General features: G+C 41.3%; 38 protein-coding genes and 1 pseudogene. 20 read left to right on the top strand and 19 right to left on the bottom strand.

All coding sequences use genetic code 11. The annotated features are described in order from the left end of the window. The 6 genes from ACZM60_RS05760 to ACZM60_RS05735 form a co-directional block, all read left to right on the top strand. The coding region (locus tag ACZM60_RS05760) for a RagB/SusD family nutrient uptake outer membrane protein (RefSeq protein WP_489521017.1) at nucleotides 1-1,284 on the top strand (1,284 nt) is incomplete at its 5' end. Nucleotides 1,285-1,312: 28 nt separating this feature from the next. Continuing rightward, nucleotides 1,313-2,119, top strand: a complete 807-nt coding sequence (locus tag ACZM60_RS05755; protein WP_489521016.1) for a hypothetical protein — start codon at nucleotides 1,313-1,315, stop codon at nucleotides 2,117-2,119. 387 nt (nucleotides 2,120-2,506) lie between these two features. Beyond that, complete coding sequence (locus ACZM60_RS05750) at nucleotides 2,507-2,971, top strand: lipocalin family protein (RefSeq protein WP_489521015.1); 465 nt, start codon at nucleotides 2,507-2,509, stop codon at nucleotides 2,969-2,971. A 121-nt stretch (nucleotides 2,972-3,092) separates the two neighbouring features. Continuing rightward, nucleotides 3,093-4,052, top strand: coding sequence for an SPFH domain-containing protein (locus ACZM60_RS05745; protein WP_489521014.1), 960 nt, complete (start codon nucleotides 3,093-3,095; stop codon nucleotides 4,050-4,052). 15 nt (nucleotides 4,053-4,067) lie between these two features. Further along, nucleotides 4,068-4,250, top strand: coding sequence for a type II toxin-antitoxin system antitoxin (locus ACZM60_RS05740; RefSeq protein ID WP_489521013.1), 183 nt, complete (start codon nucleotides 4,068-4,070; stop codon nucleotides 4,248-4,250). Nucleotide 4,251: 1 nt separating this feature from the next. Further along, a complete protein-coding gene (locus ACZM60_RS05735) occupies nucleotides 4,252-4,713 on the top strand; it encodes a hypothetical protein (protein ID WP_317337836.1) in 462 nt (153 codons plus the stop codon). A gap of 217 nt (nucleotides 4,714-4,930) precedes the next feature. On the opposite strand, the gene ACZM60_RS05730 is transcribed toward ACZM60_RS05735, so the two are convergent. The 8 genes from ACZM60_RS05730 to ACZM60_RS05695 all read right to left on the bottom strand — a co-directional run bounded on the left by ACZM60_RS05730 (nucleotide 4,931) and on the right by ACZM60_RS05695 (nucleotide 16,117). After that, nucleotides 4,931-6,412 (bottom strand): MBOAT family O-acyltransferase, encoded by a 1,482-nt coding sequence (locus ACZM60_RS05730; protein ID WP_317337837.1) that lies wholly within the window; start codon nucleotides 6,410-6,412, stop codon nucleotides 4,931-4,933. Next, a complete protein-coding gene (locus ACZM60_RS05725) occupies nucleotides 6,390-7,346 on the bottom strand; it encodes a GDSL-type esterase/lipase family protein (protein ID WP_204459752.1) in 957 nt (318 codons plus the stop codon). Before ACZM60_RS05725 ends, ACZM60_RS05730 begins: the two co-directional genes overlap by 23 nt. A gap of 6 nt (nucleotides 7,347-7,352) precedes the next feature. Further along, nucleotides 7,353-8,729 (bottom strand): SGNH/GDSL hydrolase family protein, encoded by a 1,377-nt coding sequence (locus ACZM60_RS05720; RefSeq protein WP_022125264.1) that lies wholly within the window; start codon nucleotides 8,727-8,729, stop codon nucleotides 7,353-7,355. Between the two features lie 61 nt (nucleotides 8,730-8,790). After that, nucleotides 8,791-9,387, bottom strand: coding sequence for a TetR/AcrR family transcriptional regulator (locus ACZM60_RS05715; protein ID WP_489521012.1), 597 nt, complete (start codon nucleotides 9,385-9,387; stop codon nucleotides 8,791-8,793). 51 nt (nucleotides 9,388-9,438) lie between these two features. Then, entirely contained in the window at nucleotides 9,439-10,206 is a 768-nt protein-coding gene (lpxA, locus tag ACZM60_RS05710) for an acyl-ACP--UDP-N-acetylglucosamine O-acyltransferase (protein ID WP_489521011.1), read from the bottom strand. A 24-nt stretch (nucleotides 10,207-10,230) separates the two neighbouring features. Beyond that, nucleotides 10,231-11,613 carry a TolC family protein gene (locus tag ACZM60_RS05705; RefSeq protein WP_489521010.1) on the bottom strand — a complete coding sequence of 461 codons (1,383 nt, stop codon included), beginning with the start codon at nucleotides 11,611-11,613 and terminating at the stop codon, nucleotides 10,231-10,233. A gap of 11 nt (nucleotides 11,614-11,624) precedes the next feature. Then, on the bottom strand, nucleotides 11,625-14,858 hold the full coding sequence (locus tag ACZM60_RS05700; RefSeq protein WP_489521009.1) for an efflux RND transporter permease subunit: 3,234 nt from the start codon (nucleotides 14,856-14,858) through the stop codon (nucleotides 11,625-11,627). A 47-nt stretch (nucleotides 14,859-14,905) separates the two neighbouring features. Further along, a complete protein-coding gene (locus ACZM60_RS05695; protein WP_489521008.1) occupies nucleotides 14,906-16,117 on the bottom strand; it encodes an efflux RND transporter periplasmic adaptor subunit in 1,212 nt (403 codons plus the stop codon). A gap of 314 nt (nucleotides 16,118-16,431) precedes the next feature. Between ACZM60_RS05695 and ACZM60_RS05690 the strand changes: the two genes are divergently transcribed. The 3 genes from ACZM60_RS05690 (at nucleotide 16,432) to ACZM60_RS05680 (ending at nucleotide 20,505) form a co-directional block, all read left to right on the top strand. Further along, nucleotides 16,432-18,717 (top strand): NADP-dependent malic enzyme, encoded by a 2,286-nt coding sequence (locus tag ACZM60_RS05690; RefSeq protein WP_489521007.1) that lies wholly within the window; start codon nucleotides 16,432-16,434, stop codon nucleotides 18,715-18,717. Nucleotides 18,718-18,831: 114 nt separating this feature from the next. Next, complete coding sequence (locus tag ACZM60_RS05685; RefSeq protein ID WP_021971698.1) at nucleotides 18,832-19,008, top strand: hypothetical protein; 177 nt, start codon at nucleotides 18,832-18,834, stop codon at nucleotides 19,006-19,008. A 162-nt stretch (nucleotides 19,009-19,170) separates the two neighbouring features. Further along, nucleotides 19,171-20,505 (top strand): NADP-specific glutamate dehydrogenase, encoded by a 1,335-nt coding sequence (locus ACZM60_RS05680; protein WP_489521006.1) that lies wholly within the window; start codon nucleotides 19,171-19,173, stop codon nucleotides 20,503-20,505. 196 nt (nucleotides 20,506-20,701) lie between these two features. Here the strand turns inward: ACZM60_RS05680 and ACZM60_RS05675 are convergent, their stop codons facing one another. From ACZM60_RS05675 to ACZM60_RS05640, 8 genes are read right to left on the bottom strand one after another with little or no spacing between them, the layout of a single operon-like run. Beyond that, nucleotides 20,702-21,406 carry a hypothetical protein gene (locus ACZM60_RS05675; protein ID WP_489521005.1) on the bottom strand — a complete coding sequence of 235 codons (705 nt, stop codon included), beginning with the start codon at nucleotides 21,404-21,406 and terminating at the stop codon, nucleotides 20,702-20,704. 9 nt (nucleotides 21,407-21,415) lie between these two features. After that, complete coding sequence (locus ACZM60_RS05670; protein WP_489521004.1) at nucleotides 21,416-23,587, bottom strand: DUF4493 domain-containing protein; 2,172 nt, start codon at nucleotides 23,585-23,587, stop codon at nucleotides 21,416-21,418. Further along, complete coding sequence (locus tag ACZM60_RS05665; protein WP_489521003.1) at nucleotides 23,580-25,199, bottom strand: PCMD domain-containing protein; 1,620 nt, start codon at nucleotides 25,197-25,199, stop codon at nucleotides 23,580-23,582. The genes ACZM60_RS05670 and ACZM60_RS05665 overlap by 8 nt, the downstream gene beginning before the upstream one ends. A gap of 11 nt (nucleotides 25,200-25,210) precedes the next feature. Next, entirely contained in the window at nucleotides 25,211-25,939 is a 729-nt protein-coding gene (locus tag ACZM60_RS05660; protein ID WP_021971692.1) for a hypothetical protein, read from the bottom strand. 7 nt (nucleotides 25,940-25,946) lie between these two features. Then, nucleotides 25,947-26,603, bottom strand: coding sequence for a PCMD domain-containing protein (locus ACZM60_RS05655; protein WP_489521002.1), 657 nt, complete (start codon nucleotides 26,601-26,603; stop codon nucleotides 25,947-25,949). Nucleotides 26,604-26,645: 42 nt separating this feature from the next. Continuing rightward, nucleotides 26,646-27,632 (bottom strand): DUF4493 domain-containing protein, encoded by a 987-nt coding sequence (locus ACZM60_RS05650; protein WP_489521001.1) that lies wholly within the window; start codon nucleotides 27,630-27,632, stop codon nucleotides 26,646-26,648. Between the two features lie 6 nt (nucleotides 27,633-27,638). Continuing rightward, nucleotides 27,639-28,991 (bottom strand): DUF4493 domain-containing protein, encoded by a 1,353-nt coding sequence (locus tag ACZM60_RS05645; RefSeq protein ID WP_489521000.1) that lies wholly within the window; start codon nucleotides 28,989-28,991, stop codon nucleotides 27,639-27,641. 17 nt (nucleotides 28,992-29,008) lie between these two features. Continuing rightward, nucleotides 29,009-29,815: a DUF4493 domain-containing protein gene (locus ACZM60_RS05640; protein ID WP_489520999.1), complete on the bottom strand. Its 807-nt coding sequence runs from the start codon at nucleotides 29,813-29,815 to the stop codon at nucleotides 29,009-29,011. 265 nt (nucleotides 29,816-30,080) lie between these two features. Here ACZM60_RS05640 and ACZM60_RS05635 point away from each other — a divergent pair, with 265 nt between their 5' ends. Continuing rightward, entirely contained in the window at nucleotides 30,081-31,196 is a 1,116-nt protein-coding gene (locus ACZM60_RS05635) for a PCMD domain-containing protein (protein ID WP_278411495.1), read from the top strand. 35 nt (nucleotides 31,197-31,231) lie between these two features. Next, the gene (locus ACZM60_RS05630) at nucleotides 31,232-32,014 is read left to right on the top strand and encodes a porin family protein (RefSeq protein ID WP_489520998.1); all 783 of its coding nucleotides are present in this window, start codon (nucleotides 31,232-31,234) and stop codon (nucleotides 32,012-32,014) included. Nucleotides 32,015-32,387: 373 nt separating this feature from the next. On the opposite strand, the gene ACZM60_RS05625 is transcribed toward ACZM60_RS05630, so the two are convergent. Then, nucleotides 32,388-33,944 (bottom strand): PCMD domain-containing protein, encoded by a 1,557-nt coding sequence (locus tag ACZM60_RS05625; RefSeq protein ID WP_489520997.1) that lies wholly within the window; start codon nucleotides 33,942-33,944, stop codon nucleotides 32,388-32,390. Between the two features lie 212 nt (nucleotides 33,945-34,156). Between ACZM60_RS05625 and ACZM60_RS05620 the strand changes: the two genes are divergently transcribed. Continuing rightward, a complete protein-coding gene (locus ACZM60_RS05620; protein WP_489520996.1) occupies nucleotides 34,157-35,005 on the top strand; it encodes a helix-turn-helix domain-containing protein in 849 nt (282 codons plus the stop codon). A 93-nt stretch (nucleotides 35,006-35,098) separates the two neighbouring features. Here ACZM60_RS05620 and ACZM60_RS05615 read toward each other — a convergent pair whose 3' ends face one another. Further along, nucleotides 35,099-38,053, bottom strand: coding sequence for a PEP/pyruvate-binding domain-containing protein (locus ACZM60_RS05615; RefSeq protein ID WP_489520995.1), 2,955 nt, complete (start codon nucleotides 38,051-38,053; stop codon nucleotides 35,099-35,101). A 231-nt stretch (nucleotides 38,054-38,284) separates the two neighbouring features. Between ACZM60_RS05615 and gdhA the strand changes: the two genes are divergently transcribed. The 8 genes from gdhA to ACZM60_RS05575 all read left to right on the top strand — a co-directional run bounded on the left by gdhA (nucleotide 38,285) and on the right by ACZM60_RS05575 (nucleotide 48,994). Then, complete coding sequence (gdhA, locus tag ACZM60_RS05610; RefSeq protein ID WP_021970486.1) at nucleotides 38,285-39,622, top strand: NADP-specific glutamate dehydrogenase; 1,338 nt, start codon at nucleotides 38,285-38,287, stop codon at nucleotides 39,620-39,622. A 239-nt stretch (nucleotides 39,623-39,861) separates the two neighbouring features. Further along, nucleotides 39,862-41,592, top strand: a complete 1,731-nt coding sequence (locus tag ACZM60_RS05605) for a fimbrillin family protein (protein WP_489520994.1) — start codon at nucleotides 39,862-39,864, stop codon at nucleotides 41,590-41,592. Nucleotides 41,593-41,665: 73 nt separating this feature from the next. Continuing rightward, on the top strand, nucleotides 41,666-42,535 hold the full coding sequence (locus tag ACZM60_RS05600) for a hypothetical protein (protein ID WP_021970488.1): 870 nt from the start codon (nucleotides 41,666-41,668) through the stop codon (nucleotides 42,533-42,535). 7 nt (nucleotides 42,536-42,542) lie between these two features. Next, nucleotides 42,543-43,937, top strand: a complete 1,395-nt coding sequence (locus ACZM60_RS05595; protein WP_489520993.1) for a S41 family peptidase — start codon at nucleotides 42,543-42,545, stop codon at nucleotides 43,935-43,937. 141 nt (nucleotides 43,938-44,078) lie between these two features. Then, nucleotides 44,079-45,551: a TolC family protein gene (locus ACZM60_RS05590; RefSeq protein ID WP_021970490.1), complete on the top strand. Its 1,473-nt coding sequence runs from the start codon at nucleotides 44,079-44,081 to the stop codon at nucleotides 45,549-45,551. 9 nt (nucleotides 45,552-45,560) lie between these two features. Further along, nucleotides 45,561-46,547: an HlyD family secretion protein gene (locus ACZM60_RS05585; protein WP_489520992.1), complete on the top strand. Its 987-nt coding sequence runs from the start codon at nucleotides 45,561-45,563 to the stop codon at nucleotides 46,545-46,547. A gap of 9 nt (nucleotides 46,548-46,556) precedes the next feature. After that, entirely contained in the window at nucleotides 46,557-47,732 is a 1,176-nt protein-coding gene (locus ACZM60_RS05580; RefSeq protein ID WP_489520991.1) for an ABC transporter permease, read from the top strand. A gap of 11 nt (nucleotides 47,733-47,743) precedes the next feature. After that, nucleotides 47,744-48,994, top strand: a complete 1,251-nt coding sequence (locus ACZM60_RS05575; protein WP_489520990.1) for an ABC transporter permease — start codon at nucleotides 47,744-47,746, stop codon at nucleotides 48,992-48,994. 59 nt (nucleotides 48,995-49,053) lie between these two features. Here ACZM60_RS05575 and ACZM60_RS05570 read toward each other — a convergent pair. Next, a pseudogene (locus tag ACZM60_RS05570) lies at nucleotides 49,054-49,560 on the bottom strand (ATP-binding protein); the annotation flags it as partial. Between the last annotated feature and the right edge of the window lie 93 nt (nucleotides 49,561-49,653).

The raw sequence follows: 49,653 nt of genomic DNA, 5'->3' as shown, positions 1-49,653 counted from the left end.
CGTTATAGCTATTTTTATAATCAGTTAAAACTGGCAAACGATATACTGGCATCTGTTGATCAAAATACAGAGGACGAGAAGTTAAAACAATATATAGGTGAAGCAAAAGCTGTACGTGCTTTCGATTATCTATGTTTAGCTCCTTATTATCAGTTCAATTACGCAAGTAGCAAAGATTTGCCTTGTGTTCCCTTGGTTACTGAAGCAACTACAGAATTCAACAATAATCCGCGTGCTACCGTAGAACAAATCTATACACAAATTATGAATGACCTGAACGATGCTATAGACAAATTAGAAAATTATGATCGTAAAGGTGACAAGACTCGTATAGACAAGCAAGTGGCATATGGACTTCGTGCTCGTGCTAACCTATATATGGGAAATTGGGCAGAAGCAGCTAATGATGCATCTAAAGCAATGGAAGGTTATACCCCATATAGCCGCGAAGAGGTTTCTCAACCTGCTTTTTACAATCTGAATGACCATAATTGGATGTGGGGAATTAGTATTACAGCAAGCGATGTAACCAAAAATGGTGGCAATCCTTCATGGCCATCACACTTAGGATCATTCTCTGGTGCATCATATGCTGCTGCAGTAGGTGTATATAAACGTATCAATACATTATTGTACAATGTAATACCGGAAACAGACATCCGTAAGCAATGGTGGGTAGACGAAGATCTGCATTCTGACCTTCTGAACGGACAAGTTTTGGGGGAAGCTAGTGGACAGGACATTCCTACATATACAATTACTGACGTTAAAAAGGCTTATGTGCCTTATACAAATGTAAAGTTCGGTATGAAAAGTGGTATAGGAAGTGCTACAAATGACTGCGACTGGTGTATCATGCGTGTAGAAGAAATGATGCTGATCGAAGCAGAAGGTCTTGCCATGAGTAACCAAGAAGGAGAAGCCAAATCCAAGCTTGAAGCATTTGTTAAAAATTATCGTGATCCAAGCTATACTTGTACAGCCTCAACCAAAGAAGCTTTACAAGATGAAATATGGAAACAGCGCCGTATTGAGTTATGGGGAGAAGGTTTTGCTATGGCAGATATCATGCGTTTAAATAAACCTGTCGTACGTTTTCATGGAACAGATAAAGGAAATTGGCCTGATGCTTTTTGTTTTAATATAGAAGCTAATGATCCATATCTTTTGCTCCGTATTCCACAAAAAGAATCAAATAACAATGCAGGAATTGTAAATAATGCAGGAGGAACAAAACCCATATCTTTACAAAATCCAAACTTGAAAGACGGAGTTACCGACTAACTAATATAATTCTAAAAATAAGACTATTATGAAAATCTTAAATAAAATATTATTTTCTGGAGCAATCTTTACAGCTGCTTTCCTGAGTGGATGTAGTGATGATGATTATACTCCAGGAGAGGCAAGCAATGCAAGCGGTATAAACGTATACTTCGAATCACCAACCAACGCTGAAGTTGCTTTAGGACCAAATGATGCAGAATTTACAGTTACAGTAGGAAGAAACCAAACGGATAACGCATTATCAGTTCCCCTGAAAATGACAAGTGTCTATTCTGATATGTTTGAAGCTCCGACACAAGTAGATTTTGCACAAGGAGAAAGCAGCAAGACCATTACCATTAAAATAGGTAATGGCATGGAAGTGTTCGAGTTTTATCCGATGACTCTTGTCATTGATCCGGCATATACTCAGGCTTATACACAGTCAGAATATTATCCTCGTTTGGAACTGAATATTGTAAAAGAAGACTACATACCTTATGCTGACGGTAAATTTTCTGATTATATCATGAGTCCGGATGAGAATCCGATAGAAACAGACCAGGAAATGGAATATTCAGCCATTTTGAATATGTATCGCTTAAAATCATATTGGGGTACAGGAACAGGTAGTATTATTTTCTCATGGGAAGGTGATAAAGTAACTTTGCAGTCAACATCAATTGCTACAGGTATAAACGATGCAACTTATGGCGCTATTACAGCTTCGCTTGCAGAAGAGGCAACCTATGATGAAGCAAGCCAAACCTTTACTTTTCCTTTTGAGTTCTTAGTGAGTGCAGGTAGCTTTGGTATATACGAAGAAAGCTATACAATAACTTCATTGAAGTAATATTTCTAAAAGTACAAAGGAGAATGTTTCCACATTCTCCTTTTCTTTTATCAACCTTTTACATTTCTATACTCCAGTCATGATCAATAATTTATTTCAATGATGATGACCCAGACGGACTGACTTATAAAGTTTCAGGATTCCGCCGCACAGGTTTCCCTGCTGATGATTTTTAATTTATTTTGTAAATATAATTAATGAAATTACTCCTGCTGTTTTTCAAAATGGCAGGAGTTTTTTTATAAAAGGATACCCTGATAATCCTAAATTTACACCTCATATATACAATAAAAATCAATACAGTCATAGAACCATAAAAACTGTATTGTGTATTTTCCTAACTTTATATACTTTTAATAAAAATAAAAATTTAATAAAATTAATCCAATGAAAAAGATTTTGTTTTTAGCAACACTCCTGATCAGTGTTTTTTGTTTTTCATCATGTTCTAAAGACGATGAAGCTATCGAAGTAAATCAGTTAGAAGGAGTATGGGGTATGACTGCCGTTAACGGATATTACTATTATGAAGGTGAAAAAATTCCTTATAATGAAAACTTCAATCCTTTTGAACCTACAGATGACTGCGAAAAAATTACTATAGAAAAAACAGACGGTAATAAATACACTGTAACTCACTATGAATACTATAGTGGTACTTGGCGTCAATACGATAGTGAAAACTTCTACCTGGAAGGAAACAATATGATTCCGGAAAACATGGAGGGAGTCGATGTATCTACCGCAAAAATACTTGAAGCCTCTTCAGACAGACTTGTTATCGAAACAACAGGAGCAGACGAATACGGTAGTTTCTATGATAAATATACATATACACGCATGGCAGAATAATCTGCATTTCAATAAAACAACACGAGAGAGGATGCTAAACAACATCCTCTCTCGTGTTGTTTTATTTATTCTTTATCCATAAATTTGTGATATCAATATAATATCAATTAAATATGAGTTTATGGAAACAAAAGAATTAAATTTCAGAGGATTTAAAGCTAACGGATTTCTCATGCTGGCTATGCACCTGTTATTGATCTCAGGCATCATTATTTGCTGCTTTATGCAAATGACAACTCCATTCTTCATATTGGGTGGAGTACTCTTGCTTATCTGGTTTATTTTATTTGGTGGTTATATGCAACTGGAACCTAATGAAGCGCGTATCATGGTCTTTTTCGGGAAATATAAAGGAACTTTCAAAGAGACAGGATTCTTTTGGGTAAATCCTTTCATGAACAAGAAAAAATTATCCTTACGTGCCCGTAACCTTGATGTAGAACCGATCAAGGTAAACGATAAAATAGGAAATCCGATTCTTATCGGTCTGGTACTGGTATGGAAACTGAAAGATACATACAAAGCCATGTTCGAGATCGATTCACAAACTATGGCGAGCGATACGACCTCTTCTGGTAACGGCAAAGAAATCAGTGTTGGAAATGCTGTAGCCAATCGTATGAATGCTTTCGAGAACTTTGTGAAAATACAGAGTGATGCAGCTCTTAGACAAGTAGCCGGACAATATGCCTACGATGACAATGAAGCGGGAACCGATGAACTTACTCTACGTTCGGGAGGAGAAGAAATCAATGAACAACTGGAACAAAAGCTGAACGAACGTCTGGCTATGGCCGGCATTGAAGTCGTAGAGGCACGTATCAATTATCTGGCATACGCACCGGAAATCGCTGCCGTCATGCTACGTCGTCAGCAAGCTTCTGCTATTATCAGCGCACGCGAAAAAATCGTAGAAGGAGCCGTATCAATGGTGCACATGGCACTCGACAAGCTTTCTCAGGAAGATATCGTAGAGCTGGATGAAGATAAAAAAGCTGCTATGGTAAGTAACTTGCTTGTTGTGCTCTGTGCCGACGAAGCCGCCCAGCCGGTTGTGAACACAGGAACGCTGAATCATTAATCAAGAAAACGGCCAATGGCAAAAAAAGAGAATACGACTAAAAGTTTCGTTCTACGTGTAGATGCCGCAACGATGGAAGCTATCGAAAAATGGGCTGCGGATGAATTTCGCAGTACCAATGGGCAACTTCAGTGGATAATCAACGAAGCATTACGCAAAAGCGGAAGATTAAAGAAAACTGATACAAAAGAAGAATAATATGTTCACCATCAATTTAGGTCCGTTTTCCGGAAAAAACACTCCTGAAATACATTATCATCCATCTATCGCAGATAGGATATTGGAAGGCACAGCAGCTCTCTGCCTGCTTTCTGGCATCGGAATAGTATGCTGGAATTATTTCCACACAGACATCCTCTCTGATTATGGAGTATATGGAATATTCATCAGTATAGTAGTATTTGCTTTATTGTTTGGAGGGGCCTATGCCCCCGTACGTTGTATCAATTTTCCGGTACGCATTGGAAAACATAATGTTGTCAAACAATATATACTGGTCATTAAACTCATACGTATCTTCAATATCTTTTTGACAATGTTTATGGTTGCAGGCATTTTATCTGACTATTATAAATGGGCAGCAATCTTAAAAGTTATTTCATTGATAATATGTGTTTTATCGATTGGCGTATATTATATACTGGCATTCCGATACAAGTAAAATTTACAAAATAAGAAAGGACAGCAAATTCTACTGAAAATCTGTACAAATAATTGTAACTTTCGTACAGATTTCTATAAAAAATTGCTGATGTTTTTATAAAAACATCAGCAATTTTTTTCTTAAACAAGTTTTCTTCTGTTTTTCCCTTTTGCACCCTTCACATACATGAGTTATTATACGATAAAAGTAAAATTCAATCACCCCATTTTTCAGTCTAGAATTGGAAATAAATAAACGGCTGTATGTCGCTGCTCTTTACCTGTATGACCAGAAATATCAGGGCTATCAGAATCAATGCCTGTCCTACCAACGGCATGCGTGTCATGCCACGGCTACATGCATTCTGCCAGCTATCCGGACACCAATGAAGCACATATCCTATTCCCATCAGCACGAATACTTTCCAGTATCCTTCTACGAGTTGCACGAACAGTTCGGGATGGAAAGAAGTGAATATCTGACGAATCATCGATACCGAACCCTCGAATTCGGTGTTACGGAAGAATATCCAGCAGAAACATACGAAATGGAAGGTAATGATGACAGCAAAAACACGTCGCCAGCCGGTACTGCGGTAGTTCTTGGGGCGATGGAACAGACTGCGGATAAATTTATGCACGGCCAGAGCTACACCGTGAAGTGCTCCCCAGATAATGAAATTCCATGAGGCTCCATGCCACAGACCTCCCAAAAGCATGGTCAGAATAAGATTGATATAGGTACGTATCTTGCCTTTCCGGTTTCCTCCCAACGAAATATACAGGTAGTCACGCAGCCAGCTGGACAGAGATATATGCCAGCGATGCCAGAAATCGGTTACACTGTCCGACTTGTAGGGTGAATCGAAGTTTATCGGGAAACGGAAGCCCAACAGCAAAGCAATACCGATTGCCATATCACTGTATCCGGAAAAGTCGCAGTATATCTGTAAGGCATAGCCATAAACACCAAATAGGTTCTCCAAACCGGAATACAGACTGGGATTATCGAAAATACGCTCTACAAAGTTTATACTTATATAATCGGATATAACGGCTTTCTTAAATAATCCGCTCACAATAAAGAATACTCCTTGTCCGAACATTTCTTTCGAAACAAACAGGGGCTGACGGATTTGCGGAATAAAGTCGCGGGCACGTACGATGGGACCTGCTACAAGCTGTGGAAAGAATGAAACATAAAACACATAGTCCAACAGACTGTCGAGTGGCTTCAAATCACGGCGGTATACATCGATAGTGTAGCTGAGCGACTGGAACGTAAAGAAAGATATTCCTACGGGAAGGAAGATATCGAAAGCTTCATAATGACCGTTCCACAACGGACAGAGTATTTCATAGAAAAAGTTAGTATACTTAAAATAGCACAACAGCCCTAAATTGATACATAAGCTCACTACAACCAGCATTTTACGTTTCCAAAGAGTCTCGGTACGTGCCATTCTAGCGGCCAAGAGATAGTCGCTTACAGAAACGATTCCCAATAAAAAGAAATAGACACCGCTACTCTTATAATAAAAATAATAAGAGAAAGCTGATACAAAAAGCAGACGTGCCGTAGTACGTTTCTGCAAAAGTGCGTATATCAGGCTGAATCCGAGGAAAAGAAACAGAAACAGTCCGCTGCTGAATATCATCGGCTGCCGGGGATCGTAAGTCAGTATGTCTGCCAGTTTAGTCCAATCTAGTTGCCACATAATTATTGTATGCTTTTATAAATGCTTCATGTAATAATAATCCTTGTAAAGTATATCCTTCGCGGGTAAAATGTATTTTATCGCGCTGATACATTTTTGCTGCATTCCAGTTAAGGCAGGCACGTTGCCGGCCGCCTACAATGTCGTACATATCCCAGATAGCAATGCCATGTTCACGGGCAAATTCCAACTCGTTTTCTACAACCAGCGGTGTACGTGGATTGATAACTCTGCCTCTTCTCCCGTTTCTGACATATGCTCCCGGAGGAGTTGTCATGAGAAAATGAACATCAGGACACGCTGTCTTCAACATATTTATCAGATGGCTCATAGCTTGTGTATGCTCTGAAGCATTATAACGCCGTGCGTGTGCCTCATTGGTCCCGAATGACAGTATGACCAGATCGGGATGTAAATCTACAATTTCACGAATGCGTTCCGGAGTAGAATAAGTCTGGCAGGTTGCTCCGTTTACACCAAGAATATGGTATACTATGCCGTTCGAACCTGTTTCCTTTGCTATTCCAGAGGTCTGGTACGATACAGGAATATGCTCTACTGCCTTTGCTCCAAAATCATCTTCCAGACAGCAACGCATTACATAGGGAAAAACATGACCTCTGACGTGTGAATCGCCTATATGTACAATACGTAACGGACGGTCTAATTCTCCGAGCTTTTCCCAAAAAGGATATAAAGAGCCCGCAGGATCTGTCAGTTCGTTTTCTGTAACATTCTTGAAAACATCGGGCATCGGGCTGTCTACTGCAACAAACTGCATGAGTTGTTTCATCTCACGGCTTGGATAGACGGGGGATGAATGTGTATCCGGCTTTGGACATACAGGTATAGCATCCTGTGCATACCCCGGCCTCACAACTAATAGTCCCAGAGCACTAAGCAGATAAAAAATCAGAACATTCAGCTGTTTCATAGTGCATTAATTTTCATATGCCTTACGCTTTTCGTATTGTTCCTTGTCGTACATCAGCGCTTCGAACAATATTTTTGCCAGATGTTTTCCTCCTCGGAAATTAATATGCGTATAGTCATAATTTGCCATTGCCGGTTTGCTGTTTACCATTTCTACCATACTTCCTTCCCCTCCCATCGCTTCGAACATATTCCAAAAAGCAACATGAGTATTTGCAGCCAAAGCCTGCTGGTAGCGGATGAGATTTTTTACTCCAGGCATAGTTCGCAACTCTCCGGTTTCTGTTTTATTTTCTCTGTCACCGATTCCGATTATCAGAATAGCTGCTTCAGGAAAAGCTTCTTTCAGATGTCTGACAACTTTCTCCATTTCGTGTGTGTAATAAGAATAGTTCGATACATTTTCGGAAGCGACATTCAATCCATATTGCAAAACAATCAGATCGTAGGTACGCAAGCGGTTGTATGCTTTCAAGATAGACAGAGGAATGCTGGCCAGTTGCTGTCCGCTACTGCCTCGGGTACTGAAATTATCGAGTATAACTCCTTCTTTCGAATCCATTGTAGCAGCAAAGCACCGGGTATTTTTTCCAGCCTGCAATACGTTCCAAGATACATTTCCTATTCTACCTTCTACCTGGGCAACCTGCATTCCCGTACTGTCGCCGGGGAAAATGTATTCTGTATCCTCACCTCCATTGACTTGTACGGACAGTTTTACGGAATCAGACGAAAAGAAATAGAAAGAAGATATATCGCATGTATCCAAACAAGAAGTATAATTTTTACCACCTTTCAGACTGACAGATGCTCCCTGACGAGGGATAAAATAATGATTGGATATATCTTGCATGGAACGATGAAAGGCAACGGAATCGGTTATAGCATGACTCTCCCACCCGCTGAAAGTGTGTTTTACAGTGGGACGGAATCCAGCAATACGGGAAGTTACAGGCACGTATCCTACACCTCTTCCTCCAAACTTCTGCTGGAACAGAGTACGTAAATCGGCTGTCAATATATCACCTTCTATAAAGGAATCACCAAAATAAGCGATACGAACGGGACGATTGAGTGAAGCACGATTCTCCAAAGCTTCATAGAAAGCTCCCATTCCCAACTCTAAAGAATCTGCATAGTCTTCTATACAGGTCATACCAGCCTTACAGGTATCAACAAATATAGGCTTTGCCACAACAGGCAAAGGTATGGAATCGGTATCGGAAACTTCTTCGATTACAGGATCAGGACGTAAGTCGGATAATAAATCGACCTTACGCAAAGGACTCCCGTTAAAATTTACAGGAGGCAAATAATAGAGTGCCAATAGTCCGCAGACTACCAGTAATGTAAAGACAAAAGTTATTGTTATTTTATTCTTCATCGATGATTCTTTGCAAACAGCTGCAAAGATAGAGGTTTTTTGAAGAATATAGGGGGTATTATCAAGGCTTTTCTTTTACAGACTGCAAAAAAGCATCTACCATCTGCATACCTTTCGGGGTAGTAATTCCTCTCATATGCAGGAAAGTAACTTCACTATAGATTTCTGAAATAGGGTAATTTTCTGTTATATCCGAATATATCAGCATTTCCATCTGCATCGACATTGCCTGATTAATAATGGCAAAATTTATATCATCACGGAATATGCCTTCTTCTACTCCCTTTTGGAAATGTACCAATGCCGCTGCATCGTTCAATTTCTGATGTTCGCGTATATATGTCAACACATTAGGATATTTACGTAAATCGCGGAAGAAAAGCGGATTTATCTGTCCCAACTCATTCAACTTACGCTTATAAAAAGCAAAGATTACTTCCAGAGCATTCTCAGCTCTGGAAGCAACTTCGCTAATGTATGTACTCATCTCTTGCTGGTGCATGGCAAACACTTCCAGCAAAAGCTGTTCTTTATCGCAGAATAGCTCGTAAAGAGTCCGTTTGGATATAGAAAGTGCGCACGCAAGACTGTCCATATGAACATTCTTGATGCCAGATTTGGCAAAAGCACGGGAAGCTTCCAGTATTACTCGTTTCATCAGCTCTGCTCTGTCACACTTATTTCTCTTTACGCCTGCCATAAAATACAATTAATGAATAATGCCTAACTTCGATGTTTTTACAAACTCTATAATCCGTTCGATTTCCGGACTATTAGGAACTTGTTCCTGAATACGAAGCAATGCATCGTGCTGAGAAGTATTTGCCTTATACAGAATACGATATGCCTGAGCAATATGTTTAATCAGAGTTTCAGAGAAACCTGCAAGCTCGAGCACTTTCGTATTTATGCTGTAAAAAGCAATAGGTTCGTGAGCTGCCACGATATAAGGAGGAATATCTTTGATAAAACGGCATCCTCCCTGTACCAGAGAGTAACTTCCCAAACGTGTGTTACCCTGCATCAGCACATTGGATGTAAGAATCGCACAGTCCTGGATAATACAATTACCAGATACCTGCGAGCCATTTCCGATAATACAATGATTTCCAACTTCAACATCATGTGACAGACGTGCACCTGTCATAATGAAGTTTCCATCGCCAACGCTTGTAGCATGTCCGGCATGTGTACCACGAATAATCAGAGCATTTTCACGGATTACATTATTATTGCCAATATAGGCTAATGTATCTTCACCTGTATAAGCAAAATCCTGTGGAACTGCAGCAACAACAGCTCCCTGATACACTTTATTGCCATTTCCCATGCGAGTACCACTCATCAAGCTGGCATAAGGCATAATCACATTATCGTCGCCTATCTCGACATTTTTGTCGATATAAGCAAACGGATGTACCGTAACGTTTTTCCCAATCTTGGCAGACGGGTCAACGTAAGCTAAAGGACTAATCATAGTTTCTTTCATATTTAAGGTTAATTATTCTCTTCCTCCTCCCAAAGCACTATACAAGTTTATAACAGCTTGCATACGCTGGAAATTATCAGAAACCTCGCTCAGCTGTGCACTCAGCAAATTCTGCTGTGCTGTCAGAATTTCCAGATAAGTGGCTGCTCCACTCTGGAACAAAGCTTTGGTATAAGTAACAGCTTTATCCAACTGTTCTACCTGTCCACGGTCTTCTATAAGTTTCTTGTTCTGTGTATCATATAAGAACAATGCATCACTTACTTCCTTACCAGCTTCCAATATCGTCTGCTGATAGTTCATCTTGGCAATTTTTTCTTCTGCCTTAGAAACTTTCAAATTGGCTACCAGTTTGCCATTATTGAATATAGGTTGAGCCAATGAAGCCAGTGCCTGCAACATAAATTCACCCGGATTAACTACAGATATACCTGAACCGTTTGTCCATCCGGCTGTTCCTGTTATGTTCAAACCTGGATAGAATGCTGCACGGGCAGAATTCGTGGTATAATAAGCTGCTGCCAATGTCATTTCTGCCATCTTTACATCAGGACGATTTTCCAGCAACTGCAATGGTACACCGGCAGTCAATTCTTCAGGCATCACCTGTTCGTCCAGAGTATTACGGTCGATAGTTTGCGGAGCTTTAGCCAGTAATACAGCCAGAGAGTTTTCTGTTTCGCGTACCTGACGTTTCAAATCCATCAGCGAAGCTTCTACCTGATGACTAGCAGCACGCATCTGTGCAACTCCCGCTTCGGTTGTCATACCAGCCACTTTCATAGCTTCCATTACACGTACATTTTCTTTGTAGATGGCAGCAGTTTCTGTTGTAATTTCCACCTGACGGTCGAGCATCAGCAACGAATAATAGATATTGGCTATGCCACAGATAATCTGTGAACGTACTGCCTGTTCCGCATACTTGCTTTGTTCATAAGCAACTTTCTGTCCACGTTTTGTATTGAGAATCTTGCCAAACAAATCGATTTCCCAACTTGCAACAGCTGGAAGTTGATAAGCTTTTACATAACTTCCTCCTCCCATACTAGTTGTTGTTCCTTGAGGAGCCAAGTTTATAGAAGGCAGATACGACAGTTTTGCAGCAGTCAGCATCACTTTTGCTTCCTGTACACGAAGAGCTGCAGCCTGCATATCTACATTGTTTGCCAATCCTTCTTCAATTAAAGCCTGCAATTTTGCATCGCGAAAGACTTCTTTCCATGGCAAGTTTCCCATATTTGAAGTATCGGCAACCAACGTATCGGTAGCCGACGCCGGGTCACGATAGATGCCTGAGGCATCTATCGATTCCGGACGATCGTAAGCTTTATAGATGTGACAACTGCTCATCATGGCAGCCAGACACATCGCACCTAATATTTGTTTTTTCATTATCGTCTTTATCATTTATGAGTTTTAGCAGTAGGAGAATATTGTTCGATTTCAGCCTCTACTTCACTTTCGTCAAGGCTATCCCATTCCATCGGCTTAATCTTCTCCTGTAGCCATTGGAATATAACAAACAGTACCGGAACAATGAAGATTTGCAGAATCATACCAATCAACATACCACCGATAGCTGAAGAACCCAGAGTACGGTTACCGTGAGCACCTACGCCAAACGCAAACATCAACGGAAGCAATCCGACAATCATAGCCAAAGAGGTCATCAAGATCGGTCGCAAACGAGCTGCCGCACCCTGCACAGCTGCCCAGGAAATACTCATACCTTGCTTACGACGGTCGAGGGCAAACTCTACAATCAAAATTGCATTCTTAGCCAACAGACCCATCAACATAATCAATGCAATCTGCATGTAGATGTCATTTGACATAGTTCCCAGAATCATCTTCAATGCTGGTATATTTCCTAATGCACCGAATCCGTTAACGAAAATAAAGCTACCCATCAAACCGAACGGAACTGAAAGCAATACAGCCAACGGAAGAATATAACTTTCGTACTGAGCACTCAGCAACAAGTAAACGAATACAAAACACAACACGAAGATAATACCTGTTGTACTACCACTTGTAGATGCCTCTTCACGTGCCATACCTCCTAATTCATAACCAAATCCAGTAGGTAAGTTTTCCTTAGCAACTTCGGCAATAGCCTGCAATGCCTGACCTGAAGTGTATCCTGAAGCCGGAGCAACCATGACTTTCATAGAAGTATACAGGTTGAAACGGTTGATGATATCCGGACCATACACTTTCTTCATGCTGACAAACTGTGTAATAGGAGCCATTTCGTTACCACTACGAACTTTGATGCTGTTCAGAGATTCCATGTTTTTAGTAGCATCCGGCTCAGCCTGAATCATTACACGGTACATCTTACCGAAACGGTTGAAGTTTGATGCATATAAACCTCCGAAGTATCCCTGCATAGTAGAAAGAATATCGCTCGGGCTGATACCTGCTTTCTTACAAGCTGCGGCATCGATATCCAGTTGATACTGCGGGAAGCTAGGGTTAAATGTTGTTTTTGCTGAGTTAATTTCAGGACGTACTTCCAGGGCAGCGGTATAACTGTTTACGACTTCAAAGAAGTGATCCAGGCTACCACCGGTCTTATCCTGCATATTCAACTCGATATCACTTGAAATAGAATAACCCGGAATCATAGGAGGAGCAAAGAACAATACCTGTGCATCCTTGATGACTTTCTGCGCACGCATGAACAAGGTAGCGTAAATAATGTCGGAGTTCTGCATCATGGAACGTTCTTCCCAGTCTTTCAACTTGATAATGACAGAACCGTAAGAAGGTCCCTGACCACCAATGAAGCTATATCCGGAAATAATAGTACGAGATTCAACAGCAGGTTCGGCTGCAACCAAGCTATCTACTTTAGCCAAAACTTCCATTGCACGTTCCTGAGATGTTCCAGGAGGTAAAGTTACAGCACCCATGATAGTACCCGTATCTTCATTAGGAACCATACCTGTAGGAGTGATCTTCATAAAGAATACAAGCAAAACAATAGAAGCAGCTACCAAACCTAATGATAACCATTTCTTATGGATAAAGAATACAACACGTTTCTTGTAACTCTTCAACAATGAATCGTAAGCAGCGTTGAATGAAGTATGGAAACGATCGATAACACTCATTTTCTTTGGCTTGTGTTCTGAATCATGTGGTTTCAGGAAGATAGCACACAAAGCCGGAGACAGTGTCAATGCGTTCAATGCAGAGAATGCAATAGAGATGGCCATGGTAATACCGAACTGACGGTAGAATGTACCTGCTGTACCTCCCATGAAACTTACCGGAATGAACACAGACATCATGACCAATGTAATTGAAACCAATGCTCCACCCAGTTCGCTCATGGCATCAATAGAAGCCTCACGAGATGACTTATATCCCTGGTCCAATTTTGCATGGACACCTTCTACCACCACTATGGCATCATCGACCACAATCGCAATGGCAAGCACCATCGCCGACAGAGTCAACAAGTTCACACTGAATCCAATCAGCTTCAATACGAAGAATGTAGCAATCAAAGCTACCGGGATAGCAATAGCCGGAATCAATGTAGAACGCATATCCTGCAAGAATACATATACAACAATGAACACCAGGATAAATGCTTCGATCAAAGTCTTGATTACTTCATGGATTGATGCATACAAGAAGTCGTTAGCATTTTGAGCAACGTTGATCTTCAGACCGGCAGGCAAACTTTCTTCTGCCTTGCTGATAACATCAAGCAGGTTATTAATAGTTTCAGTAGCATTAGTACCTGCCATCTGGAACACAATACAAGTTACAGCCTTATGTCCGTTTACTGTATTATTAAAGGTATAAGCCAAACGTCCGAGTTCGATACGAGCAACATCACCTAAACGAAGAACTTCTCCATTTGGCAATGCTTTAATAACGATATCTTCAAATTCTTCTGTCTGCTGCAAACGTCCCTTATAACGAATAGTATATTGGAATGTCTGATTTCCACGTTCACCAAACTGTCCGGGAGCAGCTTCAATATTCTGTTCGGCCAATACACCAGAAATATCAGATGGGACCAAATTATATTGCGCCATTACATCCGGCTTCAGCCAAATACGCATAGAGTAGTCCTGACCCATCACGTTGGCATCACCCACACCCTTTACACGCTGAACTTCCGGAATCAAGTTAATCTTGGCATAGTTTTCAATAAACTCGATGTTATACTTATCTTCTGCATCGTACAAAGAGAAAATCAACAACATAGAGTTCTGACGCTTCTGAGTTGTCACACCGACTTTTGTTACTTCGGCTGGCAGCAAACCCTGCGCCATAGAAACACGGTTCTGTACATTGACCGCAGCCATATCCGGGTCTGTACCCTGGTTAAAATAAATACTGATATCGGCCGAGCCGTTGTTTGACGCACTAGACTGAATATACATCATGTTTTCTACACCATTGATCTGGTCTTCCAGCGGTGCAATAACTGAGTTCAATACAGTTTGCGCATTGGCACCCGTATAGGTAGCTCTTACCGATACGGTAGGAGGCGCAATATCCGGATACTGTGTTACCGGCAATGTAGCAAGGCCGATTATACCCAGGATAACTATCAAGATAGATATTACCGTTGACAGTACCGGACGATTAATAAATTTATCTAGTTTCATTCTATTCCTTAATAATATTATACGAATACATTATTCTCCTCACACAATCAATTGAAAGCAGTCTGGATATTTCCATCACGCTGATCCTGGAGGGCTTTTTGATATTTAGCTTCTTTTTGAGCAACAGTAATAGGAACGATCTTCTGTCCATCCTGTAAAGTTTGAACACCTTCCACTACTACCTTATCTCCTTCCTTCAAACCGCCGGTTACGATATAATTCTTACCGTCGTTCAAGTTAGAAACCTGTATTTCCGTATATTTCAGTGTACTGTCTGCCTGCAATACATAAACGAATTTCTTATCCTGAATTTCCTGTGTAGCTGTCTGAGGTATCAAAATAATATTATCCATTGCATAAGGGAATACGACATTTGCCATACCTCCACTACGCAGGATGTTCTGCTTGTTGGGGAAGATAGCACGCATGCTTACAGAACCGGTACTCTGGTCGATGACTCCGCTGACAGCATCAATCTTACCTTCAGCATCGTACATTGTACCATCGGCCAACTGCAATTTTACCGCCGGCATTTTTTCCAACTGTTCTTTCAGTGTGCCGCCTGCCTTTGTCAAAGCCAGCAACTGTTTTTCTGTCATGGAGAAGTATACATACATATCTCCAATCTGAGATACGGTAGTCAACGGCTCGGCAACCGAAGCGCTGACCAAAGCACCTACACGATACGGGAATGTACCGATAACACCGTCCGACGGGCTGGTTACCGTACAGAAACCGAGGTTCTGTTTTGCGGCGGCATAAGCAGCTTCAGCCTGTGCTACATTAGCCTTGGCTGTCAGCAAGTTATTTATAGCTGTCTGATATTCGAAGTCGCTGATAATCTTCTGCTCGTGCAGCATCTTCTTGTTGGCTTCTGTTTCTGTAACAGTCTTCAAATTGGCTTTTGCAGACTCTACGCTGGCCTTAGCCTGATCGTAAGCTGCTTTATACTGAGTTGGATCAATCTGAAACAGCGCCTGTCCTTTATGAACGGTTGCTCCTTCGTCGACACATAACTTCACGATAAAGCCTGATACCTGCGGACGAATCTCAATATCCTGCAAACCCTTGATTGTAGCCGGATATTGAGTGGTTTGATTACTGGAAGTTGTTGTAACCGTTTGTACAGCAAATTCGTTGTCACCCATTTTCATACCGCCCTGACCTCCGCCACAAGCAGTTAAAACCGATACCCCCAAAGCCATAAGGGCAATCCGGCTAGAAGAAAAACTTCTGTTTCTTTTTACACTCATATTCATATTATAATAGTTAATGTTTTTCGTACCCTCTTCTTTAAAAATTAGAAAACTTTTTCAACCTGTTTAGTTTTTAGCCTTGCAAATATACGGAAAAAATCACTCAAAAAAACAATCGTTTAACTAACAATAACCATAAAACAAGAGAGTTATTACATATCGCCAAATTAATCCGACCAATTGACAAATATTATCGACCAAAGAAATCGGCACATTCTACAATTTATAGTTTTTTAAAAGAAATAATCTTCCATTTGTTATTTTATTTCTACATTTGCGCTACACATTAATTGAGAAAACATTAAATCAATAGAACCATGGTGAAAATAACAAAAGAAGCCGCCTTGCTCTATCACTCACAGGGCAAGCCTGGTAAAATAGAGGTAGTTCCTACCAAACCATACCAAACACAAAGAGATTTATCGCTGGCATACTCGCCCGGAGTAGCCGAACCATGTCTTGAAATACAGAAAAATCCGGAAACGGCTTACGACTATACCGCAAAAGGAAACCTGGTTGCCGTCATATCGAACGGTACTGCCGTACTGGGACTGGGTGACATAGGCGCCATGAGCGGAAAGCCGGTCATGGAAGGAAAAGGCCTGCTCTTTAAAATCTATGCAGGCATCGACGTTTTCGACATCGAGGTCAACGAGAAAGATCCTGACAAATTCATAGAAGCCGTAAAGGCCATCGCACCGACATTCGGCGGTATCAACCTGGAGGATATAAAGGCTCCTGAATGTTTCAAGATAGAACAGCGCCTGAAGGAAGAGCTGGACATTCCGGTGATGCACGATGACCAGCACGGTACAGCCATCATTTCGAGTGCCGGACTGCTGAACGCACTGGAAGTGGCAGGCAAAAAGATAGAAGATGTCAAGATTGTTGTAAACGGTGCCGGTGCTTCGGCTGTATCATGTACCAAGCTGTACATTTCGCTGGGAGCGCGTCTGGAAAACATCATCATGGTGGACAGCAAGGGAGTCATCTCCAAACAGCGTACCGACCTGAACGAACAGAAGAAATTCTTCGCAACCGACCGTACGGACGTACACACGCTGGCAGAAGCCATCAAGGGAGCGGATGTATTCCTGGGCCTGTCACGAGGTAACGTGCTTACCCAGGATATGGTAAGAAGCATGGCCGATCATCCGATTGTATTCGCGCTGGCCAATCCGACTCCGGAAATTTCGTACGAGGATGCCATGGCATCACGTCCGGACGTACTGATGTCGACCGGCCGTTCCGACTATCCGAACCAGATTAATAATGTAATCGGATTCCCGTATATCTTCCGTGGTGCCCTGGATACACGTGCTACCGCCATCAACGAAGAAATGAAGCTGGCTGCCGTACGTGCCATCGCCGGACTTGCCAAGAAGCCGGTGCCCGACGTAGTGAACGAGGCATACCACGTAAACAACCTGACCTTCGGTCCGGAATACTTCATTCCGAAACCGGTCGATCCGCGACTGATTACAGAAGTTTCCATGGCTGTGGCTAAAGCCGCAATGGAATCGGGAGTAGCACGCAAGCAGATTACCGACTGGGAAGCATACAAGAATCACCTGCGCGAACTGATGGGACAGGAAAACAAGCTGACCCGCCAGTTGTACGAAACAGCCCGCCGCTGCCCGCAGCGTGTAGTCTTTGCCGAAGGTACACACCCCAACATGCTGAAGGCGGCTGTAGAAGCCAAGGCCGAAGGTATCTGTAACCCGATTCTGCTGGGCAACGAAGAACGTATCGCCAAGCTGGCCAAAGGACTTGACCTGAACCTGGAAGGCATTGAAATCGTCAACCTCCGTCACGACCGCGAGGCAGAACGCCGTGAACGCTATGCACGCATTCTGTGTGAAAAGCGTGCCCGCGAAGGAGCGAACTTCGCAGAGGCAAACGACAAGATGTTCGAACGCAACTACTTCGGTATGATGATGGTAGAAACCGGAGAGGCAGATGCTTTTGTAACCGGTCTGTACACCAAATACTCCAATACCATCAAAGTAGCCAAGGAAGTAATCGGCATCCAGCCGGGATACAATCATTTCGGCACCATGCACATCCTTAACTCCAAGAAAGGTACTTACTTCATCGCCGATACACTGATCAACCGTCATCCGGATACAGATACATTGATCGATATAGCCAAACTGTCGGTGAAAGCAGTACGCTTCTTCAATCAGGAACCGGTTATGGCCATGCTGTCATACTCTAACTTCGGTTCCGATACGGAAGGAAGTCCGGCAAAGGTACACGAAGCCATCAGCTACATGCACCGCGAATATCCGGAACTGGCCATCGACGGAGAAATGCAAGTGAAATTTGCCTTGAATAACGAACTGCGTGACGAGAAATATCCGTTTACCCGTCTGAAAGGCAAGGAAGTCAATACCCTGGTATTCCCGAACCTGAGTTCTGCCAACGCTACTTACCAGCTCATCCAGAGCATGAGTGAAACAGAAGTCATCGGCCCGATCCAGATGGGACTGAACAAGCCGATCCACTTTACAGACATTGAAAGTTCGGTACGTGACATCGTCAACATTACGGCCATTGCCTGCATCGATGCCATCGTAGACAAGAAAAAGAAACAATGTTAAACCCTAAATAAGCGGAAAGCTGAGAATAAAGCTTAAAGTCCTCGCCGAAAAAGAGAAACTTTATCCTTTATTTTCAGCTTTCTCTTTTTATAACCCCATAATACCATCCGACCTATGAAAAAGCCCCTTACCAAAACCCAATGTGTCATCCTGACACTGTTCTGGGCAGCACTCTGCTTTCTGATTCTGACTTCAACCCCTCACATTGACGGCCCCCTTATCATAATGATTCTCATTTCGGGAGCTCTTGTATTCATTCCTGTCGCCAAATCATTAAGAAACAACAAATAATAACCATTTACACATATTTAAATTACAATTTCAAGTATTTTGATATTTTTTTCTCGTTTTTCTTTATCAAATGTTGTGCAAATAAAATTTTTTCTATATTTTTGTCACATTCAAAATTAATTAATTGAGGACATCAATAATCCAACAACTAAATAGATAATTATGAATGCAGCTAAAGTACTGGAAGATCTAAAAAGAAGATTTCCGAATGAACCTGAATATCATCAGGCAGTAGAAGAAGTGTTAGGCACAATCGAAGAAGAATACAACAAACACCCCGAATTCGACAAAGTAAACCTGATAGAGCGTTTGTGTATTCCAGATAGAGTTTATCAGTTCCGTGTAACCTGGATGGACGATAAAGGTAATATCCAGACCAATATGGGTTACCGCGTTCAGCACAACAACGCTATCGGCCCGTACAAAGGTGGTATCCGTTTCCACAGTTCTGTAAACCTGGGAATCCTGAAATTCCTTGCTTTCGAGCAGACATTCAAAAACTCTCTGACTACCCTTCCGATGGGTGGCGGCAAAGGTGGTTCCGACTTCTCTCCACGTGGTAAATCAAACGCTGAAGTCATGCGTTTCTGCCAGGCATTCATGCTGGAATTGTGGCGTCACATCGGCCCTGAAACAGACGTTCCTGCCGGAGATATCGGTGTAGGAGGCCGTGAAGTAGGTTACATGTTCGGTATGTACAAGAAGCTGGCTCACGAATTTACCGGCGTACTGACCGGAAAAGGACGCGAATTCGGCGGTTCACTGATCCGTCCGGAAGCAACTGGTTACGGAAACATCTACTTCCTGCTGGAAATGCTGAAAACACGTAACATCGAACTGAAAGGCAAGACTTGTCTGGTATCCGGTTCGGGTAACGTAGCTCAATATACCGTAGAGAAACTGATTCAGCTGGGAGCCAAGGTTGTAACCATGTCCGATTCTGACGGTTACATCTACGATCCGGACGGTATCGACCGTGAAAAACTGGATTATATCATGGAACTGAAGAACCTGTACCGTGGACGTATCCGCGAATACGCAGAAAAATACGGCTGCAAATATGTAGCAGGTGCACGTCCATGGAACGAAAAGGCTGATATCGCTCTTCCTTCTGCAACCCAGAACGAAATCAACGGCGACGATGCCAAGGCTTTGATCGCCAACGGTGTAATTGCCGTTTCCGAAGGAGCTAACATGCCATCTACTCCTGAAGCAATCCGCGTATTCCAGAAAGCTAAGATTCTTTACGCTCCGGGTAAGGCTGCTAACGCTGGTGGTGTATCAGTATCTGGTCTGGAAATGACTCAGAACTCTATCAAACTGAGCTGGAGCCAGGAAGAAGTAGACGAAAAGCTGAAGAGCATCATGAAGAACATTCACGAGGCTTGTGTACAGTACGGTACAGAACCGGACGGCTACATCAACTACGTGAAAGGTGCAAACGTAGCAGGCTTCATGAAAGTAGCCAAAGCCATGATGGCTCAGGGTATTGTCTGATAGACTAAGTAATCCTCATATAATTAAAAGTAAAACGGGTGGAATGCGGCAAACATTCCATCCGTTTTTTTATATTCCCTGGTGAATATACTCTTTGTTGAACTTCCGTGCGACCATAACAAACAAGCCCTCCTTCTTCATGCCGAGAACAGACTCATACATGAAACAAGGAGGGCTATACTCAAAGTATTTCAGATTATTTTTCCAAAGACAAAGACCGAGTATTCCAATCATATACTACCGTATACACAGTGTTGCGATTTACGGTTTCGCCTTCGTGTACACCCCATTCACCCTTCAGGACATTCACTTCTGCATCCGAATTGGTAACAGACAATTCATAGCTGAAAGAAACACCGTCTGAATGAGCAAAGTAAGCGGTTTCTCCATCTTTCAACGACACAGCCCGCTCAGCCGAAGTAACCGTAAAGCTATACTCTTGTAACCAATCGCCCACCAGCACTGCCGAAAGATCCAGACTTACGGCAAAAGTAATCATAGGAACCTGAACCTTCAATCCGGTTGTTTCTCCCTGCTTTACAGAAAAAGGTACTTCCTTATAATACACGGGCTCACCTTTTTCATCATTCGTCCAGTTCTTTTCCGTACCATAGTTCGGACTGTACACTTTCAGCATATAATCGTCCGCGGTAGCCAGCTCGATCTTATCCTGCATATCTTCGGCCGATAATGTACGGAGCATCTCCTCTCCTTTCCACAATTCAACCGTCCAAGTGATGTCGTCTGCTGCCCGTGAAGCAACTTCTGTGTTTGTCTGTGACTGAATCTCTATTCCTCCAACCGACAAGAATCCTTCGCCGGAGAGTACCGTATCGTTTTCCTGCTGGCAACTAATCAGCAGGAAAACTCCTAATAAAATATATAATATTTTCTTTTTCATTCTACTTCCTTATTTGTTATAAATTAAAGAAAATGAATCCAACCAGAACTGACTACCGACCAGATAAGCATTTTTATATCCATCCCAGAAAGATGCATCCCTGAATTTATCCTCCAAATGATCTTTATCCTCCTTTATACCAGACTTAAAAATAATTCGTACATGAGTTATCGGAAGATATTTACATTCATCATTATACTCCACATCAATAGTGCTTGTTGTATAACTACCAACCGTTTCTCCTGAAGTTAACTCAGCATGACCAATCAAAGTTTCAATTCCATCTGATATATTTACCAAAGCTATTTCCACAAAATATTCATCACCATTATAGGGAGCAGCCTTATAAGTAAAGCTCAAAGATGTAGGTCGTATTGAAGCAGACTTTGCATAAATAGTATCATTAGAAGCCTCATAATCACCCACGCAAACTAAGCCTGCAGATACATGATTAATAACACTGCCAGACTTATTTCCAAAATCACAGGTATTTCCAGTCCCCCATCCTATAGTCATAAGATGTGCGACAGTACTTCCATTTTCAGTTATGGGTAATGTACTTGATTTAGAGACATAAAATGCATTTGCACCATCTGAATGACAGGTCAATGTATTTCGAGTTCCAATCCATCCACCATTAAAAATATATAAAGGATTATCTTTTTTAGGATAAGTTGTACTATACCCCTCATCCAAAGTTGAATTTGGAATAGATAATGCCTCATAAGTTTTTACTGCCACAGTCTCACCATAAATCACGCCACGATAAACTCCACGGACATAATAAGTATTTCCAGGCAACAAATCTGCCTTTCGCAAATCTTCTCCCAAATCGGTCCAATCGTTTTCACCATCCGCACTGAACTGATATTTCATTTTCTGCCCTAACAATTCATAATCTCCAGCCTTTACATCTTCGGCCGACAAAGGACTCACTGTAAACTCTTTTGTCCAAATATTTCCCGGATAAGCACTGACACTAAACTCCGGCTTATTACAAGTAAGTGTATAAACCCGGTTGGCCGATGCATCCTCGCTTGCCCAGCGGTTATTGGCCTCAACATCCACTTCTACCATCGATGCAACAGTAGCTCCTTTATCTGTCATCAACTGGGGAATCAAGGAAGTAAAATCAAGACTGCCCTCCGTTGCTCCGATTTCCGGCAATGCAATACCCAATGCAGTTTCTACAGCCAACTTATCTTCCGCATTCGACAACAAATATTCTCTTCCTTGTTCCAGTCCGGCAAACTTAGCATCTGCCGAATTAAACTTCAGCTTCAGCTCCTGCAAGGCAGACGAAAGCTTCAGGCGAATAACGGCCGGTTTCTTTTCTGTTTCGGCGAACGACAATGTATTGTTTACAAAATCGTCTGATTCCAACTTCGGCTTCGGCAAATATTCCACAGGAATTGTTTCTGAAATGGAAACTGTTTCTGTTTCCAGCTTCTCTATGGAAATACCCACACCTGAAGTAATATTAGATTCATCCAGTCCCAACGTTACTTTTACATGAGTCTTCACCGGAATATTTGAGAACTTCTCCTGATCTGGAATATCGTAAGTAACCTCCTTACCAGTTCCAGACAAACGTCCATGGAAAACAAGCTTCACCGACGAATCGGCACGGAAGTAAGCACTTTTGCCTGAATCAGCATCCAAATCAACAGATTCGCTACCAACCGAAACCGTCACGTAATAAGACTCATACAGCTTATTCAGACTCTCCTTATTATAAAGGACAGACAGCAACGAATTGGCAACCGAGCAAGAGATAGAAGCCGAAGTCATCTGCCCCTTTATCACTTCCTGCCCCTCCAAAGTTCCTATATAATAAGGAGCATCCAGAGCAATCACCGGATTGTCGCCATAAGTAGCTGTCAGGTCGTAGAGCCCTTCCAACAACAGGATAGATTCCTTGCAACTACCTTTATACGCCGACTTATCCGTACCGCTATATACCACCTTCAACTGAAACATTTCCGTTAACGGATCGTCCAAGTCAGAAGGAGCAGTACGTGAATAAGCCTTGTTTTCTTCGTCCGTCAATGTAACGAGCAAACCAGTCTTGCCAGATAAAGTCGTTTCTTCATCCGACTGACATCCACCCAGTACCACACACAGTACCAACAAGCACAAGCAGCCTATCCACTTCATATATTCAATAACTGATTTATTCATAACCTAATTCAAATTCATCTACCCATAAAGTACTACCATCACCAACCTGTCCGATAACTTTTTTACCAGCATCATCAAATTCACCACCATAGCGACTGGAAGTTGCTACAATAGCGATTTTTGCAGGCTTCGATTGCGTATCACTATATTCCAGATTAAGTTCAAACTTTGTATATTCCGTAACAGTCTCAGTGCCTACAAACTCACCATAAGCAATTTCCTGACCGGATGCATTCCATAACATCACATATATATGGCATTGATCTGTTTTCAGATTTCCGGGAACGGTACCATTATATGTAATAGGCATTGATTTATACTTATAATACCCAGTCAGTTTTGTGGGGCGAGCTCCAGAATAAGGACGTCCAAACGACGGGCTGTCTACAGGCTTTCCTATATTCGTTTTATAGGTTCCGATAAATAAGTTACCGGCAGCTGCTCCTACCCACACAATATCACCATAAGTATACATCTTAGCTGCTTTTCCTTTATAAGCATCACTGCCTGTAACCGGTACCGTACTCGACTCCTTATAAATAGTAACCCCTTCATTTCCTGTTGCCCAATAAGCTTGCGGATCGTCATAGTTATCGGCAACCGGATTAGGATACCAAGTCTTACCATCCTGCGTCCACGTATCGAAATTCATGTTGGGGAGAGTCACAATCGTTTCCGTCTGGAAAGAATATGCCTCTCCTTCATTATCTCCGGCAAGAGCACGTACTTCATAATCCGTACCACTCTGCAATCCGGTAAGTTCGGCAGAATAAGAAGTACTTCCTGTTTCAGTAACAGCAGAAGCATCGAGAGTAGTCCATTCTTCACTGCCCTTTATACGATATTCCACCGAAACCTTATTTCCTGCACGGAAACTGCCACTGATATAAGCCTTAGTAGCCCATGCATTCACCTTTTCTACAGAAGCGGCTACCGATGATTTTTGTACATCTACCGTCCAGTCGCATATATATCTTCCGTTACGATAAGCCTTAAACACACGCGGACGGGTAAAGTCCATTACTGTTTCTGCTGGCGGATCAAGCACTGTTTTAGAACCTTCCAGGTTCAACTTTTTAATCTTGATATTCCGATAATCGGCATCCTCAGTGACATAAATAATCGCAATATGATTATATAAGTCCAACGAAGGAGCCGTTCCCGACTGATTTTCTACCTCAATAGTACGTTCTATCTCCTGCTTTACTGTAATCTTCCACCAGTAGTCCTGATAAGTTTTCAACAAGAAACCTACCGGATTTGTAAAATCGACAGCAGTATTTGCATTGGCAGGAAGCTCATTCAACGAAGCAAAACTAAAATTTGGAAAACCGTTAGGCTTAATACAAGCAGCCGTATCCGGATAAATCAGTGCTTCCGAATTGGCAACCAACTTGGTAATCGGCAAACTATCGATAAAAGCATCTTCACCTATAGTAAGTTCAATAGTACGAGCCTGATTATTGAACACGGCTTCTCCCTGCATTCCGTCTACCTGAATTTCCTGAATAACCCCCTCGATATAAGGATAAGGAATGTCATTCTCTATACACGAAGACATGTTCAGTAACAAGAGTGATATAAAGCTAAACTTTAAAGCTTTTATAATCATAATTTGTCAATTTAAAAATAAGTACAAACACCGATATTGATGGAAAATATATTAATCTTAAAATCAGCGGAACTCTGACGGTATGACCCATGTTCAACCTGATTGGTAGTCTGTTCAATCCACTTGAAGTCCAGACCAACGACATTAATCGACACCTCGACTGCCATATTGTTCGTAACGAAAGCCGTCAAGCCCGGTGCCGCACCAATCTGCAAACGATGAGAAGTTTGATAAGTACCCGTTGCTTTCTCATCCGACCCAGATAAAGTTTTTCCCTGACCATATCCATACGTCAGACGAAGCTCATTGAAAAAGCCAAAAACTTTACTGTTTCCAAGTCCCATATAAGTACGCAAAAATCCGGCAGCAGTATATTCATGCTCCAGATACTTATAATCGCTGATATCGAATGTCAGGTCATCTCCCAAATCCAGATTAATACTACCTATATCCGCATAGGTACGATTATAATTCAAACGTATACCGGCAGCCATATTATCCCGAAAAAAATATCCGGCATACGGACTCACCTTAAAAGTATAACCTTCACCGTTCACGTCATCCAGTATAAGGAATTTGTAATTATCGCCTGTCAATTCCGTATAAGAGAATGTAACTCCTCCCATCCACGAACCTTTCGGCACAAACAGAGTAGGTTTTATATTACGATCATAACCTTTTCGTGCGTAGACCGAAGTTACGCACAAAAAGGTTAATAATAAAATCAAATATTTCTTCATGCAAATATTAATAGTATGACAATTCAAAATCATCTACCCAAAGGGTACTGCCCTCAGCAACCTGTCCGACCACCTTTGTACCCAACATACCTGAGCCTTCAAACTCACCACCATAACGACTTGATGTAGCTACGATTGTAATTTTATCCGGACGTTTGGTCATATCTGTATACTCTATAGGAAGTTCAAAATGAGTATAATCAGAAACAGTCTGATTAGTCACAAAATGTGATTCAGCAATAACCGCATCTCCTGACCAAAGCTTGATATAAATATCGCATTCATCGACAGTCAATGTACGATCAGAAGGAATCTTTCCATTCTTATTCATCGAAGTACCCGGAGTATATTTATAATATCCAGACAGTTTAACAGGACGAGCACCGTTATAAGAACGTCCGAACTGTACGCTAACTGCCATATTATCAAGATTTGTAGAATAATTACCAATCAGTAAGTTACCTGCTGCATATCCAACCAAAGCAACAGTTACGGTTTCAAGCTTTCCAGCCTTACCATTACGAGCGTCGTTACCTTCTACCGGCACGCTGTTAGAACTACCTAAAGTAGTTACTCCTTCATTTCCTGTTGCCCAATAGCTATTGGCTGCATCCCCATTTGGATACCAGTTCTTGCCGCTCTGAGTCCACGTATCAAAGTTCAAATTCGAAATTTCTACATACGATTCTGTAGTAAGCGTACAAGTCTAACCCGCCTTATCTCCACACAATATGTAATATTCATATTCAGTACCGAAGTCCAGCGGAGCAACCTTTACTGAATAGTTCTTTGTACCTTCTTCCTGAACAGCTTCTACGGTAGTCCATTCAGTACCAGCTTTTTTCTTGTAACGGAACTGCACCGGAGAAGTTATTTCTGCCAAATTACAAGTTCCCGACAAATAAGCAAACTGTCCCCAAACCTTGGAAGCATCATTCTTAATATCGCTGGTCACCATGTCAGCACTTTCCTGTTTGGTAGGTACTTTTACTGTTACGTCGTACTGATGGATAGTCTGGTCCACAGAGATATCAAATCCGGCATTACCTTCCGTAATATCCAAGTTTACTTTATAGTGGTAAGCAGCTTCCGCTTTCGAAGTGATTTCCTGAGAGAAAGACTTTCCATTACCGAAATCAACTTTTACAGTCAAAGGCTGACCAGCCTTTACATAAGCAGCACGTGCTTCATCTTCTACAAATGGAATGCTCAGCGCATCAGCACCTTCTATATAACATGTATAACCAGCAAAAGTTGACTTAAAAGTTTCCGAGCAATTTACAGAAACCATTGTCTGTGCCAGCTTACAAGTAATGTTTACATTCTTTGCCTTATTGGCTTCGATTACTACATCTTTTTGTCCTGCATAATAAGGCTGAGCATCAAAGCCCTGAGTTTCCATATTCTTGTCGGCTGAATATGCCTTGATGGTATAAGTTGCTACTCGCAGTAATACATCATCCAAACTTCTCCAGTCATCGGCATGCTGTACTACAGCATTCGACTCATCTAATATATCGACAGCAATCGCTTCCGATTCAGTTATGTCAGCACGAGTTTCTACACCCTTATTAACATCAATAGAAGACAACTGGAGATAGCCATATCCTTTGGCTTCATCTATTTCTGACTGACAGGAAGAAACAAGTCCTGCCCCCAGAAATAATCCGATCATTATATTTGTTAATTTCATATTCTTTTACTCCTCACCTTTTGGATTTACGATAACTGTAATATCTCCGTCTTTAGTATCTACACCATCTGAAACAGACAAGTTAAATATACTCTCTCCAGATTGAACAACACTTGGGACAAGCACTAATAGTTTTCCCAGTCTAAACGTAAAATCTGTACAGGTTCCCGCATGCAACTGATTATATTCATCTTCTGTAATAAGTTCCAACGTGCTAATCAGTGTAGGTTTAATATCATCAGTTAGATTACAGATATCGAATGTTCCAGGTAATTTTACCATACCTAAAAGCCCAGCAATCTCACCCGAAATAGTTACATTCAGATTCTTAATACCATTAGGAGCTAAGATACGGACATCTTGTAAACCTGCAATTTCAGAATCACCATAAGTACAAGTATAAGTAGCAGGCAATCCTTCGAATGTAATGGAAGCTTCCGGTTCCTCACCGCCTTCGCCACCTTCACCCGGAGTATCCGGACCTTCATAAATAATATTACCTACAGGGATTTCGATTGTTTCACCCACTTCGGTAAATGTCAGATCGACTGTAATGCCGATAGAAATATGAGATTCAGTAGAACCTTCTTCAGTCAGATTGATTTCAAAAGAATCTCCACCAGCCAAATAAGATTCGCTACCCTCTGCATCAGAAGGCTTCTGAATAGTTGCTTTCAATTCAATAAAATTACCTTCTACAGAAGTTGCCTTGATAGAAGCATTCAGACTGTTCTGGTGTTCAGGAACCTGAAAATAATATTTCTTACCAAGAGAATTCTTATCGAATATTTGGGTGGCACCATCTCCATTATCAACTATTACTGAATAATCATCTTTAAAAGACTCTTCGAATGAAGCTGTCAGCCCAACAGATACTTCCACACAAGCCAGTTTACAAGGCAAATCAACACTTGTAGCAATACCTTTCTTTACAGAGAAAGTCTGCTCCCCTTTAAAATAAGGACGTTCGGATACTGTTACATTTTCTCCTTCATAATTGTAAGCTGTTACAGAATAATCACCTTCGCTCAACGGAAGAACAACTTTTCCGCTTTCGTTTTTCAGTTCGCTAACCTTACCTCTGGCAACTTCTTCCTGAGTTTCCGCATTTGTTACAATCAACGTATAGTTATCTACATTTACATCTTCTGCATCAAAGTTTCCGGTAGTAGTTCCACCGTCAACTACTTCGTCAGCACGACTCATTGTCACTCCGTTATAAATGGATGCCAGGTCGAGTTCCAGTGTACCTGCATTTTCGCCAGCTTCTCCCTTGCCCCAAAGTTCATCGCGCATTTCGCAAGATGAGAAACCTATCATAAGGCCTAAAAGCCAGATTAAACTTTTATATTTTTTCATTTTATTCGTATTTTATTTCAACTTGGAATGTAATCACCCGAAATATCAACTGTAACATCTTCTTCAGTAACACCGTCGTCGACAGTAATTTCCAGTCCGACTTTACCACCTGCTATATCTGTGGCATTTGGCTTGATTGTTAATGTATAAGAATAGCAAGGCTTCAAATCAATCACTTTAGAAGTAGTAAAATTGTCTACAGATACAGGTTCACCGTTTTTATCAATTAAAGAGAAAGACAAAGTAGCATCTGTACCTTCATCGCCAGTCTTCAGGTAAAGCTGCTGACCTTCATTCGACTTGTTCATAGTACAAGCCTCATCCATATAGTCGGTCTTTACAGTAACGGTACAATCCTGGAAGTAATCTTCGAATGCATCGTTATCATCATTTCCTTTATAAACCAAAGTAATTCTGGCATTGGCAGGTTTACAAACAATAGAAACTGTTTTCTTATCTCCTTGCGATACAGTAAATGATTCACTACCCTTTACGTACAATTTGTCATAACCCGCAGCCACATCTTCTCCATAGTAAGCGGTCAGTATATAAGAAACACCAAAATCAACTTTCTGTTCTACATCCAAATCCTCATACAGTTTATCCGTATAAACGGGATCCTCCCCTTTATACAAAGACACTTTGTAATTTTTCACGTTCAGATAAGCGCTCTCATCTACAGCGCGACTATAAGACAGATTGGTCGACAAATCAACCATGATACTGCCTTGCCCTGAAACACTCTCTTTTCCGTCTTCACTCGAGCAGCTACCTATGAAAGCCAGCAACACTATTGAAGAAAGAAGTTTTAAATAGTTTTTCATTTTCATTCAATTAGTAATTTTAATTTTTCCGGGGCACAAAGTAATAGAGTTTTCAGCTTATCGAAAAGGTCTGTTTTTTTATTTTTGTTCTATTTTTTATCTTTCCGCACTTATACCATATCATAAAGTATCGAAAGTCATACATTTTACCAATATTATTTTAGTCTATTTTTCATAAATACAGTATAAAAATTAAGATGGAATTAGCTTCCATCCTGCTTTTTTTGTTGTATATTTGCCACATCAACGATAATTAAAAAGAAACATGAATTTAAAAAACATTTTAATCGGAATTACCTTATCCTTATCCACAATATCCTGCATTCAGGATGAAGCATTAAATGTAGAAGCGGCAATAGACGGATGTAGCGGAGCAAATATCCAATTAATAAACATCAATGAAATAAGCAGAGAAATCGATATCTTCGTTTTCGAAGGCTCTAATGTAGCAGCTCAGGAACTGAATTTTACTCTCCCTGACGGGGCTACTATCAGTCCGGACCAATCTCAAAGCAAGGACAATCCACCTTACTACGATTTCAGCACTGAAAAAGAGCGTACCTTCACTGTCACATCCGAAGATGGAAGTAACAAGGCAACTTACACAGTTAATCTATACACAATAGAACTGCCTTTAAAATATTCATTCGAAAACTTAAGAGAAATCAATCCATATCATGTATTATACCTGACTGATGTAAATGGTATCATGCAATGGGCTAGTGGTAATCAGGGATATAATTTATGCGGCATGGCAACCAATGCCATACAATATCCGACATCACAGGCTGACGGAGGAGTAGAAGGCAAATGTGTAAAACTAGTTACTCAGTCAACAGGAACCTTTGGTATGAATACCAACCCTAAAATGCCGATTGCTGCCGGAAATCTCTTTATCGGCTCTTTCAACACAACTTATGCCATCATTGCTCCAAGACAAGCAACTCAGTTTGGCTTCCCTTTCACACGGAAACCTCTGAAAATGTCGGGATACTACAAATATAAACCGGGAGCAACATTAACAGACCAGAACGGAAATGTCATTTCAGGAAAAACCGATACCGGTGATATCTATGCCGTGCTTTATGAAGCGCCCAACAGTGACTTCTCACTGGATGGTGACTTATTTACGGAAGGCAACGAGAAGGCAAAGAACATTGTTTCAATGGCACGTATAGACAAAACAGAAGCAACCGACCAGTGGACCAGATTTGATCTGGACTTCAAGCTCCAAAATGGTAAAACCATTAATGAAGATAATCTGAAAGCTGGTAAATATAAACTTGCTATTGTCTTCTCTTCCAGCATTCAGGGAGCCTATTTCGAAGGGGCTATAGGAAGTGAGCTTTGCATTGACGAAGTAGAAATAACTTGTGAATAATACAATTCAATCATCTAGATATTCGAAACAGAAATATGAAAAAATATATATTTATATTAGCTGCGGCACTTACTGCAGGAGCAAATTTGTTACATGCACAGTCTACCGAACATAAAGGTTTGCTGTGGTCATCACTACATGGTCTGAACTATGAGTTCAAGGCAGGTGTCAACATCGGAGGAACTTCACCGCTTCCTCTTCCAAAAGAGATCAGAAGCTTGGACAGTTACTCACCGGGACTTGCCATAACAATTGAAGGAAACGCAACAAAATGGGTTGATGCCGCCCAGAAATGGGGAATAAGTCTTGGAGTAAGACTTGACAGCAAAGACATGACCACACGTGCTACAGTAAAAAATTACGGAATGGCTATCTTCAACGAAGTAGGCGGAAAAGTAGAAGGCCTTTGGACCGGAGGTGTCAAAACCAAAGTCAAGATGTCGTATATCACTATTCCATTGTTGGCAAACTATAAAATCAATAACCGCTGGAAAGTTGTAGCCGGTCCTTATTTCTCATACATGATGGATGGAGATTTTTCAGGAGAAGTTTATGAAGGACATTTGCGCACTCCCGATGCAACGGGAAGCCGCATTGATTTTGAAGGTGACAACTCAGCTGCATATGACTTTTCTGATGAATTACGTCGTTTCCAATGGGGTATTCAGGCTGGAGGAAGCTGGAAAGCTTACAAACACCTCACTGTACACGCTGATTTGACATGGGGACTCAATGACATATTCAAGAAAGACTTCAATACTATTTCTTTTGCCATGTACCCCATTTATCTGAATTTTGGATTTGGATACGAATTTTAACTTCTCATAACAGAAATACATATTTTTCAAGCCTCTCATCAAATTTTCAGCTATTGAAGAAAACGTGAGGGCAAACCAAAGATCAGGCTCTTTCCAAAAGAGTTTATTACATTAAGAATCAACCACTTTACTTACTATAAAAAAGGCTCTATCATTCTCCCAAATACGATTGATAAAGCCTTTTTAGTTTATATCAGATATCTATATTTTAGGAATCACTGCATACTAAAAAAACATGAGCATAAATTCAAGAAAACTTGCCCAAGAATTGGATAAAACATCAGCATGTTTTTTTATAATTTGTACAAATAAAAAGAGGTGGTAAAGTAATAATACTTCACCACCTCTTCTCTTCTTGTTAAAGATCTAGAAATTACTTATTTATGATTGTTACATCATCAATCAGCAATTTACTACCTACTGCAGCATTGTAACTAGCTCCATCAGCACTTGCTGAGAAAATAACAGCAAACTTGTACAATTTTGAAGAATCGTAATCTTTTACGTATTCCAAATTCAATTCAAATGGTGCATAAGATTCTACAGCTTTATCATTTGTAAATACAGCTCTGGCTACAATTTTATCAGAAGTGTAAATATTACCACCATTCAAAGTTTCATCTTCACTAGAAACTTCATAAAGCACTGCACTTAAAGAGCATTTATCAGTAACACCAGCCTGCAATTCACCATTTGCATTATAAAATTCAGCACCCGGAGTATATTTATAAAAGCCTGTTACTTTAAGCGGTTGTTTGTCATACATAACACCAAAGCTTGTAGTAGCCATAGGATCTCCTCCTAATGCACCAAAAGCATTAAATGTTCCTAAAAATGCTGTAGCTGCTGTTACCTTAGGAACAGGAGTACCGAAAATGTTTCCGCCTTTAGTATCTACAGATTCCAGCAAAAGAGCCTTTTCACCTGCATGTACATCATCGATAGAAGGACGTACTGGATATTCTCCTTCATAAGTAATACCTCCCAATATCCCCATTTTTTTAATTAACAGGACGGCATCGTTACAACAAGCCCATCCATTCAATATAGGACAATCCTGTTCTTCAGGATACAAAGTACTACCATAACTCCAGCTTTCAAAATCATAGAAAGAAGCATTACCAGAAATAGAAGCTACATATTCTACTGTTGTTCCATTTTCAGCAGTAACTGTATAAGTTACAGTCTTGCCATTTGAGAAATCCTGTGCTACACCACTTGCAGGAGTAACTGTCGCTTTTTCAGAAACTTCAATAGTCGGAACTAAAGCCGTAAGATATTCAGCTTTTGCAGTATCAGCAACCATGAAAGTAATAGTCTTAGATTCTTCGTTGATAACCACATCACCAACAACCAATGAATCAACAGCTGCAACTTCTTTGTCGAAAACAAAAGAAAGGATCTTAGCTTCACTGCTTTCTTTACCAGAAAGTTTAGTACCAGAATAAGTTACTTTTACCGTATAAGGTACTGGAGATCCCATCAGTTTGACATCATCTATATCCAAATCGAGTGTAAGAGTTTTATCTTCAAAAACTCCATTTGCTTTGATTCCAGCAGACAGCAAACCTGTTACGTCCATCGAAGAAGTTGCTGTAAAAGTATATTTACCATTTCCAGCATCAGCCAACTGACAACCATTCAATTCAATATCACCCAACGACATTCCACTGAAAGAAAAGTTACTGATTTTTAAATCTACAGTATTTTCTCCAGCATTAGTCACAGAAACAAGCTGTGCAGGAACACTACCAGCAGGAACATCTCCAGTTTCCATTTTCAACGTAACATCCAATGCTCCTTTATAGTCACCTGCTACATCAACATTGCCAGGGACAGTTACTGTTGGTTCATCATCGTCACTACAAGAAGTGAACAAGCTCACTGTACACAATACAGCAAACAAGTAAAAAAACAAATTCTTTTTCATTTGATACCTTAAATTTTTATTAGTCGGTGCAAAGTAACAACCTTTTAGAGGAACTGACAAGGTCTAATCTTATTATTTTTGTTCTATTTTTTAATATGACATTAAAAGTGAATACATAACATACTAATTTATAAACCATATTAGGTTATTTAACTAATTAGTGAGTAGTCTATATTTCAAAAAACATATAACTTTGTAGAAAGTTTTAAACGATGGAAAAAGAATTACCCAAGATAGATTTACCGGAAGAATGGATTGTAGGGACAGGTATCAGTAAAGAACTTCTAAGCTTATACACTAATTTCCCATGCCGAATAAAATCGGAAATTTTCGTTCTGTGTATGAGCGGTGAAATAGAAGCATCAGTTAACCTGAACCGAATAACTGTACGCGCCAACGATTTTGTTTCGATCATGCCGGGAACAATTCTTCAGATACATAGCGTAAAGGGAGAACTGGAATTGTATTTCGGTGGATTTTCTTCAAAATATGTAGAACAGGCCAATTTAAACCGCTCTACCATGAAGACATTGTATATTCCACTGGGCAGACCGCTTATTACTCTTCGTCCGGAAGGCGCCGCACTGTTAAAAGATTATCTTTGTTTCCTGATTAAACTTTATGAATTCTTTAACGAAAACACGCGTAAGCGAATTACTCCTTATTTATATAATAACATTCATATAGGGATAGCTGCCATGTACAGCAACCGGGCGAACGACAACAAAAGTAATCTGTCGAAAAGCGAAATATTATGCAAAAACTTCACCCAGCTGGTCATGCAGAACTATAACAAGACGCGTAATGTGGCATGGTATGCAGAAAAGTTAGGCATTACGCATACGCATCTCTGTACTACCGTGAAGCAGGCAACCGGCAATACGTGTATGGAAATCATATCGCGCATGGTCATTATGGATGCAAAATCACAACTGAAATCGACAAATTTGTCTATTCAGGAAATATCCGACTCATTGAATTTCGCCAACATGTCTTTCTTCGGAAAGTATTTTAAGCGATATGTAGGCATGAGCCCGTTGGAATACAGGAATAACGGATAAGCATAAAAAGAACAGACAGGAAGACGAAAGAACCATTTACAAGATGTTTCTTTACAGCATCTTCCTGTCTGTTTTTCTTTTCATACAATGAAATCAGGCAATGCTGACGACACCGATTTTCTTTTTACCGTCCATCTTGACACTCAAAGGCTTGTCGAAATGAACCCAGCGCAAGAATTTGGTTTCTTCTACTGCCAGCATGCTGTTCAGCAACTCCTGATTGTACAAGCCGTCGTTCATGTAAGCATTGATTGTAAAATACCCTACTCCGAAAGAAGTCAGGTTCTGGAAGAAGTGTGTACCCTGACTCGGATCGACACGGTAATTGGTCAATCCAGCTTCGACAATGACACGGGCTGCCGATATGTTCGGCCATTTTACGGGAATGCCCAACCATGTATCACTGCTTCCCCAGCGTCCCGGACCGACTAATATATAATGTTTACCCTCGTCGAGGAAACGCTTGTTCAGTTTCTCTATTTCATAAGCTATCAACTGGTTGTTCGAAGCCGAATAGCCGTCGGTCTTTACATAAATCACATCCTGCATATCGTCCATGATGCCCTGTCCCAGCGAATTTACGCTCTTGAGCAGAAGCTGGTCTTCGGGAATGGCATTCAAGTCTTCATTCAAGTCGGCTTTCATATCCACCATCGGACGTATCTGCAACAGATAGAATACTCCTTTCTTTTCTTTAGCATCGAGATTGACGGCAAACTCTATCTCTACAGGACGGCGCATTTCTCCTTGTCCGTACTTCTGGGCAAGCTGGAGAATACGTGCCAGCGGAAAGACATCGTGCTGAAGAATATTGGCAAAGGTTATCACCTTACGCCCGCCCGGGTAGATACCGTCGCGTATGACCATATCGTACGGATCGTATGTAGAGGCAATATAATTCAAGGCTCCGTCGTTTTCGGCTTCTTTTACCGGAAGTTTCAACAGGTTAAAGCCGTCGTCGAGTGAAAAGTTCTGTCCTAAGTTCTTCAGGTCGAGCGCATAGAAACGTGTCTGTGTTTCGCGTAAGGCCATTTCCATTTCGCTGGTCTGAAGCACTTTATCCGGATGATAAGGACATACGCGCAGAGTAAGTCCTCCGTCGACAATATACTTTCCAAGTCCCAGGGCCAGACTGACCGTTCCTTCTTCCGCCAGTTCGTCATTGATGGGATAGTAATTGATGGAGCGTGCCACTCCCGAAATAGACGGATAAAAGCGGTCGCCATACTGGGTACCTACCACTTCCTGAAGAATCACCGCCATCTTCTCCTGATCGATCACATTGCTGGTAGCCTGCATGTATGCTTTACTGTCTTTATAATATACCGAAGCATAGACTCCCTTTATCGCGTCGCTCAACATACGTAGCATTTCGTACTTATCTGTCAGGTAAGGTATCATGTAAGTTGAGTAAATACCTGCGAACGGCTGGTAATGAGAATCTTCCAGCAGACTGGAAGAACGGATGGCTATAGGGGACTTCACAACATCGAAAAAGGCGAAGAAATCCTCGACCAGCCGGTCTGGCAGTTTGGCACGCAGGAAAGCACGCAGAATAGTTTCATCGTCGGCATCGCTCAGAGCTATCTGATACAACTGGTTCATATCCATAAACTCGTCGAAGATATCGGTACAAAGTACTACCGTCTTAGGAATAACCACCGAAGCGTTTTCGAACTCATCGAATTCGGCATGCCGTTTTACCATATTGTCGATAAACGCAAGTCCACGTCCTTTTCCTCCCAACGAACCGTCGCCGATACGGGCAAAATTAGAATAACGGTCGAAACGGTCGCGCTCGAATACGGCTACCACTCCCTGATTCTTCATCTTGCGGTACTTCACAATTGCTTCGAATATAATCTGACGGTGGGCATCGATATCTTGCAGACCTTCCCATGTAATCTGCTTCAAGAATTCGGCTACAGGAAATATGGCACGCGAATAGAGCCATCTGGAAATATGATTCCGACTGATATGATAGAGGAACGATTCTGCCGGTATGGAGAAAATAGCGTTTTGCAGTTCCTTCAGATTATGCACACGCACCACTTCTTCCATGGTATTCGGATTGCGGAAGATAAAATCGCCAAAACCGAAGTTCTCGGAAACAGCCTCCCGCAGGTCGATGTTCATTTTCTTCGAGTTCTTGTCGATAAACTGTGCTCCGCAGTTCAATGCAAATTCTTTGTTGGAAACTTCTGCCGACTGAAGAATCAGCGGTATGAACGGATCGCGGCTGCGCACTTCGGTAAGGAAGCGAATGCCTGCCTTCGGATCAATCTGACCTTCACGCGGAAAACGTGCGTCCGATATAATTCCCAGCATGTTATTCTGATACTTGTTATATAAATCCATCGCCTCCTCGTAAGAACGTGCCAGTACTATTTTCGGACGTCCACGCATACGCAAGGTACGCTGATGCTCATTCAGAGCTTCGGTAGCAAACTCCTGACTCTGACGAAGCACGAATTTATACAAGTTAGGCAGCACGGACGAATAGAAACGTATGGAATCTTCCACCAGCAGAATCATCTGCACACCGACTTCCTTAATGTCGTGCTCCAGATTCATTTTGTCTTCTATCAGCTTGATGATGGATACCAGCAAATCGGTATTTCCCAGCCAGCAGAATACATACTCGAATATACTCAAGTCTTCGTGCTCCATACGTTCTTTGATACCGTGAGAAAAAGGAGTCAATACGACCAGAGGTATATGAGGATATTTTCCCTTAATCTGCCGGGCAATGTCGAAGGTATCACTGTTGTCCGACCCCGGCATACAGATAACCAGATCGAACATCGTATTTCCTAACTGCTTCCAGGCATCCTCCTCGGTAGATACTTGTGTAAAACGGGGCGGATACCGAAGGCTGAGGTTCATGTATTCAATAAATATCTTTTCATCGATACGCCCATCGTCTTCCAGCATGAAGGCGTCGTAAGGATTCGCAACAAGAAGCACATTAAAGATTCGTTTCGTCATCAGATTGACGAACTGTGTATCTTTAAAATAGAGTTGGTTTAATTTTAACTTACTGAGCATAGCTTCAAGGTTTAAGCTTTATTTATTTAACAAATTACGGGAATTCTATTGATTTGTGCAACTTACCAACATAGAAAAATTACTTTCGGACAGCAGCAAACTTGTCCGGCTTTAACTTTTTATCACTTTTTGAGTACAAAAACAAGGCAAAATATTTTGCCGTTCTATACAAAATCCTATCTTTGCATTAACAAATAATTTCATTTTGTCAGACCTTAAACAAAAGAGATCATGGATATTAATCAAATTATGTCATCTCTGGAAGCTAAGCATCCGGGTGAATCAGAGTATTTACAAGCAGTAAAAGAAGTTCTCCTCTCCATCGAAGATATCTATAACCAGCATCCTGAATTCGAGAAAGTATCACTGATAGAACGTCTGGTAGAACCGGACCGTATCATTACTTTCCGTGTACCTTGGGTAGACGATAAAGGTAAAGTACAGGTAAACCTGGGTTACCGCGTTCAGTTTAACAACGCTATCGGCCCGTATAAAGGTGGTATCCGTTTCCATGCTTCAGTGAACCTTTCTATCCTGAAGTTCCTGGGATTCGAACAGACATTTAAGAATGCTCTTACTACGCTTCCTATGGGTGGTGGTAAAGGTGGTTCCGATTTCTCTCCGCGTGGAAAGAGCGATGCAGAAGTTATGCGTTTCTGCCAGGCTTTCATGCTGGAGTTGTGGCGTCATCTGGGTCCGGATATGGATGTTCCTGCCGGTGATATCGGTGTAGGTGGCCGCGAAGTAGGATATATGTTCGGTATGTACAAGAAACTGACTCACGAATTTACAGGTACCTTTACCGGTAAAGGTTTGGAATTCGGCGGTTCATTAATCCGTCCTGAAGCTACAGGATTCGGTGGCTTGTACTTTGTAAAGCACATGCTCGACAAGAAAGGTATCGACATAAAAGGCAAGACTGTTGCTATTTCCGGTTTCGGAAACGTAGCATGGGGAGCAGCTACCAAAGCTACTCAGCTGGGAGCTAAGGTTGTTACTATTTCCGGTCCTGACGGATATATCTATGATCCGGACGGAATTAGTGGCGAAAAGATTGACTACATGCTTGAGCTCCGTGCTTCGGGCAATGATATTGTTGCACCTTATGCAGAAAAATTCCCAAGCTCTACTTTCGTAGAAGGACGTCGTCCGTGGGAAGTTAAAGTAGATATCGCACTTCCATGTGCAACACAGAATGAATTGAACGGTGAAGATGCCAAACATTTGATTGACAACAACGTTCTCTGTGTAGGAGAAATTTCGAACATGGGTTGTACTCCTGAAGCAATCGATGCATTTATCGAACACAAACTGATGTATGCTCCGGGCAAGGCTGTCAACGCCGGTGGCGTAGCTACTTCAGGATTGGAAATGAGCCAGAATGCAATGCATTTAAGCTGGTCTGCTCAGGAAGTAGACGAAAAACTGCATCAGATTATGCATAACATCCACGAACAATGCGTGAAGTATGGAACCGAACCTGATGGTTACATCAACTATGTGAAAGGTGCAAACATCGCCGGTTTCATGAAAGTTGCACATGCCATGATGGCACAAGGTATTGTGTGATATATTCACTCTGTAAAAAAATAAGAATAGAAATCACATTTTTCTGTTTGCAAATTTTTATTTGTTATTTCTATTTCTTAATTTTACAATATATCTCGTTTAGTTGTATTTGTATTTTGTATTGTAGCTTGCGCTGCCTGCCTGAGAAGGTTCGGCAGCGTATTTTTTTTGTGCTTTCGGGTATACAAATTTCAAAAATGGCGTTAGTCTTATAAAAGTAAACCATAAAACTTAATGCCATGAAATATTTGTCATTCATTATCGCCTTTGTTTTGATGTTGACCAGTTGTACATCCGAATACTTTTCATCTCCTACATATAATAGAGTTTCCATTGTAGGAAATCTGTCCGTCCCCTTTTATAATGACCAATCCAGAGCTGTCAACTCTGGTTATCTGGAAGACGGAAGCATCATCTCTTTCTATAGTAGCGGTGGCCTGTTTGCCGACAATCTCCTGCTGACGTATAACAATGGGCGATGGAATCCTCCTACGGAACTACAATGGAGTGCAGAACCATCGGAGGCCAATATCACCGCCTATTATCCTCAAATATCAGAACAAGAATTCAGCTTTTATGAAAATGACGGAAGATTGAAAGATTTTTTGTTCACTACTTGTAATATCAAATATGGGAATCCTGTCGTACTGCAATTCAACCATTTGTTTTCACAACTTGTTTTTCAGGTTACTCCTATATTAAATCGCCGCCTAAAAAACATCAGTTTTACACCATCCATTTCGATTAGCAGTATCGATTTCAAAAAAGTACAACTAACATACACAGCCGACAATCTTCATACAACAACATTTACCAAGCAAGAAAGCGGGATTTATACGTTGATTGTACCGCCTGCATCGGACATGTCAGTAGATATTACATTAGAAACTTCAGACGGCAATTATACGGCACAGGTCACTACCTCCACTTTCCAACAAGGACACCAATATAACTATCATCTGAAATCGGATTACACATGTGGAATAAGTACTGCCGAAGATTTTATTGCTTTTACCTATCTGATTAATGGAAAAGAATATACAGGCAGAACATTGGAAGAATTTGGAAGTGCTGTAAATGGAAGAATGGTATACTATCTGCTGAATGATATTCATTTTACTTCAGAAGACTGTAACCGCTTGCAAAGTATCGGACATTACGACCCACAAAATCTTAACAGCATGGGGTTCAAAGATTGCCTGGATGGACAAAACTTCTCACTATACAACTTACAGCTTAGCTCAAAAGAAGATATGGATTCATATGCTCTATTTTCTTTTGTTGATACCACTGGTGTTATTAAGAACTTAAATTTAATAAATGCTTCATTTACCGGAAACCATACATGCAAATACGAAGCATTACTTATCGGAAGAAATAATGGCACTATAACAGGATGTCACATAAAAGGTAATAATACCTTTACGGAAGTCACTGATAACAAAGTTGGAGGAATGGTGGGTATAAACAGAGGGTATATCATTAACTGCTCGTCAGAGAACATTGAATTTCAACATTCCAATGGAAAAGCCGGAGGAATAGTTTATAGTAATTACGGCAAAATTCTAAATTGCTATACTTCCGGTTGTAATTTTCTCCATACCATATCGGGAGCAGGTATCTGTTACACAATGGAACCTCAAAGTGAAATGAAAAACTGTTATGCATATAAAACATCAGGATATTCACCAAAGAAAAAATATGGTTCGCTTGCTAATATCACCAATCATAGCATAATAGAGTGTGGACTTTATTGTGATGACAACGTAAAAGCTGTTTACAGTAATTATCAAACCACACCAAAGCAAATATACAGCTACGACGCATCAACCTTACAAACAGAAGATGGCACACCGGCTATAGACATACTCAACAACTGGATTAAAAACAATGCTATACTTTACCCTCAGCATACTTTTTATAACTGGGTTACAGGAGATATTCCCCCTATTACATTACAACAGCCATAGATTATGTTTTTTTTATACTCAACGACAATACGTATGCATAAAATGTTGTATTTTTGTCGCAAAATCTGTTCTCATGGAAAAAAATAAAAAATTAGTCATCGTTATAGCGGCACTGATTGTAGTTGTCGCGGGAGTTTCATTCTTAGCGTTTAACGAATTTCGCAAGAATAGAGAAATGACAGAAGTATTCGCCGTTGAAAAGGAAGAAATGGAAAACGAATATAGTACTTTTGCAACTCAATATGATGAGCTCCAGGTACAAATAAATAATGACTCCCTGCGCGAAAAACTGGAAAGTGAAAAGCTGAAGACACAGCGCCTGCTGGAGGAACTGCGACAAGTAAAAAGCAGTAACGCCGCAGAAATCATACGTCTGAAGAAAGAACTGAAAACAGTACGTGCCGTACTGAGAAGTTACGTCATGCAAATCGATTCACTGAACCGCCTGAACGCAGCTCTGATGGTAGAAAATCAGGAAGTCAAAAGTAAATATACAGCTGCTACCGCACAAATCAATACGCTTGCAGCAGAGAAAAAGAACTTGAATGAACAGGTATCATTAGCCGCACAGCTCGATGCAACGAATATCTATGCACTTCCGATGAACAAGCGAGGCAAGAAAGCCCGTAAGGTAAAAGACGTGAAGAAAATAGCTATTTCGTTTACTATTGTCAAAAATATTACTGCCAAAACTGGAAACAAAACCATTTATGTGCGTATTGCCAAGCCGAATAATGAAATCTTGTCAAAGGGTAATACGACCTTCCAGTACGAAGACCGCCAGATTACTTATTCAATAAAGAAATACATTGAATATACAGGTGAAGAACAGAGTGTTACTGTATACTGGGATGTGGAAGAATTCCTTCCTTCGGGAACATATACCGTTTATATCTTTGCCGACGGCAATATGATTGGTCAAAACTCATTTGAAATGGAATAATATTTTTATGAGAAAAAATCCGATTTATTTCATACTAAGCCTGATACTTACTACTGCATTCTTTTCATCATGCGGAGAAGACCGCTCGGGTGAGTATTATGCCTTGATTGGAAGCAAAACATGGATATACGAAACCATGCAACAGAACTACTTGTTCTATGAAGATCTCCCGGCAGAAGAGGATCTTGACTTTTTCGACAAGCCTGCCGATTTTCTGGAATCGGTTGCTTCGGATAAAGACAAGAAGAATGGTGTGACCTTCTCACATGTTGACTCCGTAAAAACGACACGTGTACAAAGCAACTATCCGACCTATGGGATTGAAGGAACGCTTGTCCGTGGTACTGATGGCGACTATTACTATACAATTTTATATGTACAGTCTGAATCACCAGCCAGTGAAGCCGGATTGCAACGTGGAGATCATATCTGTACGGTCAATGGTATAAAACTTAGCAGCAGTAATTATACCGAATACATTCAGGCTCCGACCAAGACCTATACATATCGGATTGCTCGAAAAGGCAGCAATACTACTCCTGACACACTGGAAGTTGCAATGCCTCAACCACGTATCATTGAAGAACCGAGTGTCTTTCTTACCCGAAACCTTACGACTTCTAATGGCAAGAAAGTATTTTATATCATGTATAACAGCTTCGAGGTTACTGAAGAGGCTGACCTGATTGCAAAATTTGCAGAAGGACTTGCGACTTCGCCCAACGATATTGTTCTGGATTTGAGATACAATCCGGGAGGATATGTTTCGACGGCTCTCTTGCTAAGTACCATACTTGCTCCGTCCAATGCCATGGGACAGAATTGTTTTAATCTGATTTACAATGATAAATTGGACAAAGTGGAAAGTTATGCATTCGACCCTGCCCTACTGCAAGGAATCTCCAATGCATCGTATGACCATCTGTATATCCTGACAACAGGAAATACAGCCTCTGCTTCCGAAATTGTCATCAATTGCCTGCGCCCATACGTAGGTGAAAAACTGCTTCAGGTTGGAGAAAATACATTTGGAAAGAACGTGGCCCAAAGCCTGTTCACAAATGCTTCTTATCCACAACTGGAATTCTGGCTGACAACCGCATACATAAGTAATTCTCAAAATTATTATGATTATTATACAGACGGCTTAAAACCGGATTACGAACTAAGTGAGGACGTAGAGGGATATCTGGGAGAATTAGGTACTGAACAAGATGCACTAATGAATGCCGTATTACAGCATATAGAGAACGGAACTTTCCCTTCCACAGAAACCCCGGATACGGAAACGCCTCAAGAACAACCGGCTGCCAGCCGCTGGTTCGGTATCAACCGTACTCCACAAGTGATACACAACTCGATAGCCGATAAACCTAAATGCTCTAAAATAACCAATTTTTAATCAAAATCAACCGGATAAGCTAAAAAAGCCAAAAAGGTATAAATACATTTTACTTTTCAACCTTTTTACTTGGTGAATTGTTTATATTATAATACATTTGCAATGTTGCATAAGCAACTAAACACTAAAGTATAATCGGTAATGAAAAGAGTTTTAAGTTTCATTTTATTGTTCGGGCTGGCTCTAAGCGGTTATGCCCAACGTATCCTAAATCTGGACAGTTGTCGTGCATTAGCTCTCTCGAACAACAAAGAACTACGCATTGCGCAAGAAAAAATAAATGCTGCACACTATCAGCAAAAAGCGGCATTCACCAACTTCCTGCCCAAGATAGATGTATCGGGAAGTTACATGCGTACGCAAAAAGAAATATCCCTATTGAACGACGACCAGAAACAAGTCATCGGAAATATGGGTACCAGCGTAGGAAACGAATTACAGCAATTCGGACAGGAACTGCAACAGCTCGCCGTGCAACATCCGGAATTTCTGCCTCTTCTTACCCCGTTGAACAATGCCATGGGCAAAATACCCGGTGCACTCAACCAAGCCGGTCAAAGTATCCTCGATGCATTCCGTACCGATACCAGAAATCTATATGTAGGAGCAGCTACTCTTACCCAACCTATTTTCATGGGAGGAAAAATCATAGCATACAATAAAATAACCAAGTATGCGGAGCAACTGGCACAATCGCAACATGCTACAGGAATGCAGGATGTAATATTAAGTACCGATCAGGCTTATTGGCAAGTAATTTCGCTGGTGAACAAAAAGAAACTGGCTGAAAGTTTCCTGAAACTTGTACAAAAATTAGACTCAGATGTAAGCAAAATGGTTGCAGAAGGCGTAGCGACCACAGCCGACGAACTTAGTGTAAAGGTAAAGGTAAATGAGGCGGAAATGACTCTGACTCAAGTAGAAGACGGACTAAGTCTCTCGAAGATGGTACTCTGCCAACTCTGTGGCATTCCATTAAACACAGACATACGTCTGGCAGATGAAAGCATGGAAAACCTTACCTTGCCCGACATGTATACAGAAAGTAATGTCAACACAGCCTTCGCCAACCGGCAAGAGTTGAAATCGCTGGAACTTGCAGAAAAGATTTACCGCCAGAAAATAAATGTCACGCGTGCCGAATTTCTTCCCTCTATCGGACTGACAGCCAACTATCTGTTCACCAATCCGGCACTTGTCAACGGATTTGAAAATAAATTCAGAGGCATGTGGGGAATCGGTGTCGTAGTAAAAATACCAGTATTCCACTGGGGAGAAGGAATCTATAAGGTGAAAGCAGCCAGAGCAGAAGCCAACATAGCGCGTTACCAACTGGAGGATGTAAAGGAAAAAGTGGAACTGCAAGTCACACAAAGTTCATATAAAGTGAATGAAGCAGTCAAACGACTGAGTATGGCAGAAAAGAATATGGAAAAAGCCGAAGAAAACCTTCGATATGCAAATCTGGGCTTTAAAGAAGGAGTCATTCCAACCAGCAATGTACTCGAAGCACAAACAGCCTGGCTTTCGGCACAATCAGGAAAAATCGACGCACAAATCGATTTGAAAATGAGTGAAATATATTTGAACAAATCAATGGGAACATTAAAATAACAAACCAATATGACCGAAAAATCTCAACGCAGCAATATCATGCTGGCATTCTTTACACTTGCAGCAGTAGTTGTTATTGTAAGCATTATCGGGTTCTTTACCCTCGGAAAAGGTCCTGAAATTATTCAGGGACAAGCAGAAGCTACCGAATATCGTGTGTCAAGCAAGGTACCGGGGCGTATCCTTAAATTTCTGGTCGACGAAGGAGATAAGGTAAAAGCAGGAGATACGCTTGCCATACTTGAAGCTCCGGATGTTCAGGCCAAATTGTCACAAGCCCAAGCTGCCGAAGAGGCCGCACAAGCTCTGAACGAAAAGGCTATACGTGGTACTCGTTCCGAACAACTTCAGGCTGCTTTCGAAATGTGGCAAAAGGCAAAAGCCGGACTGGAGATAGCTGAGAAATCGTACAAGCGTGTCAACCGCCTATATGAAGAAGGTGTCATGTCGGCACAGAAACGTGACGAAGCTAAAGCACAATATGATGCAATGGCAGCAACCGAACGAGCTGCAAATGCACAATATACCATGGCCAAGAACGGTGCCCAGCGTGAAGACAAAGCAATGGCAGCCGCTCAGGTAGAACGTGCAAAGGGAGCTGTTGCCGAAGTCACATCTTATATCAATGAAACTTATCTTATAGCTTCTGCCGATGGAGAAGTAACAGAAATATTCCCGAAAGTGGGAGAACTCGTAGGAACAGGTGCTCCTATCATGAACGTTGCCCAGATGAATGATATGTGGGTTACCTTCAATGTACGAGAAGACTTTCTGAAAGACTTTACCGTAGGTGGCGAAATCAGTGCCTATATTCCGGCTCTGGAAAAGAACGTAACATTCAAGGTCACTTATATGAAAGACTTAGGAACTTATGCTGCCTGGAAAGCTACCAAGACAACCGGACAGTTCGACCTGAAAACATTTGAAGTAAAAGCTAAACCTGTACAACCGGTAGAGAACTTACGCCCAGGTATGTCGGCAATCATCGAAAAATAACAAACTGTCATGTCAATAACTATCCATAAACGCCTGTTACAGATTGCAAAACGAGAAGTGATGCGCATTGCAACCAAACCAATGTATCTGTTCTGCATGGTTATAGCTCCGATATTCAGCTACATTTTCTTCACCACACTGATGAGCAACGGACTACCTACTAACCTGCCGGCAGGTGTAGTGGATTTAGACAACACATCGACAACCCGTACCATCATACGCAATCTGGATGCGTTTCAGCAAACTCAAATCGTTGCTCACTACAACAGCTTCAATGATGCCAGGGAAGCCATTCAGCGCGGAGAGATTTATTCGTTCTATTACATACCTCAAGGAACAACGGAAAAAGCGATTGCAGGCAGACAGCCTAAGGTTTCTTTTTATACCAACTATTCGTACCTGATAGCAGGTTCTCTACTGTATCGGGATCAACGAACCATGAGCGAACTGGCTTCGGCAGCTATCGGACAAAGTACTTTACTGGCAAAAGGAGCTACCGAAGATCAGGCTATGGCATTCCTGCAACCGATTGTAATAGAGACCCATGCACTCAACAACCCGTGGCTGAACTATTCTGTTTATCTGTGTAATACTCTCTGCCCGGGAATATTGATGTTATTGATTTTTCTGGTCACCGTATACACGATAGGGACAGAGATAAAAGAGAATACAGCTAAAGAATTAATGCAGATGGCAGACAATTCCATTGTAACGGCACTGGCAGGAAAGCTATTGCCCCAAACCATTATTTTCTTCATCATCGCCGTATTTTATAACGTATACCTTTATGGATTTCTGCACTACCCATGCAACAGCGGTATATTCCCTATGCTTCTGGCAGGGCTTCTGCTTGTACTTGCCTCACAAGCTGTAGGAATATTCTTTTTCGGTTTATTCGGTTCTCTTCGTCTGGCACTCAGTGCAGCATCTCTTTGGGGAGTCATTTCATTTTCCATTTCCGGGTTCACCTATCCGGTTATGGCAATGCACCCGACGCTTCAGGCACTCTGTGTATTATTCCCATTGAGGCATTACTTCCTGTTATATGCCAACCTTGCACTCAACGGTTATCCGCTCATTTACGCATGGCACTCCGTGGTAGCATTACTGATATTCATATTACTTCCATTTTTCGTACTCAAAAAATTGCGTACGGTCATGTTACACTATACCTATATTCCTTAAAAGCTTGATTTATGGAAAGATATTCATTCCGACATACGATACAACAAGGACTGAACGGATTGTTCTACATCTTCAGGAAAGAGTTGAAAGCTACCATAAAAGATCAGGGAGTCCTGATTTTCTTTCTATTGGTTCCATTGGCTTATCCATTAGTATATGCCTTTATCTACACCAATGAAGTCGTCCGGGAAGTTCCTACCGCAGTAGTGGATGCAAGCAACAGCACCCTCAGCAGAAAATACATACGTATGGTAGACGGCAGCCCTGATGTACGCATACAATCTTACTACGCCGATATGGAGGAAGCCAAACTTCTTGTAAAAGAACAAAAGGTATACGGCGTTATTTACATACCAGAAAGCTTTAGCCGCGACATAGCCGAAGGAAAGCAGACACATGTAAGCATTTACTGCGACATGAGCGGTATGCTATATTATAAAGCCATCCTAATGGCAAATACCGAAACGTCCCTGAAGATGAATAAAGCTATTCAGATAAAACGCTTAGGGAATACCACTAACCGGCAAGATGAGGTCAGCACCACTCCCATAGAGTACGAATCTGTATCTCTTTTTAATCCACAAGATGGATTTGCCAGTTTTCTGATTCCAGCCGTACTGATGCTTATCATACAACAAACCCTCTTACTGGGAATCGGACTTTCGGCTGGTACTGCACGTGAGAACAATCGTTTTCGCGATCTTGTACCTATCAGCCGGCAATATCAGGGAACTTTACGCATAGTAATGGGAAAATCATTGGCATATCTGATGATTTATGCAGTAATGTCAGCATATATTCTTTGCCTTGTTCCCAAGCTGTTCAGTCTGGTACAACTGGCCCAGCCTGCTACATTGTTCTGGTTTACATTGCCATATCTGCTGGCATGCATCTTCTTTGCCATGACATGTTCTATCTTTATCCATCACAGAGAGTCGTGCATGCTGATTTTCGTATTTACATCCGTACCACTGCTATTCATATCGGGAATATCATGGCCGGGAGCAGCCGTACCTAAGTTTTGGGAAGTCTTCTCCTGGATTTTTCCTTCCACTTTCGGAATAAACGGTTATGTACACATCAATACAATGGGAGCAACGCTACACGATACCTTACCTCAAATCAGAGCGCTATGGATACAAGCAGTTGTCTACTTCCTCACAACCTGTCTGGTATACCGGCATCAGATTATGCTAAGCCGCAAGCATGCCATAGACCGCCTGAAAACTTACAGAAAGAAAAAACGCCTGCAAGCAAATTAAGACTTAGAGGTAAGAAAAGAGCTTCTCATACAATCAGCCCTGCCCCAGCATGTCCCCAATTAATAGTCATGCAAGCTTTCTATATAGCTGTACAACTTTTTATAGAAGGCATGCTTGGTCAGTGTAGATGCATCTCCCAATATAATCAGTTTCATACGGGCACGAGTAATAGCAACATTCATACGGCGCAAGTCGTTCAGGAAACCAATCTGCCCTTCTTCGTTGGCACGAACTAAACTGATGAGAATGACATCCCGTTCCTGCCCCTGAAAGCCATCGACCGTATTGATGGTTATCGCCTGCCTGTAAGGTTTGAAGAAAGCATCATTCCGCACAAGCCGACGCAGATATTGCACCTGAGCTTTATAAGGAGAAATCAGACCAACGTCGATACGCTCACCGAGAAACCGCTCCCGACCAATCTTGGTAATATATTCCTTCAACTGAGCAATCGACAATTCCGCTTCCGGCTTATTAATACGTCCATAATTCTCACCAACAAACTCCTCATTGCAATCCATACCTTCAGTATTTATCCACTCAATCGGAGTATCAAAATCAAGAATACGTGAGTTCGGGATAAGAAAGTATCTTTAAAAGTTGGTAATCACCGAATTATTTTGTATATTTAAGTCTGACAAACAATTAATTACAAATTA

The organism is Phocaeicola sp. (assembly GCF_057861905.1).
The sequence above is the reverse complement of the archived record's forward strand: the minus strand, read 5'-3'. Positions and strand labels throughout refer to the sequence as shown.

What these genes read in the sequence shown, in the direction of transcription:
- ACZM60_RS05755 (WP_489521016.1), top strand. Translation starts at nt 1,313, where the DNA reads ATGAAAATCTTAAATAAAATATTATTTTCTGGAGCAATCTTTACAGCT.
- ACZM60_RS05750 (WP_489521015.1), top strand. Translation starts at nt 2,507, where the DNA reads ATGAAAAAGATTTTGTTTTTAGCAACACTCCTGATCAGTGTTTTTTGT.
- ACZM60_RS05745 (WP_489521014.1), top strand. Translation starts at nt 3,093, where the DNA reads ATGGAAACAAAAGAATTAAATTTCAGAGGATTTAAAGCTAACGGATTT.
- ACZM60_RS05740 (WP_489521013.1), top strand. Translation starts at nt 4,068, where the DNA reads ATGGCAAAAAAAGAGAATACGACTAAAAGTTTCGTTCTACGTGTAGAT.
- ACZM60_RS05735 (WP_317337836.1), top strand. Translation starts at nt 4,252, where the DNA reads ATGTTCACCATCAATTTAGGTCCGTTTTCCGGAAAAAACACTCCTGAA.
- ACZM60_RS05730 (WP_317337837.1), bottom strand. Translation starts at nt 6,412, where the DNA reads ATGTGGCAACTAGATTGGACTAAACTGGCAGACATACTGACTTACGAT.
- ACZM60_RS05725 (WP_204459752.1), bottom strand. Translation starts at nt 7,346, where the DNA reads ATGAAACAGCTGAATGTTCTGATTTTTTATCTGCTTAGTGCTCTGGGA.
- ACZM60_RS05720 (WP_022125264.1), bottom strand. Translation starts at nt 8,729, where the DNA reads ATGAAGAATAAAATAACAATAACTTTTGTCTTTACATTACTGGTAGTC.
- ACZM60_RS05715 (WP_489521012.1), bottom strand. Translation starts at nt 9,387, where the DNA reads ATGAAACGAGTAATACTGGAAGCTTCCCGTGCTTTTGCCAAATCTGGC.
- lpxA (WP_489521011.1), bottom strand. Translation starts at nt 10,206, where the DNA reads ATGATTAGTCCTTTAGCTTACGTTGACCCGTCTGCCAAGATTGGGAAA.
- ACZM60_RS05705 (WP_489521010.1), bottom strand. Translation starts at nt 11,613, where the DNA reads ATGAAAAAACAAATATTAGGTGCGATGTGTCTGGCTGCCATGATGAGC.
- ACZM60_RS05700 (WP_489521009.1), bottom strand. Translation starts at nt 14,858, where the DNA reads ATGAAACTAGATAAATTTATTAATCGTCCGGTACTGTCAACGGTAATA.
- ACZM60_RS05695 (WP_489521008.1), bottom strand. Translation starts at nt 16,117, where the DNA reads ATGAATATGAGTGTAAAAAGAAACAGAAGTTTTTCTTCTAGCCGGATT.
- ACZM60_RS05690 (WP_489521007.1), top strand. Translation starts at nt 16,432, where the DNA reads ATGGTGAAAATAACAAAAGAAGCCGCCTTGCTCTATCACTCACAGGGC.
- ACZM60_RS05685 (WP_021971698.1), top strand. Translation starts at nt 18,832, where the DNA reads ATGAAAAAGCCCCTTACCAAAACCCAATGTGTCATCCTGACACTGTTC.
- ACZM60_RS05680 (WP_489521006.1), top strand. Translation starts at nt 19,171, where the DNA reads ATGAATGCAGCTAAAGTACTGGAAGATCTAAAAAGAAGATTTCCGAAT.
- ACZM60_RS05675 (WP_489521005.1), bottom strand. Translation starts at nt 21,406, where the DNA reads ATGAAAAAGAAAATATTATATATTTTATTAGGAGTTTTCCTGCTGATT.
- ACZM60_RS05670 (WP_489521004.1), bottom strand. Translation starts at nt 23,587, where the DNA reads ATGAATAAATCAGTTATTGAATATATGAAGTGGATAGGCTGCTTGTGC.
- ACZM60_RS05665 (WP_489521003.1), bottom strand. Translation starts at nt 25,199, where the DNA reads ATGATTATAAAAGCTTTAAAGTTTAGCTTTATATCACTCTTGTTACTG.
- ACZM60_RS05660 (WP_021971692.1), bottom strand. Translation starts at nt 25,939, where the DNA reads ATGAAGAAATATTTGATTTTATTATTAACCTTTTTGTGCGTAACTTCG.
- ACZM60_RS05650 (WP_489521001.1), bottom strand. Translation starts at nt 27,632, where the DNA reads ATGAAATTAACAAATATAATGATCGGATTATTTCTGGGGGCAGGACTT.
- ACZM60_RS05645 (WP_489521000.1), bottom strand. Translation starts at nt 28,991, where the DNA reads ATGAAAAAATATAAAAGTTTAATCTGGCTTTTAGGCCTTATGATAGGT.
- ACZM60_RS05640 (WP_489520999.1), bottom strand. Translation starts at nt 29,815, where the DNA reads ATGAAAAACTATTTAAAACTTCTTTCTTCAATAGTGTTGCTGGCTTTC.
- ACZM60_RS05635 (WP_278411495.1), top strand. Translation starts at nt 30,081, where the DNA reads ATGAATTTAAAAAACATTTTAATCGGAATTACCTTATCCTTATCCACA.
- ACZM60_RS05630 (WP_489520998.1), top strand. Translation starts at nt 31,232, where the DNA reads ATGAAAAAATATATATTTATATTAGCTGCGGCACTTACTGCAGGAGCA.
- ACZM60_RS05625 (WP_489520997.1), bottom strand. Translation starts at nt 33,944, where the DNA reads ATGAAAAAGAATTTGTTTTTTTACTTGTTTGCTGTATTGTGTACAGTG.
- ACZM60_RS05620 (WP_489520996.1), top strand. Translation starts at nt 34,157, where the DNA reads ATGGAAAAAGAATTACCCAAGATAGATTTACCGGAAGAATGGATTGTA.
- ACZM60_RS05615 (WP_489520995.1), bottom strand. Translation starts at nt 38,053, where the DNA reads ATGCTCAGTAAGTTAAAATTAAACCAACTCTATTTTAAAGATACACAG.
- gdhA (WP_021970486.1), top strand. Translation starts at nt 38,285, where the DNA reads ATGGATATTAATCAAATTATGTCATCTCTGGAAGCTAAGCATCCGGGT.
- ACZM60_RS05605 (WP_489520994.1), top strand. Translation starts at nt 39,862, where the DNA reads ATGAAATATTTGTCATTCATTATCGCCTTTGTTTTGATGTTGACCAGT.
- ACZM60_RS05600 (WP_021970488.1), top strand. Translation starts at nt 41,666, where the DNA reads ATGGAAAAAAATAAAAAATTAGTCATCGTTATAGCGGCACTGATTGTA.
- ACZM60_RS05595 (WP_489520993.1), top strand. Translation starts at nt 42,543, where the DNA reads ATGAGAAAAAATCCGATTTATTTCATACTAAGCCTGATACTTACTACT.
- ACZM60_RS05590 (WP_021970490.1), top strand. Translation starts at nt 44,079, where the DNA reads ATGAAAAGAGTTTTAAGTTTCATTTTATTGTTCGGGCTGGCTCTAAGC.
- ACZM60_RS05585 (WP_489520992.1), top strand. Translation starts at nt 45,561, where the DNA reads ATGACCGAAAAATCTCAACGCAGCAATATCATGCTGGCATTCTTTACA.
- ACZM60_RS05580 (WP_489520991.1), top strand. Translation starts at nt 46,557, where the DNA reads ATGTCAATAACTATCCATAAACGCCTGTTACAGATTGCAAAACGAGAA.
- ACZM60_RS05575 (WP_489520990.1), top strand. Translation starts at nt 47,744, where the DNA reads ATGGAAAGATATTCATTCCGACATACGATACAACAAGGACTGAACGGA.